Origin of the sequence: Arthrobacter sp. fls2-241-R2A-200 (assembly GCF_030209745.1) — a bacterium.
GTDB lineage: Bacteria > Actinomycetota > Actinomycetes > Actinomycetales > Micrococcaceae > Arthrobacter.
Window position 1 is genome coordinate 113,145 of the sequence record NZ_JARVRJ010000003.1, and the last position, 55,551, is coordinate 168,695.

56 protein-coding genes and 2 riboswitches (2 of these 58 running past the window's edge) are annotated in these 55,551 nt (G+C 63.3%); of the genes, 28 read left to right on the forward strand and 28 right to left on the reverse strand.

The window, feature by feature from the left end:
* Positions 1-972: the 3' portion of a phospholipase C gene (locus QRN42_RS03700; RefSeq protein WP_284978141.1), read on the forward strand. Its footprint begins 771 nt before the window's first position; 972 of the gene's 1,743 nt are visible here — the last part of the coding sequence; its start codon lies beyond the left edge, outside the window; it ends in the stop codon at positions 970-972.
* A gap of 61 nt (positions 973-1,033) precedes the next feature.
* On the opposite strand, the gene QRN42_RS03705 is transcribed toward QRN42_RS03700, so the two are convergent.
* Together QRN42_RS03705 and QRN42_RS03710 are read right to left on the reverse strand one after the other, a co-directional pair.
* Positions 1,034-1,849, reverse strand: a complete 816-nt coding sequence (locus QRN42_RS03705) for a GNAT family N-acetyltransferase (protein WP_284978142.1) — start codon at positions 1,847-1,849, stop codon at positions 1,034-1,036.
* A gap of 96 nt (positions 1,850-1,945) precedes the next feature.
* On the reverse strand, positions 1,946-2,287 hold the full coding sequence (locus QRN42_RS03710; protein WP_284975170.1) for a hypothetical protein: 342 nt from the start codon (positions 2,285-2,287) through the stop codon (positions 1,946-1,948).
* Between the two features lie 105 nt (positions 2,288-2,392).
* Between QRN42_RS03710 and QRN42_RS03715 the strand changes: the two genes are divergently transcribed.
* Together QRN42_RS03715 and QRN42_RS03720 are read left to right on the forward strand one after the other, a co-directional pair.
* On the forward strand, positions 2,393-3,043 hold the full coding sequence (locus QRN42_RS03715) for a CG0192-related protein (protein WP_284978143.1): 651 nt from the start codon (positions 2,393-2,395) through the stop codon (positions 3,041-3,043).
* Between the two features lie 143 nt (positions 3,044-3,186).
* Complete coding sequence (locus QRN42_RS03720; protein WP_284978144.1) at positions 3,187-3,615, forward strand: hypothetical protein; 429 nt, start codon at positions 3,187-3,189, stop codon at positions 3,613-3,615.
* A gap of 7 nt (positions 3,616-3,622) precedes the next feature.
* On the opposite strand, the gene QRN42_RS03725 is transcribed toward QRN42_RS03720, so the two are convergent.
* Positions 3,623-3,925: a DUF3040 domain-containing protein gene (locus QRN42_RS03725; protein WP_284978145.1), complete on the reverse strand. Its 303-nt coding sequence runs from the start codon at positions 3,923-3,925 to the stop codon at positions 3,623-3,625.
* Positions 3,926-4,162: 237 nt separating this feature from the next.
* Here QRN42_RS03725 and QRN42_RS03730 point away from each other — a divergent pair, with 237 nt between their 5' ends.
* Complete coding sequence (locus QRN42_RS03730; RefSeq protein ID WP_284978146.1) at positions 4,163-5,041, forward strand: hypothetical protein; 879 nt, start codon at positions 4,163-4,165, stop codon at positions 5,039-5,041.
* Positions 5,042-5,057: 16 nt separating this feature from the next.
* On the opposite strand, the gene QRN42_RS03735 is transcribed toward QRN42_RS03730, so the two are convergent.
* From QRN42_RS03735 to QRN42_RS03755, 5 genes are all read right to left on the reverse strand, one after another.
* Positions 5,058-5,486: a heat shock protein transcriptional repressor HspR gene (locus QRN42_RS03735; RefSeq protein ID WP_284978147.1), complete on the reverse strand. Its 429-nt coding sequence runs from the start codon at positions 5,484-5,486 to the stop codon at positions 5,058-5,060.
* A 9-nt stretch (positions 5,487-5,495) separates the two neighbouring features.
* Positions 5,496-6,470: a DnaJ C-terminal domain-containing protein gene (locus QRN42_RS03740; protein ID WP_284978148.1), complete on the reverse strand. Its 975-nt coding sequence runs from the start codon at positions 6,468-6,470 to the stop codon at positions 5,496-5,498.
* Between the two features lie 98 nt (positions 6,471-6,568).
* Entirely contained in the window at positions 6,569-7,228 is a 660-nt protein-coding gene (locus QRN42_RS03745) for a nucleotide exchange factor GrpE (protein ID WP_284978149.1), read from the reverse strand.
* A 2-nt stretch (positions 7,229-7,230) separates the two neighbouring features.
* On the reverse strand, positions 7,231-9,102 hold the full coding sequence (dnaK, locus tag QRN42_RS03750; RefSeq protein ID WP_284978150.1) for a molecular chaperone DnaK: 1,872 nt from the start codon (positions 9,100-9,102) through the stop codon (positions 7,231-7,233).
* Between the two features lie 252 nt (positions 9,103-9,354).
* Positions 9,355-10,089 (reverse strand): TetR/AcrR family transcriptional regulator, encoded by a 735-nt coding sequence (locus QRN42_RS03755; protein ID WP_284978151.1) that lies wholly within the window; start codon positions 10,087-10,089, stop codon positions 9,355-9,357.
* Between the two features lie 136 nt (positions 10,090-10,225).
* Between QRN42_RS03755 and QRN42_RS03760 the strand changes: the two genes are divergently transcribed.
* The gene (locus tag QRN42_RS03760; RefSeq protein ID WP_284978152.1) at positions 10,226-11,167 is read left to right on the forward strand and encodes an NAD-dependent epimerase/dehydratase family protein; all 942 of its coding nucleotides are present in this window, start codon (positions 10,226-10,228) and stop codon (positions 11,165-11,167) included.
* A gap of 16 nt (positions 11,168-11,183) precedes the next feature.
* Positions 11,184-12,428 carry a pyridoxal phosphate-dependent aminotransferase gene (locus tag QRN42_RS03765; RefSeq protein ID WP_284978153.1) on the forward strand — a complete coding sequence of 415 codons (1,245 nt, stop codon included), beginning with the start codon at positions 11,184-11,186 and terminating at the stop codon, positions 12,426-12,428.
* Positions 12,429-12,431: 3 nt separating this feature from the next.
* Here QRN42_RS03765 and QRN42_RS03770 read toward each other — a convergent pair whose 3' ends face one another.
* Complete coding sequence (locus QRN42_RS03770; RefSeq protein ID WP_284978154.1) at positions 12,432-12,896, reverse strand: hypothetical protein; 465 nt, start codon at positions 12,894-12,896, stop codon at positions 12,432-12,434.
* 20 nt (positions 12,897-12,916) lie between these two features.
* Positions 12,917-14,869, reverse strand: a complete 1,953-nt coding sequence (locus tag QRN42_RS03775) for a primary-amine oxidase (protein ID WP_284978155.1) — start codon at positions 14,867-14,869, stop codon at positions 12,917-12,919.
* A gap of 122 nt (positions 14,870-14,991) precedes the next feature.
* Between QRN42_RS03775 and QRN42_RS03780 the strand changes: the two genes are divergently transcribed.
* Entirely contained in the window at positions 14,992-15,582 is a 591-nt protein-coding gene (locus QRN42_RS03780; protein ID WP_284978156.1) for a TetR/AcrR family transcriptional regulator, read from the forward strand.
* 7 nt (positions 15,583-15,589) lie between these two features.
* On the opposite strand, the gene QRN42_RS03785 is transcribed toward QRN42_RS03780, so the two are convergent.
* Positions 15,590-16,234, reverse strand: coding sequence for a LysE family translocator (locus tag QRN42_RS03785; RefSeq protein WP_284978157.1), 645 nt, complete (start codon positions 16,232-16,234; stop codon positions 15,590-15,592).
* 159 nt (positions 16,235-16,393) lie between these two features.
* On the opposite strand from QRN42_RS03785, the gene QRN42_RS03790 reads away from it, so the two are divergent.
* Both QRN42_RS03790 and QRN42_RS03795 read left to right on the forward strand, forming a co-directional pair.
* Positions 16,394-17,806, forward strand: a complete 1,413-nt coding sequence (locus QRN42_RS03790; protein ID WP_284978158.1) for an aldehyde dehydrogenase family protein — start codon at positions 16,394-16,396, stop codon at positions 17,804-17,806.
* Between the two features lie 156 nt (positions 17,807-17,962).
* On the forward strand, positions 17,963-18,820 hold the full coding sequence (locus QRN42_RS03795) for a prephenate dehydratase (RefSeq protein ID WP_284978159.1): 858 nt from the start codon (positions 17,963-17,965) through the stop codon (positions 18,818-18,820).
* Between the two features lie 23 nt (positions 18,821-18,843).
* Here the strand turns inward: QRN42_RS03795 and trxB are convergent, their stop codons facing one another.
* From trxB to QRN42_RS03810, 3 genes are all read right to left on the reverse strand, one after another.
* A complete protein-coding gene (trxB, locus tag QRN42_RS03800; protein WP_284978239.1) occupies positions 18,844-19,821 on the reverse strand; it encodes a thioredoxin-disulfide reductase in 978 nt (325 codons plus the stop codon).
* A 75-nt stretch (positions 19,822-19,896) separates the two neighbouring features.
* Positions 19,897-20,469: a pyridoxamine 5'-phosphate oxidase family protein gene (locus QRN42_RS03805; protein ID WP_284978160.1), complete on the reverse strand. Its 573-nt coding sequence runs from the start codon at positions 20,467-20,469 to the stop codon at positions 19,897-19,899.
* 43 nt (positions 20,470-20,512) lie between these two features.
* Entirely contained in the window at positions 20,513-22,681 is a 2,169-nt protein-coding gene (locus QRN42_RS03810; RefSeq protein ID WP_284978162.1) for an MMPL family transporter, read from the reverse strand.
* A 201-nt stretch (positions 22,682-22,882) separates the two neighbouring features.
* Here QRN42_RS03810 and QRN42_RS03815 point away from each other — a divergent pair, with 201 nt between their 5' ends.
* From QRN42_RS03815 to QRN42_RS03835, 5 genes are all read left to right on the forward strand, one after another.
* Entirely contained in the window at positions 22,883-23,437 is a 555-nt protein-coding gene (locus QRN42_RS03815) for a MarR family winged helix-turn-helix transcriptional regulator (RefSeq protein WP_284978163.1), read from the forward strand.
* Between the two features lie 45 nt (positions 23,438-23,482).
* On the forward strand, positions 23,483-24,301 hold the full coding sequence (locus QRN42_RS03820; RefSeq protein ID WP_284978164.1) for a methyltransferase domain-containing protein: 819 nt from the start codon (positions 23,483-23,485) through the stop codon (positions 24,299-24,301).
* A gap of 104 nt (positions 24,302-24,405) precedes the next feature.
* Positions 24,406-24,765: a YciI family protein gene (locus QRN42_RS03825; RefSeq protein ID WP_284977354.1), complete on the forward strand. Its 360-nt coding sequence runs from the start codon at positions 24,406-24,408 to the stop codon at positions 24,763-24,765.
* Positions 24,766-24,769: 4 nt separating this feature from the next.
* Positions 24,770-26,005 (forward strand): RNA polymerase sigma factor, encoded by a 1,236-nt coding sequence (locus QRN42_RS03830; RefSeq protein ID WP_284978165.1) that lies wholly within the window; start codon positions 24,770-24,772, stop codon positions 26,003-26,005.
* A gap of 76 nt (positions 26,006-26,081) precedes the next feature.
* On the forward strand, positions 26,082-27,065 hold the full coding sequence (locus QRN42_RS03835) for an aldo/keto reductase (protein WP_284978166.1): 984 nt from the start codon (positions 26,082-26,084) through the stop codon (positions 27,063-27,065).
* Between the two features lie 43 nt (positions 27,066-27,108).
* Here the strand turns inward: QRN42_RS03835 and QRN42_RS03840 are convergent, their stop codons facing one another.
* A complete protein-coding gene (locus tag QRN42_RS03840) occupies positions 27,109-28,182 on the reverse strand; it encodes a DNA polymerase IV (protein ID WP_284978167.1) in 1,074 nt (357 codons plus the stop codon).
* A 49-nt stretch (positions 28,183-28,231) separates the two neighbouring features.
* Here QRN42_RS03840 and QRN42_RS03845 point away from each other — a divergent pair, with 49 nt between their 5' ends.
* Positions 28,232-28,858, forward strand: coding sequence for a LysE family transporter (locus QRN42_RS03845; protein ID WP_284977358.1), 627 nt, complete (start codon positions 28,232-28,234; stop codon positions 28,856-28,858).
* A 1-nt stretch (position 28,859) separates the two neighbouring features.
* On the opposite strand, the gene QRN42_RS03850 is transcribed toward QRN42_RS03845, so the two are convergent.
* Positions 28,860-29,849 carry a LacI family DNA-binding transcriptional regulator gene (locus tag QRN42_RS03850; RefSeq protein ID WP_502869476.1) on the reverse strand — a complete coding sequence of 330 codons (990 nt, stop codon included), beginning with the start codon at positions 29,847-29,849 and terminating at the stop codon, positions 28,860-28,862.
* Between the two features lie 240 nt (positions 29,850-30,089).
* Between QRN42_RS03850 and uriH the strand changes: the two genes are divergently transcribed.
* The 5 genes from uriH to pabB all read left to right on the forward strand — a co-directional run bounded on the left by uriH (position 30,090) and on the right by pabB (position 36,235).
* On the forward strand, positions 30,090-31,103 hold the full coding sequence (uriH, locus tag QRN42_RS03855) for a uridine-preferring nucleoside hydrolase UriH (protein ID WP_284978240.1): 1,014 nt from the start codon (positions 30,090-30,092) through the stop codon (positions 31,101-31,103).
* Positions 31,103-32,554 carry a uridine transporter UriT gene (gene uriT / locus QRN42_RS03860; protein ID WP_284978169.1) on the forward strand — a complete coding sequence of 484 codons (1,452 nt, stop codon included), beginning with the start codon at positions 31,103-31,105 and terminating at the stop codon, positions 32,552-32,554. The genes uriH and uriT overlap by 1 nt, the downstream gene beginning before the upstream one ends.
* Entirely contained in the window at positions 32,551-33,519 is a 969-nt protein-coding gene (locus QRN42_RS03865; protein ID WP_284978170.1) for a ribokinase, read from the forward strand. Before uriT ends, QRN42_RS03865 begins: the two co-directional genes overlap by 4 nt.
* 110 nt (positions 33,520-33,629) lie before the next feature.
* Positions 33,630-34,202, forward strand: coding sequence for a low molecular weight protein-tyrosine-phosphatase (locus QRN42_RS03870; RefSeq protein ID WP_284978171.1), 573 nt, complete (start codon positions 33,630-33,632; stop codon positions 34,200-34,202).
* Positions 34,199-36,235, forward strand: coding sequence for an aminodeoxychorismate synthase component I (gene pabB / locus QRN42_RS03875; RefSeq protein WP_284978172.1), 2,037 nt, complete (start codon positions 34,199-34,201; stop codon positions 36,233-36,235). Before QRN42_RS03870 ends, pabB begins: the two co-directional genes overlap by 4 nt.
* 80 nt (positions 36,236-36,315) lie before the next feature.
* Here pabB and cls read toward each other — a convergent pair whose 3' ends face one another.
* Complete coding sequence (gene cls, locus QRN42_RS03880) at positions 36,316-37,791, reverse strand: cardiolipin synthase (RefSeq protein WP_284978173.1); 1,476 nt, start codon at positions 37,789-37,791, stop codon at positions 36,316-36,318.
* 86 nt (positions 37,792-37,877) lie between these two features.
* On the opposite strand from cls, the gene QRN42_RS03885 reads away from it, so the two are divergent.
* A complete protein-coding gene (locus tag QRN42_RS03885) occupies positions 37,878-38,819 on the forward strand; it encodes an aminodeoxychorismate lyase (protein ID WP_284978174.1) in 942 nt (313 codons plus the stop codon).
* A 35-nt stretch (positions 38,820-38,854) separates the two neighbouring features.
* Here the strand turns inward: QRN42_RS03885 and QRN42_RS03890 are convergent, their stop codons facing one another.
* Positions 38,855-39,337, reverse strand: coding sequence for a carboxymuconolactone decarboxylase family protein (locus QRN42_RS03890; protein WP_284978175.1), 483 nt, complete (start codon positions 39,335-39,337; stop codon positions 38,855-38,857).
* A 140-nt stretch (positions 39,338-39,477) separates the two neighbouring features.
* A riboswitch (SAM riboswitch) is annotated at positions 39,478-39,589 on the forward strand.
* A 12-nt stretch (positions 39,590-39,601) separates the two neighbouring features.
* On the opposite strand from QRN42_RS03890, the gene QRN42_RS03895 reads away from it, so the two are divergent.
* The 4 genes from QRN42_RS03895 (at position 39,602) to QRN42_RS03910 (ending at position 42,477) form a co-directional block, all read left to right on the forward strand.
* Entirely contained in the window at positions 39,602-39,868 is a 267-nt protein-coding gene (locus tag QRN42_RS03895; RefSeq protein ID WP_284978176.1) for a DUF1737 domain-containing protein, read from the forward strand.
* The gene (locus QRN42_RS03900) at positions 39,865-40,275 is read left to right on the forward strand and encodes a rhodanese-like domain-containing protein (RefSeq protein WP_284977368.1); all 411 of its coding nucleotides are present in this window, start codon (positions 39,865-39,867) and stop codon (positions 40,273-40,275) included. Before QRN42_RS03895 ends, QRN42_RS03900 begins: the two co-directional genes overlap by 4 nt.
* A complete protein-coding gene (locus tag QRN42_RS03905; RefSeq protein ID WP_284978177.1) occupies positions 40,276-41,484 on the forward strand; it encodes an O-succinylhomoserine sulfhydrylase in 1,209 nt (402 codons plus the stop codon).
* A 249-nt stretch (positions 41,485-41,733) separates the two neighbouring features.
* A complete protein-coding gene (locus QRN42_RS03910; protein WP_284978178.1) occupies positions 41,734-42,477 on the forward strand; it encodes a DUF559 domain-containing protein in 744 nt (247 codons plus the stop codon).
* Positions 42,478-42,582: 105 nt separating this feature from the next.
* On the opposite strand, the gene QRN42_RS03915 is transcribed toward QRN42_RS03910, so the two are convergent.
* The 4 genes from QRN42_RS03915 to QRN42_RS03930 form a co-directional block, all read right to left on the reverse strand.
* Positions 42,583-44,106 carry a UDP-N-acetylglucosamine 1-carboxyvinyltransferase gene (locus tag QRN42_RS03915; RefSeq protein ID WP_284978179.1) on the reverse strand — a complete coding sequence of 508 codons (1,524 nt, stop codon included), beginning with the start codon at positions 44,104-44,106 and terminating at the stop codon, positions 42,583-42,585.
* Positions 44,107-44,212: 106 nt separating this feature from the next.
* Positions 44,213-45,007: an energy-coupling factor transporter transmembrane component T family protein gene (locus QRN42_RS03920; RefSeq protein WP_284978180.1), complete on the reverse strand. Its 795-nt coding sequence runs from the start codon at positions 45,005-45,007 to the stop codon at positions 44,213-44,215.
* A complete protein-coding gene (locus QRN42_RS03925; protein WP_284978181.1) occupies positions 45,004-46,623 on the reverse strand; it encodes an ABC transporter ATP-binding protein in 1,620 nt (539 codons plus the stop codon). Before QRN42_RS03925 ends, QRN42_RS03920 begins: the two co-directional genes overlap by 4 nt.
* On the reverse strand, positions 46,623-47,243 hold the full coding sequence (locus tag QRN42_RS03930) for an ECF transporter S component (protein ID WP_284977374.1): 621 nt from the start codon (positions 47,241-47,243) through the stop codon (positions 46,623-46,625). Before QRN42_RS03930 ends, QRN42_RS03925 begins: the two co-directional genes overlap by 1 nt.
* A gap of 74 nt (positions 47,244-47,317) precedes the next feature.
* A riboswitch (TPP riboswitch) is annotated at positions 47,318-47,454 on the reverse strand.
* A gap of 117 nt (positions 47,455-47,571) precedes the next feature.
* Between QRN42_RS03930 and QRN42_RS03935 the strand changes: the two genes are divergently transcribed.
* Both QRN42_RS03935 and QRN42_RS03940 read left to right on the forward strand, forming a co-directional pair.
* On the forward strand, positions 47,572-48,261 hold the full coding sequence (locus QRN42_RS03935) for an NUDIX hydrolase (protein ID WP_284978182.1): 690 nt from the start codon (positions 47,572-47,574) through the stop codon (positions 48,259-48,261).
* A gap of 62 nt (positions 48,262-48,323) precedes the next feature.
* On the forward strand, positions 48,324-48,584 hold the full coding sequence (locus QRN42_RS03940; protein ID WP_284978183.1) for a DUF4235 domain-containing protein: 261 nt from the start codon (positions 48,324-48,326) through the stop codon (positions 48,582-48,584).
* Here QRN42_RS03940 and mnhG read toward each other — a convergent pair.
* Genes mnhG through QRN42_RS03970 form a run of 6 tightly spaced genes read right to left on the reverse strand, consistent with a single transcriptional unit; the run spans position 48,581 to position 54,889 of the window.
* Positions 48,581-48,973: a monovalent cation/H(+) antiporter subunit G gene (mnhG, locus tag QRN42_RS03945; RefSeq protein WP_284978184.1), complete on the reverse strand. Its 393-nt coding sequence runs from the start codon at positions 48,971-48,973 to the stop codon at positions 48,581-48,583. The two genes, QRN42_RS03940 and mnhG, sit on opposite strands and share 4 nt — an antisense overlap.
* Positions 48,963-49,241 carry an MrpF/PhaF family protein gene (locus QRN42_RS03950; RefSeq protein WP_284978185.1) on the reverse strand — a complete coding sequence of 93 codons (279 nt, stop codon included), beginning with the start codon at positions 49,239-49,241 and terminating at the stop codon, positions 48,963-48,965. Before QRN42_RS03950 ends, mnhG begins: the two co-directional genes overlap by 11 nt.
* The gene (locus QRN42_RS03955; RefSeq protein WP_284978186.1) at positions 49,238-49,804 is read right to left on the reverse strand and encodes a Na+/H+ antiporter subunit E; all 567 of its coding nucleotides are present in this window, start codon (positions 49,802-49,804) and stop codon (positions 49,238-49,240) included. The genes QRN42_RS03950 and QRN42_RS03955 overlap by 4 nt, the downstream gene beginning before the upstream one ends.
* Positions 49,801-51,381, reverse strand: coding sequence for a Na+/H+ antiporter subunit D (locus tag QRN42_RS03960; protein ID WP_284977380.1), 1,581 nt, complete (start codon positions 51,379-51,381; stop codon positions 49,801-49,803). Before QRN42_RS03960 ends, QRN42_RS03955 begins: the two co-directional genes overlap by 4 nt.
* Complete coding sequence (locus QRN42_RS03965) at positions 51,378-51,878, reverse strand: Na(+)/H(+) antiporter subunit C (protein WP_284978187.1); 501 nt, start codon at positions 51,876-51,878, stop codon at positions 51,378-51,380. The genes QRN42_RS03960 and QRN42_RS03965 overlap by 4 nt, the downstream gene beginning before the upstream one ends.
* Positions 51,875-54,889 carry a Na+/H+ antiporter subunit A gene (locus QRN42_RS03970; RefSeq protein WP_284978188.1) on the reverse strand — a complete coding sequence of 1,005 codons (3,015 nt, stop codon included), beginning with the start codon at positions 54,887-54,889 and terminating at the stop codon, positions 51,875-51,877. Before QRN42_RS03970 ends, QRN42_RS03965 begins: the two co-directional genes overlap by 4 nt.
* 151 nt (positions 54,890-55,040) lie before the next feature.
* On the opposite strand from QRN42_RS03970, the gene QRN42_RS03975 reads away from it, so the two are divergent.
* Positions 55,041-55,551 carry the beginning of an MFS transporter gene (locus QRN42_RS03975; RefSeq protein WP_284978189.1) on the forward strand. It continues 893 nt past the right edge of the window, so only the first 511 of its 1,404 coding nucleotides appear in the window; it begins with the start codon at positions 55,041-55,043; its stop codon lies beyond the right edge, outside the window.

Here is a 55,551-nt window from a genome sequence, read left to right on the forward strand (position 1 = left end):
GTCTATGACGACTGCTCCAACAGCAGCCACACCAACCCCAAGCCCGGCAACCTCGCCGGCATGACGGGTAAGAACATCGGTGACTTGCTCAATGCCAAGGGCACATCGTGGGGCTGGTTCCAGGGCGGTTTCGCCCCCACCACCGCCGCTACGGCAACTTCTCCGGCGTCGTGCCTGTCCACCCACACGAACGTTGCAGGCGCGAGCGTCGTCGACTACTCGCCGCACCACCAGCCGTTCCAGTACTACGCTTCCACGGCGAACCCGCACCACTTGGCCCCGGCATCCGATGCCGAAATCGGCCACAACGGCCAGGCCAACCACCAGTACGACCTCACCGACTTCAACAAAGTGGTCAACACTGACAACCTGCCGGCTGTGTCGTTCCTCAAGGGAGGCATGTCCCAGGACGGGCATGCCGGTTACTCCGACCCGCTCGATGAACAAAAGTTCGTGACCAACACCGTGAACGCAATCCAGAAGTCCAAGAACTGGGAGGACACTGCGGTTGTGCTTGCCTACGACGATTCCGACGGCTGGTACGACCATGTCGCCGCCAAGGTGAAGAACTCCTCGAACACATCGGACGACGCCGCGTGGTGCCAAAGTGCCGCATCGGCCGGTGTCCCGATGGCGGGCAACTACGCTGACCGCTGTGGCCCCGGCCCCCGCCAGCCGCTGGTAGTCATCTCCCCGTACTCGAAGAAGAATTTCGTGGACCACACCGAGACCGACCAGGCCTCCATCCTTCGATTCATCGAGGACAACTGGCACACCGGCCAGATTGGTGACGGCTCTGCCGACGCAACTGCCGGCTCGGTGAACGCGATGTTCAACTTCGACAAGGAGCGCAAGGACAAAGTCCTGCTGAACGAGCAGAGCGGCGCGGTGGTGTCCTCCACCAACTCCGGAGACGATCACAACGACGGAAAAAACTCTGACAACCGTGGAAACCGGGACTCAAAGAACTAGGAGGCCCGCTCCACGCTGCTGAGCTTCACTTCAGCTGCAGCGCCTGCAAACGCCATCGGGGTCAATCACCCGGTGGCGTTTGCCGTACCCAGCGGTACGGCGTCGTCGTCGAGACTTTCACCAGTCCCGAACGCTCCAGAATGGGCCTGGAGAACTCGGTGGAATCGCTGTGGATGAACGTCTTTCCCATGCTGAGCGCTGACTGGGCGCGGCGGGCGGTCAGCGCTCGATAAATGCCACGTCCACGCCATTCCGGGCGCGTAGCCCCGCCCCAGATTCCGGCGAAGGTGGTCCCTTGAACCGGCTCCAAGCGTCCGGCGCTGACTATCCGGCCGTCCGCCTCTGCGACCCACAGCTCCATTCCGTCATCCAGCGAGAGTCGTCGCAGCAGCGCGCCGGCTATGTGGTCCGAGGTCGGATCGCCAAACACCTCGGCTTGCATCGCACACATGGCAAGAACATCGGCCTCGTCAGTCACCTGGCGCAACGTCACGCCGTCGGGAAGGGCAACAGGGCGGCTAAGCAGCTCCGCTTGGCCGATCATGATCGATTCGGGCGGATCGGGGACGAAGCCGTTCTCCTGAAGGGCCTCAGGCAACCCAGGAGTCCGGTCGTGCCCTCGCGTTTTCCATTCCACGCGGGTGACGGCGGTGTCTGCCCTGTAGTACTCGATAGCGGCGGTGACCAGTTGACGAACAGCGTCAACGTCCGCGCCGCCCAAATTCCTATAGGTCACGAAGCCGTTCCCGCCCGCGAACGTGACAAGCAGGAGGGGCCCATGGACAGCGACGTTGATCGCACCAGACGCCTCTGCATCCGTTCGGAGTTGCTCGTCATAGGCGGCGAGCAGGCGCGCGTGCACGTCATTTTCGATCATCCGGCGAGCCTACTGGAAGCCACCGGGACCGGCCATGAACCGACGATCATGGCCGTGTCTCCCCCGGCAGACGCTCCAGCAGTACTTCTTTAGGCGTTACTTAGCGGCGCAGAGCTGGCCGTACTTTGTTCCTGCGGCCTGGTAGGCGGCTGACAGGGTGCCCATCTTGTTCTCATCCGGGTTCGCTTTGGAGGCTTCATCGGAGTAGTCCACGATGGCCGTGACCACGGACTTCATCTCATCGGAAGCGACCGATTCGATGGGGCGTACGGCGTTTGCCACGCGCGCGGTGGCAGTCTTGCCGGAGTTGCTGGAAAGGCTGGATACGGCGACGCCTACGCGGTCACAGGTTTCCGCCGTTGTCAGCTGCGGTGCGGAGCAAGCGGAGGCCGTGGCAAGCAGCCCGGCAGCGATCAGGACAGTGGTGAGTTTCTTCATGATTCCCTCGATGGTCGACGTCCCTTAGATTCTAATCAGAGCCGGGGCAAGGCCACGCATCGGCCGCTGTTCGCGTCCCTGCGTCGCTGGCCTAGGCTTGGGCATATGGCGATCATCCACAAGGCAACCTTGTCCCCGTCCAAGCTCGAACTCATTGCCGGTTACCTGCCAGCGCAGCCCTGGTTCATCAAGGAAGGCGCTGCTGAACTCGTGGGGGCCTACCGCTTTGATGACCCGGCCGGCGAGGTGGGCCTCGAGACGCACGTCGTCACCAGTGGCGGCCACTTCTACCAGGTCCCCCTTAGCTACCGCGGGTACGAGCTGGCCGGAGCCGGTGATTGGCTCATCGGCACTATGGACCACTCCGTCTTGGGGAAGCGCTGGGTGTACGACGCCTGCGCAGACCCCGTATATATCAAAGCCCTCGCCGCGGCCATTCTCACCGGGCAGGGAGAAGCAGAGCAGTACGTCGACGGCGAGACCGAGCCACGGCCCAGCACGGTCACCGTGAAGGGAACCGGGACGCTCGACGGCGACCTTCCCCCCTTAAGCGCTTCGGCGCCGGTGTCAGGGCAGGATGTAACGATCATTGACGCGGGTACCTTCAGGCTGAAAGTCGCCCGGGTCCTCGATGCAACAGCGGACGTTACTGCCAACTTTGCGGCAGCATCCGAGCCCCAGGGCGAGCTCGCGCTGAACGGCCGGTGGGCAGGTCTGGACAACCCCGTGGAACTGGCATCGATTCTTCCGGCCTGACAAGTTCACAGGAGGCGCGCTGGCTCGTATCTGTTGAAGGTCGGCCTGTTGAAGGCTCCGGTCTGTTGAAGGCTTCGGCTCCAGCGTACGCTGGCAAACGGGGGCAACTTTTGATGAGGGGTTTAACGATGAACAGAGTCCGGATGAACAAGTTCAACGTGAAGAGGACGCAGGCCCAGGTAGGCCGGGCCCAGAGCATCGTTCCGGCCGTTCAAGAGCTCGCGCGGGAGTGGGTGGGACGTACGGCGGAGGGCTCCTCGGCGCAGGCTAATGCAGTGGTGCGGTGGGCGTTGACCCGGATCAACCATGCCGATGTTCCATCAGTGGTTTACGGAGTTGTCCTGACCCTGACCGGCAAGAAGAAGGCGGCCAAGCAGGCTCAACGCACTGCCGCGAAGGCCGTGAAAGAAGCGACAGTGGCACTAAGCCGAAAGACGCGGATGGGGTACTCGCCCCGTAACAGTGTCCGTCGCGGAGGGTGGCTAGCCGCCGTCGCCGGCTTAATTGTTGGTGCTTCTGCTGTGTATGCCTGGCGAATGGTGATGCCGTTCGGAGAGCCTAAGCCCCGTTAGAGCGGGCTCAGGGGGACGGCTGTTCGCCGCGCCGACGAAGCCGACGTCGCAGCGAGGTCCCCGAGAAGAGCCAGTAGGCCCCGGCGCTGGCGAGGAGGAAACCGAGTACGCCCAGAATGACCAGTTGGGTAGCTATTCCCGCGATGACCAGGCCAAAACCGACAACGACGGCAAGCGCGCCGAGGATCCTCCGCGTTGTTGCACCCCGCGGGCGGCCGGACTGCAACTCGAAGGCGAGTTCGGGATCCGAAGCAGCGAGATCCCGCTCCAACCTCTCAAGGGTCCTTCGTTCTTCCTCCGACAACGGCATCGGGTTTCCTCACTCACCACGCGAGCAGGGACGCAAACGTCGCGTCGGTGCATAAGCCAACAGCACGGGCGCTGCTTGCCGTGCTATGACTCCATTATCTGCTCCTTCCGTCCGTCTGGCCACAGGCAGTAGAGCGGAATCACGAACTCGCGCCCCTCACCCCTTACATAGGCTGCTAAGCATGCTTACGATTGAAGGACGCTCGCCAGCCACGCCGTCGGAACGCTAGGAGGGAAGATGGACCGAAAAAGCCTGGCCCGCCTGCAGGGCTCGTTCAACGTGGTGAATGGGCTGTGGCCCTTGGTTCACATGAGGAGCTTCGAGGCGATCTTTGGGCCTAAAAAAGATAAGTGGCTCGTCAGGACCGTCGCGGGGCTCATGGTGACCAACGGGGCAGCCCAAGCACGTTCCGGCAGCTCAGAACACGGCCAAGCGCAGGCACGAATGATAGGGATCGGCACGGCGGCAACATTGGCGGCCGTGGACCTCATCTACGCCCCACCGAGAAGAATCAGCAGGATGTACTTGGTGGATGCAGTCACTGAATTGGGCTGGATCTACCTCTGGCTCACCTCGCCAAGGGCGGCCGGGAACACGGACGAAAAAACACCCTACGGAAAGTTGAATCACTCCATGGCACAGCGCATCCCCCTCATAACAGCCACTGCCGTTGCTGTCCCCGAGGTTCCCAGCACTTCCAAACGCGGTCCCGTAGGCACGACATTGCTGGTGGCCGTAGGACTCTTGTCCGGGGCTGCCTGCGTGATGTTTGCCATGCGGATGATGGTTCCTCCCGGAGAGCCCCGGCCCGCCGTGCGCCCGAGGTTGGAAAGGGATGGAGCATCCCCCGCCACCGCCACGCCCGTGGCAAGTACCACCGGCGACGCCGCCCAACCGGAGGAACTCCTCGTCCCCAGCACGGAGCCCGTGGAGATTTCCATCAGGATGCGGCCAGGTGAGTGGACAGACGAGTCCTTGGTGGGCAGCGTTGAGGACTACCGGCAGCAAGTAAGGGACATGGGCGCACCCGAATCCCAAATCGTCACCAAGGTGGACCGGACCGAGGGCGGTGGCGCAGTGGTTGTCGTGAGGTGGGACAGGACGTTGCCGTTGTAGAGGCAAGAGGAGAGGGCTACAACTTCTCGCCCGGCCGCGGCTTCCACACCACAACAGCCTGGGACCTCGCGCGGGGTCGCTGGCCGCGCGCCAAGCTCACGACGTCGCCTGCTGCTCCGGCCGCGAAGATGCGTGCGTCTATCGGGGACCGGCGGCGGGACAGTTCTTCCTGGAGTTCGGTCACCCGGTACTGCAACGCCGCCACTTGATTTTCAAGGTCGAGTATCCGCTTGATGCCCTCGAGTGAGACGCCGGACTGCGAGAGGCGCTGGACCTCCCGCAGCTTGTTGACATCGTTTTGGGAGTAGCGGCGGGACTTTCCGGGCGCACGGCTGGGCGAGACGATGCCCAGCCGGTCGTACTGGCGCAACGTCTGCGGATGCATGTCCGCAAGCTCAGCAGCCACGGAGATCACGAAGATCGGCTGATTGACGTCGATGCCCATGCCTGCTCCCTATAACCGGGCCTTCGCGGCCAGGTCGCGACGCGGGTCGGCGTCGGTGGTTGCCGCGGCAAACGCCTTGACGGCTTCTTCCGCTTCTTTATTAAGGTTTTGAGGAACTGCGACGTCGATGGTCACTAGCAGGTCGCCTGTCGCCTTGGGTGTCTTCACGCCGCGACCCTTGACCCGCAGGGTACGTCCGGACGGCGTTCCCGCCGGGACGCGCACCTTGACGGTATCGCCGTCGAGCGTGGGCACCTCAATGGTCGCGCCGAGTGCAGCTTCGCCGAACGTGACGGGTACGTGGATCCTGATGTTGTCGCCGTCGCGCTGGAAGAACTCGTGCGGCTTGACGCTCACGGTGATGATGAGGTCACCGTTACCCGCAGGTCCGGCGTTGCCCTTGCCGCGCTGACGGACTTTCTGGCCGTCCTTGATTCCGGCCGGGATCTTGACGTCAATCACGTTGCCGTTGCTTTCGCGCAGGCTCACCGTGGTGCCGTGGATGGAACCGGCAAAAGAGATGGACGTGGTCGCTGTCCGGTCGGAGCCCTTCTGCGGCGTCCGCTGGAATCCGGTCTGGCCTCCGCCAAAGCCCCCGCCGAACAGGTCGGCAAATTCTGGAGGGAGGCCGCCACCGGCGGGCTGCCGGGCACCAGGCCCACCGCCGAACAGACCACCGAACAAGTCCTCAAACCCACCGTTGCCACCAGGGGTTCCGCGGCCACCGGCACCGGGAGCGAACCTTGCGCCGCCCATGGCACGGATGGCGTCATACTGCTGCCGATCCTCTGGGCTGGACAACACGGAGTACGCCTCCGAAATGTCCTTGAACTTCTTCTCAGCGGCCGCATCCCCGGCATTGGTATCCGGATGGTACTGCCGTGCGAGCTTGCGGTAAGCCTTCTTGATATCCGCGTCGGACGCGTCCTTGGCAACACCAAGGATCGCGTAAAAATCCTTTTCAACCCAGTCCTGGCTGGCCAAGAGCGTTTCCTTTCGTCGGGGAACGAGATGGCAGTTCATGCCAATGTTTCAGCAGAGCTTCAGAAAAACACTGCCACAAACTGCCATCTCGCGGAGTGTTACGCCGGGACAGCCACGATCACTTGGGCTGCCCGCAGCACACGTTCGCCAGAGCGGTATCCGGAGCGCAGCACCTGGCTGACGGTGTCAACCTGAATGTCCTCGCCGGGCTGCTGGATGAGCGCCTCATGGATGGTGGGGTCAAACTCGACGCCCGTTTCCGAGATACGCTCCAAGCCGTACGTCTTCAGCGCGTTCTCCAGCTTGGTGGCGATGGCGGCGAAGGGGCCGCCCTCGAGGTCACCGTGCTGGCGAGCAGCGTCGACGTCGTCCAGCACCGGGAGCAGGGAGTTCAGGACGCCGATGACGGCCATTTCCCCTGCGACGGCGCGGTCGCGTTCCACGCGCTTGCGGTAGTTGACGTACTCAGCCTGAAGGCGAAGGAGGTCGTTGCGGAGCTCCGCTGCCTGGGCTTCAGCGGCGGCGCCAGGGGCCACCGATTCCTCGGCCGGCACCTCTACCCCGTTGAGGATTTCCTCAGCCTGGGACAGAGCGTCGCCATCCGTGGGAGCGGCATTGCCTTGGGCCGGAGCGCCAGCTTCGTTGTCAGGGTGGCGGGCCGCCCCGGTCTCCGGGTCAACCTTGCGGTTGTCCCGGATAACGGGCTTGCGCGGCTCGTTGCCCTCGGAGTGCTCTTCTTCGTTGCCGTGGTGAGGCATGGCTACTTCTTCGCTTCGTCTTCGTCGATGATTTCGGCGTCGACGATGTCCTCATCGGACGAACCTGCGCCTGCACCACCGGCGGGAGCGCCTTCGGCACCTGCACCCGGAGCATCAGCTGCGGAGGCCTGCGAGTAGATGGCTTCGCCGAGCTTGGTCTGGGAAGCCTGCAGCTTCTCGAACGCGGTCTTCACAGCGGCGTCGTCAGTGCCTTCCAGCGCGGACTTGAGCGAGTCGACGTCGGCCTTGACCTCGGTCTTGACCTCTTCGGGCAGCTTGTCGTCGTTGTCGGCGATGAGCTTGTCCACGGAGTAAGCGAGCTGCTCTGCGGAGTTACGGGTGTCCGTAGCTTCGCGGCGGGCCTTGTCCTCGGCGGCGTGCTCTTCGGCTTCACGGACCATGCGGTCAATGTCGTCCTTGGACAGCGCGGTTCCACCGGTGATGGTCATGGACTGTTCCTTGCCGGTGCCCTTGTCCTTGGCGGAGACGTGCACGATGCCGTTGGCGTCGATGTCGAAGGTGACCTCGACCTGCGGGACGCCACGCGGTGCCGGAGCGATACCGGTCAGTTCGAACGTGCCCAGCGGCTTGTTGTCGCGGGTGAATTCACGCTCGCCCTGGAAGACCTGGATGGCCACGGACGGCTGGTTGTCGTCAGCGGTGGTGAAGGTCTCGGAGCGCTTGGTGGGGATTGCGGTGTTGCGCTCGATGAGGTGCGTCATGACGCCACCCTTGGTTTCGATGCCAAGGGACAGCGGGGTGACGTCAATGAGGAGGACGTCCTTGCGCTCACCCTTGAGGACACCGGCCTGCAGGGCAGCACCGACGGCCACAACTTCATCCGGGTTGACGCCCTTGTTGGGCTCCTTGCCGCCGGCGAGTTCCTTGACGAGCTCGGAAACGGCAGGCATGCGGGTGGAACCACCAACGAGCACGATGTGGTCGATATCGGAAACCTTGATGCCGGCTTCAGCGATGACGTCGTGGAACGGCTTCTTGGTGCGGTCCAGCAGGTCCTTGGTGAGGTCCTGGAACTTGGCGCGGGTCAGCTGCTCATCCAAGTGGACCGGGCCGTCAGGGGTGACGGAGAGGTACTGGAGGGAGATGTTGGTGCTGGTGGAGGAGGACAGTTCCTTCTTGGCCTGCTCCGCAGCTTCACGCAGACGCTGGAGGGCAATCTTGTCCTTGGAAAGGTCGATGCCCTTGACCTTGAGCTGGCTCAGGAGCCACTCGACGACGCGGTTGTCCCAGTCGTCGCCACCGAGGCGGTTGTCACCGGCGGTTGCGCGGACCTGGATGGTGGAGAAGTTGTCTTCGTCCTTGCCAACCTCGAGGAGGGAGACGTCGAAGGTTCCGCCACCGAGGTCGAAGACCAGGATGAGTTCGTCTTCCTTGCCCTTGTCCAGGCCGTAAGCCAGTGCAGCCGCGGTGGGCTCGTTGACGATGCGGAGCACGTTGAGGCCCGCGATTTCGCCGGCTTCCTTGGTGGACTGGCGCTCGGCGTCGTTGAAGTAGGCCGGAACGGTGATCACTGCGTCGGTGACCTTTTCGCCCAAGTAGCTCTCGGCGTCGTTCTTGAGCTTCATGAGGATACGCGCGGAGATTTCCTGCGGCGTGTACTTCTTGTCATCGACGGCGACGGTCCAGTCGGTGCCCATGTGGCGCTTGACCGAAGCGATGGTGCGGTCGATGTTGTTGACGGCCTGGCGCTTGGCGATCTCGCCAACCAGGACTTCACCGGACTTGGAGAACGCAACGACCGACGGCGTGGTGCGGCCGCCTTCTGCGTTGGCGATGACGGTGGGCTCGCCACCTTCGAGAACTGCGACCACGGAGTTGGTGGTCCCGAGGTCGATACCTACTGCACGTGACATATCTTGTTTCCTTTCAATGGCCGATGTTGGCGATTGCGCTCGACGGCGGTCCGCAGGGCGGAGCATCATCGGGAGCCCACTCAACAATCGGCTAGTTGAGCGTTCTGGACTCAACTGTACTCAGGCTGAAGGCAAAGTCAATCCAAAGTTGAGTGAAGTACGCTCAACTTTGCTTTCCGCGCTGCGCAATCCCGCGGAAACACGGCGATTTGGATGCTGTTTCGCCTACGGTGAACTCGGATAACCGCCTACTCAATGGCCCTCACAGAGCCCAGCGAGTCCTTGAAGCACGCTCAGATGATGCTCGAACAACTCTTCGCGAGCGACGAAAGTGTCCGCGCCGTACTGGCCGAAGACTTCAAAGCTGACAGCTCCAAACAACGAGGTCCACACCAGCACGCCGCGCGCCAGGAACTCATCGTCGGCAGCAAGTCCCAGCTCCGCCCTCACGGCCTCCATATCGGCGGCGAGACCGGGTGGAATTACGACGGCGGGACCGTGCTGGGGTGCCAGCGCGCCTGACCGGTAGGCGGCGTCGAGGATGCCGACAAGCCGGAGGATGACACGGGTCCCTGGGACCGTAGTGCGCTCCCCTGGCGCTTGGTAGCCGGGCACGGGACTGCCGAAAAGCAAGGCGTAACTGGCCGGTTCGCGCAGGGCCCAAGTGCGGACCGCCAAGCCCAGCGCTTTGAATCGACCTGCGTAGTCAGTTTCGGGAATCGCGTCGACCGCAGCATCCACATGGTCGCCGAGCTCGTTGTAGCCATCGATCAGCAAGAGCGTCAGGAGTTCATCCCGGCTCTCCACGTAGCGATAGACCGCCGAAGAAACCACACCCACATCGCGGGCCACGGCACGAAGGGAAAGCGCGGCCGCACCGTGCCGGGCCAAATGCTCACGGCCAAGCCGAACGATATCCGCGACCATCTGGGAACGCGCCCGCTCGCGGGGGGTGGGCGGCTTGGCTTTCGAATCAGCGATCGTCATCAACCCAGCCTGCCGAGAACCGAGAGCAGTGTCAACAAAGGAGAGCACTGCTCTTGACTTTCAAGCAACGCAGAGGCATTCTGATTTCAGAGAGCAGTGCTCTCGCTACGATCATCCCCCTTAGGAAGGCCACACCATGTACGTCGTCACCGGAGCAGGGCCAGTCGGATACACCATCGCCGAGCAGTTGGCGCAGCAAGGACATGAGGTGCGCGTGCTGACGCGCTCCGGCAGCGGACCTGATCATCCTTTGATCCAGAGGATGCGGGTAGACGTCTCCGATCCGTCACAGTTGGCACCAGCACTGGAAGGTGCCGCTGCCGTGTTTCACTGCATCCACGGCTCCGCCTACCGTGCCGCAGCCTGGCGTGCCGAACTCCCCCGGGCCGAACAAGTGGTGATGACGGCGGCCAAAGCTGCGGGCGCCGTCGTCGTTTTCCCCGAAAGCCTGTACTCGTATAGCGAGCCTGATCACGTGATGAAGGAGGCAGGCCCGCGCGAAGCAACGGGAGGCAAACGTGGCATCCGGACCGAACTGCTGAAAGCGCGCGAAGCGCACGCTGCGGATACTGTGAGCGTAGTGGCGGGTGACTTCTTTGGGCCGTACGTGAGGATGGCCCATGCCGGCGAGCGCATGGTGCCGTTGGTCTTGAGGGGAAAGACCGTCCAAGTGCTGGCCAATGCAGACCAACCTCACTCGTTCACCTATGTCCCTGACTTGGCTGCCGCCATGATCGCCGCAGCTCAACGGCCAGGGCTCTGGAACTCGGTGCTTCATGCGCCTACCGGGCCCGCGGTGACCCAACGCGAAATGGCTGCGGCGTACGCGCAAGCAGCCGGCGTGTCCGCGCCGAAGGTTTCCGCGGTGCCGGCTTGGGCACTGCGGGGGCTCGGCCTCTTCTCCACCGACATGCGGGAACTCGCTGAGATGCTCTATCAGTTCGAGCGCCCGTTCGTCATGGATTCCACCGAAAGCCAGCAGCTCCTGGGTCAGGAACCTACCCCGCTGACGGAAGCGGCCGCTGTCACTGTGGCGTGGTGGGAGGAAACGTTGGAGCGTTTTCCTGCCGAGCGCTGACATGAAATGATCAACCATGCGTCCGATGCAGCACTCCAGCAAACTCCAGAACGTCCGCTATGAACTCCGTGGGCCCATCCTCCAAGCGGCGAAGGCCATGGAGGCCGAGGGGCACCGCATCCTCAAGATGAACCTCGGGGACACTGCTCCCTTCGGGTTGGAGGCGCCGGAGTCGGTGGTGGTGGACATGATCCATCACCTTCGCGGCGCACAGGGGTACAGCGATTCGAAGGGTATCTTTTCTGCCCGCACCGCGATTTCCCAGTACTACCAAACACGCGGACTCATGAGCATCGGCGTCGAAGACGTGTTTGTGGGCAATGGGGTCAGCGAACTGATTTCCATGACCCTCCAGGCCTTCATGGAGAACGGGGACGAAATCCTCATCCCCGCCCCGGACTATCCCCTCTGGACAGCTGCGGTGACGCTCACCGGCGGGCAGCCCGTGCACTACCTCTGTGATGAGGAGCAGAACTGGTGGCCGGACATGGCCGACGTCGAAGCGAAAATCACCCCGCGTACCCGCGGCATCGTGATCATCAACCCAAACAATCCCACCGGCGCCGTGTACCCGCAGCACATCCTGGAGCAGTTCGCCGCCCTTGCACGGAAGCACGATCTGGTCCTGTTCTCCGATGAGATCTACGAAAAAATCCGCTACGTCGACGCACCCCATATTCACACCGCAGCCGTGGCCCCTGACGTGTGTGTACTGACATACAGTGGCCTGTCCAAGGCATACCGGATGCCCGGATACCGGGCCGGATGGGTTGCCGTGACGGGGCCATTTGCTGCTACGGCTGCCTACCGGGAGTCCTTGGAGTTGCTGGCTTCGCTGAGGTTGTGCGCCAACGTCCCGGCCCAGCATGCCATCCAGACGTGCCTTGGTGGTTACCAAAGCATCGAGGCCCTCATCCGTCCCGGTGGCCGCCTACGCGAGCAACGGGATCTGGCGTGGAAGTTGCTGACCGCCATCCCGGGCGTTTCTTGCGTGCCGGCGGCGGGGGCAATGTACCTGTTCCCCAAGTTGGACCCGGAGATCTACCCGATCGAGAGCGATGAGAAGTTCGTCCTTCAACTCCTGCAGGAACAGAAAATCCTGGTCTCCCATGGCACTGCGTTCAACTGGCCCACGCCCGACCACTTCAGGTTCGTGATCCTGCCCGCCGTGGGCGACATCGAGGAGGCCGTGCGCAGGATCGACCACTTCTTGGCGGCGTACCGCAGCCGGTCCAAAGAGGCTGCTGCCGTCGCGTCCTGACCCTCAGGAAACCGCGATGGCCTTTGCCGTTCGGCGCCGAAGGCGGGCTACCAGGGTGGCGGCGAGCAACGCCGTCGTGATTTCCACGCCGATCACCAGCAGCAGCCCAGCGGCATCTGCGGTATCCGAGGTGCCGCCAGTACCGGTAAAGGTCGACGCCGGCCTTCCGCCGTGGACGTGTCCGCCGCCGGCGGCGCCCAGAAGCAGGAACGCATGAAGCCCCACCATGACGACGGCGGCGGCGGTCACCTGGTGCAGGGCGCCGACCCGGCAGTGCCGCCAAATATGGACCGCGCAAGGGATGCACACAGCTGCCAATCCGACCATAAGAAGGGCCAACCATGCGTCGTGGTGGCCGGAGGCAGCGAGCCATAGGTGCACCATGCATGAAACGACGGTGAGCGCCGCACAGATCCGGGTGTGCAGGACGGGTCCGGCTGAACGGACCCGCCCTGCGAACGCTGTCATCCTGTCATTCCATGGTCGCGTCAGTGACAGTGGCCCGCGGCACCGGAGCCGGCAGCGTCACCGGAACCCGCAGCGTTGTGGCAACTTGCCGATGGGTTGGCTGGGACGTCCAAGACGGGGCTGCGATCGAAAAAACCTTCCGGGCGTAGCCTGAAGCCCACGGTGTCAACGGGCATGATCGGCCAGTCCTCCACGCGCGGGAAGTGGGTCAGGCCGAACGTATGCCACACCACGATGTCCTGGCCGTCGATGTCGCGATCCTGCGCGACGTAGGCCGGCAGGCCCGCGCCACCGGCGTGCTGGTTCACGAAGTCCCCGGTGGGGTACCGTTCCCCGTCCGCATACCGGGTGACCCACAGATCCTTGGTTGCGAAAGCCGCGCGCTTGGCTATGGAAGAACCGGGATCGGCCAAGAGCGTGGGTTGGTTATGGGCGTGGAGCTTGTACCCAACCGGTTCGCCCAAACGATTCCGGGATTCCGGGTTGGAGATGATCCACGTTCGGCCCACACGCGCATCCGCTTCGCGGACGGCCTCCGATTCCCGGGCCAGGACAGTGCGCTTGCGGGAAAAGGCATTGCCGCGCTTGTTGCCCGGCCCCATTGCCTGGCGGACCACATCTTCTTCCTCCACCCGGTTGGTAAACCCGTCAATCGCCATGTCCAAGCGTGCACTGAACAAGTGCTGGTGGAACGGGGCACCCAAGCCGGGGGCCAGCTGGGAGATGTTGTCGGAGCCGCCTTCGGGGAACGCGGATGTGAACACAACGCCGGTGGCTTTGGCTTCGAATTCGATGGTCCCGTCCAGGTACAGGTACCAGTAGAAGCCGTAGTCATAGTTGCCGATGGTGGTGAAGAAGGAGATCACCAGGCGGCGGTTACGGCGGGTGTAGTTGATGCCGCTCCAGAGGTCGGAGTGCTTGGAGAGGATGCCCCAGTCTTCCTCGTGCATGCAGATGCCGTTACGGATCTCGCGCGGATTACCGAATGCATCGCTGATGACCGGGCTCAGGTAGGTGATGTCCCCCAGGCAGTCGCAGCCCAATTCAAGGGAATTGGCGTACTGCCCCACCAGATATTCTCCGGTATCGAAGTAGTTCTGCCAGGACCTGATCGGTGAGGGATCGCCGTACGGGACCACCATTTCGGCGATCGAAGCACGGTTGATGATGGGGCGGAGCCGCTCGCCGTCCCGGAAAGCAAGGTTGTGGAGGACAACTCCTTCGCGCACGTCGAAGCCGACATCCACGCTCCACTTTTCCCACTCCACATGGTTCCCGCCGGTCACGGTGAAGCTCGGACCTTCGGGCTGGGTGATGCTGATCGGCTTCTGCGATTCCCGCAGCGGGCCGGTCAATTCCGGATCCGTGTAGTTGCCGTGTTCCGCGGGGATCGGCATCACCTCGAGGTCAATGACCTGGGTGACTACCTTCCCGACCACATCCACGTACGCCACCAACCCATCCACCGGATGCGCCCAAGCACTGTCTTCCGGGAAATCCTGTACAAAAGCCAGCCCCCGCAGGATCCGGCGGCCCCGCTCATCGTCGTACTCAAAGACGCCGGCCGAGAGGGGTGCTACCCGGACCTTTTCCACGTCCAGCCCACGCGCATCCAAAGCCGCCAACCAGCGCTCATCGGTAGCTAACAACGTTTCAACCACCTCGAACTCCTCCTCAAGCACGGGAAGCTCGCCGGAGACCTTGGTGTCCAGCTCAAGGGAGGACAGGACCTCTCCGCTGGTGACCGAAACCAGCACATCCGTAGGAGCACCGCCGGAGATGTCGTGGATGAAGACACGGAACCGCCGGTCTTCGACCGAAGATCCGCGCGAAGGATCCACCAAACCCAAGTAAGCGATCCGCTTTTCGGGGCCCAGGTGACCCGCGGTTTGCAGGATGGCCTGGACCTGGGAGATCTCGGCTCCCGTGGCCAGGCTGTACTGGCTTGCTGTCTCTGTGGTGGTGGGCGTCATGGTGGCCTCTTTTCCCGCGACCGCGAAGGGTCTGGATTTATTTTCTATTGCTGTAGAGAATAACCAAAACGTAAGATGAGTCACAAGACCTGTCCGCCGATTTTTTCCTGGAGCCCTATACCGTGCCAAAGATTGTCGACCACGATCAACGACGCCTGGAACTGGTCGATGCCACATGGCGGATCATCGCAAGACTCGGCATCGAGGGCGCCACCCTGCGGGAAATCGCGGAGGAGGCAGGGTTCGCCAATGGAGCCTTGAAGCCCTACTTCCCCACCAAGGACCAGCTGCTGACCTCCGCATTCGGGCACGTTTTCAACCGGACCAACCAGCGCATCGCCACCGTCACGGAGGGTCTTTCAGGGGTCGCAGCCTTGCGGGCGTTCTGCTCGGAGGTGCTTCCGCTGGACGAAGAACGCGTCAACGAGGCACGCATTGTGATCCCGTTCTGGCAAAAGGCGCTCAATGATCCGGACATGGCCGCCCTGCATAGCCAGTCCATGCGGCTGTGGCACGGCACCATTGCCGGCCATGCCGCAGCAGCCCGGGCAGCCGGAGAGATCGCCACCCCGGTGGGGGACGCCGCCGTCGCCGACCACCTGCTGAACATGATGCTGGGCGCACAAATCGTCGCCGCGCTGTCCCCGGACGAGCACTTTTCGCGGGATTTGGCAGGCCAGCTGGATAACTACCTCAGGCTGCTGGCGGCTTAGGGAGTAGCTAGCTCGCGGCGCCGGAAGCAACCACTCCCACGCCAAGTCCGGCAATGATGCCACTGCTGGTGCGCTCGACGGCGGTACTCACCTTGGGACGCTTCAGCCAGCGCATCGCCTTGAAAGCGATAACGGCGACCATCGTGAGATAGGCAAAGGCCACCACGGCCTCAACCGCTCCCAGCATGAGTGAGTTCACAAAAGTGTTGCCACCGTGGGGAACGAACTGGGGAACCACCGCCAAGTAGAACAGGCCGACCTTCGGGTTGAGCAACGTTGAGAACGCTCCTGCGCCGAAGGCAGACAGCCGACTGTAAGCGAGGGGCGCATCTTTGCCGGAGTCCTCACTGCCTACCGCCTTTGCCGCCCTGCGGGTTTTGATCAAGGAGGACAGGCCCAGGTACAGCAAATAGAGGCCGCCTGCGATCTTGACCCAACGGAAAAGCTCCGCCGACTGCTCCAGGACAGCTGCCAAGCCCAGGCCCACCAAGGCCGCCCATACAATGGCCGCACCGGCCGAGCCCGCTGCCGCCGCAACCCCCGCGCTTGGTCTGTTCAACGCGATACGCAGCACAAGGAATGTGTCCGGCCCGGGCGTCACCGAGAGGACCAGGCAGAGGCCGGCGAAGGCTGCAAGGGAGGCAAGAGTCACAGGGTCGATTATGCGGCAGGACCGCCGGGGAAGAAACCCTTCGCTTCCGGTCAAGGGCTGTTCGTTCAACGACAAGCTTCTCCGCGTGATGCCGACCACACTTGAAACATCGCCGCGCGCCTGACTGGCCGCCAAGACTCACTACCGAGCGGAGTTCCCATGGAGACTTACGACGCCCTGCTGGCCTCGATCACCCCAGCAACCGACCAGAACAGCCGCACCATCTTTGACCCTGCCACTGGCGAGGCTGTTGGCGAAGCACCCGTACACACCGTCGAGGACCTTCAAACTGCCATCGACGCCGCCATTGCAGCGCAACCTGCATGGGCTGCCTTGGGCCACGACGCCAGATCCGCCGCGCTGATGAAGGCTGCCGACGCCGTCGAACGTTCCGCGGAGGAACTGGCCCACCTGCTCTCGCGCGAACAAGGCAAACCCCTCAACGGCCCCAACGCCCGCTTCGAAGTGGGCGCGTGCGCAGCGTGGCTCCGCGCCACAGCCGCCACGGCCTTGGATCCCGAAACCGTGGTGGACGACGGCGAAACCCGCGCCGAACTGCAGTACCGGCCCATCGGCGTTGTCGGCGCGATCGGGCCGTGGAACTGGCCCATGATGATCACCGTTTGGCAGATCGCCCCGGCATTGCGCATGGGCAACGCCGTGGTGGTCAAGCCGTCCGAATACACTCCCCTGTCCGTGCTCGCACTCGCCGCGATCATCAACCAAGAGTTGCCTGAAGGCCTGCTGACCGTGGTGTCCGGCGGCCGCGACGTCGGTGAAGCACTGGCCTCCCACGACGCGATCGGCAAGGTCATGTTCACGGGTTCAACTGCCACGGGCAAGGCGATCATCCGGTCCTCGGCGGACACCGTCAAACGCCTCACCCTGGAGCTCGGCGGCAACGACGCCGGCATCGTCCTGCCCGACTCCGACCCCAAAGCCATTGCCGAGGGGTTGTTCTGGGGAGCGTTCATCAACACGGGCCAAACCTGCGCTGCACTCAAACGCCTCTACGTCCACGAGTCCCAATACGACGCCGTATGCACCGAACTCGCCGCTGTCGCCGCTGCGATGCCGATGGGCAACGGCTTGGATGAAGCGAACGTTCTTGGTCCGTTGCAGAACCGTCAGCAGTACGAGATCGTCGCCCGGCTGGTTGAGGCGGCCCGCGACTCCGGCGCCAGGATCCTCATGGGCGGCAACCCGGACGCCGATCAGCCCGGCAACTTCTACCCCACCACGCTGGTGGCGGACATCGACAACGACAACCCGTTGGTGGCCGAGGAACAGTTCGGGCCGGCCCTGCCGATCATCAAGTACAGCACCGTTGACGAGGCCGTCGCCAAAGCCAACGCGCTCGACGTCGGACTCGGCGCCTCGGTCTGGTCCTCCGACCTGAACGCCGCCCGCGACGTCGCTTCCCGCATCCAGGCCGGGACCGTGTGGATCAACAAGCATGGCGCCGTGGACCCGCGCATTCCCTTCGGCGGCGCCAAGCAGTCCGGCTACGGACTGGAGTTCGGCGCCGAAGGCCTCAAGGCCCTCGGCGTCCCACAGATCATCAATGGCTGATTCAGTAGTCTTCGCACCCAACTACGGGACAGATAACGTCGCAATGAGCCCTCATAGCGGCGTTATCTGTCCCCTAGTTGGGCGATCTGCGCCGAGGGGGGTCATAGGGTGGACGCGTTTGGGTTGCCGCGCACACGCCGTGAAATTATGAGCAGCATGTCCCAGAAGATTGCGTACCAAGGCGAGCCGGGAGCCAATTCGGATCTCGCGTGCAAGGAGATGTTCCCCGAACTCGAAAGCGTGCCTTGCGCAAGCTTTGAGGACGCGTTCGAACTCGTCTCCACCGGCGATGTGGATCTGGCGATGATCCCCATTGAGAACTCAATCGCGGGCCGGGTTGCGGACATCCACGTCCTGCTGCCGAAGTCCAAGCTGCAGATCGTCGGCGAGTACTTCCTGCCCATCCGCTTTGACCTTCTGGGGATCCCGGGAAGCACCATCGAGGGTGCCACGGAAGTGCACAGCCACATTCACGCCCTCGGCCAGTGCCGCAGGATCATCCGCGAGGCCGGGCTCAAGCCCGTCATCGCAGGGGACACGGCAGGCTCGGCCCGAGAGGTGCGGGACTGGAACGACCCCCGCAAGCTATCCCTGGCTCCGCCGCTTGCAGCAGGACTTTACGGGCTCGACGTCCTGGCGTCCGGCGTCGAGGATGACCCGAGCAACACCACGCGGTTCGTGGTGTTGGCCCGGGAACGGGAGCTTCCCACCAAGGAGGAGCTCCCGGGCCCGGCCATCACCACGTTCGTGTTCCGGGTACGCAACGTCCCCTCGGCCTTGTACAAAGCACTCGGTGGCTTTGCGACCAACGGCCTGAACATGACGCGGCTGGAAAGCTACATGGTGGGCGACGAGTTTGCGGCCACCATGTTCATCTCCGATGTCGAAGGCCACCCCGAGGAACCGCGCCTCCGGCGGGCGTTGGAAGAGCTCGAATTCTTCACCACCGAGGTCCGTGTTCTGGGAGTCTATGCGGCGGACAGCTTCCGTGAACGGAACACCGTCAGCGCCTGAACATTGCCGCCGGGCTGCCGGCTTCAAAAGTGGGTGGGTTCCTCCACCAACGCCGTGGCGATGCTGTCGGCGTCGTCGAGCGCTGCCAAGTAGCGTTCGGCGTCAAGGGCTGCGGCGCAACCGCTGCCCGCGGCAGTGATCGCCTGGCGGTAGCGGTGGTCGACGGCGTCTCCGCAGGCGAAAACGCCGCTCAGGTTGGTGAGCGTGGTGGGCGACTCGACCTTGATGTAACCCTCGGCATCCAGCTCCACTTGGCCTGCCAGCAGCTCAGTGCGCGGCACGTGGCCGATAGCCACGAAGATCCCGGTGGCGGCCTGCTCGCGGGTTTCACCTGTACGGGTGTCCTGCAGCGTGACGCCTGTGACCTTCGCGTCTCCATGAATCGCCGTAATGGTTGAGTTCCAAGCGAAGCTGATCTTGGGGTTGTCCTTGGCGCGCTGGGCCATGATCCGCGATGCCCGCAGCTCGCCCTTTCGGACCACTACGGTCACTGACTTCCCGAAACGGGTCAGGAACGTTGCCTCCTCCATGGCCGAGTCCCCACCACCAACAACGATGATGTCCTGCTCACGGAAGAAAAAGCCATCGCAGGTGGCGCACCATGACACCCCGTGTCCGCTGAGCTTCTTCTCCTCGGGCAGGCCCAGCTCCTTGTACGCGGAACCGGTCGCAAGAATCACCGCAGTTGCCTCGTGAGTCTCGCCGGCGCCGGTGACCACGCGCTTGAGGTGGCCCTTGAGATCCACCTCAGTGACGTCGTCGAACACTATCCGGGCGCCGAACTTTTCCGCCTGCTCCTGGAGCCCGTCCATCAGCTCAGGGCCTTGGATTCCAGCTGGGAAGCCAGGGAAGTTTTCGACGTCGGTGGTGTTCATCAGCGCGCCACCGGCAGTGACCGAGCCGGCCAAAACCAAGGGGTGCAACCCGGCCCTGGCGGCATAGATCGCGGCCGTGTAGCCGGCAGGACCGGACCCGATGATGATCAGTTGTTCGCTATCCACTGCGCTCATGGCGCTCCCGTTCGCTGGCCTGGCCTATCAACACCCGTCGATGCACCGAGTATAGCGGCCGCCTTCTCACGCCTTCCCTGTTTGCATGGGGTCAAAGTCGTAAGCCGCCAGCCCGTCGATACTGACGCGGTTCTTTGCCACCCGGTACTCGACGCTACCTTGTGCTCCTTTACGGCTGAAATAGGGCCCGAGGAGTTCGCGATGGCCCTCAAAGGTCATGAGCGGCACGCCCCAGCCGCATGAATCCGAGACCCTGGTGACATCGACGACGATGACGGCGCGGGCGCCGGGTTTGTCCTCGAAGTGTGCGGCAAAGGAGTCAAAGTCGGGGTCGTACCGGCTGACCACCCGCCCTTTGCCATGGAGCCGGACAATGTTCGGTGGCCCGTCGAAAGCGCAGAACATGACGGTGATCCGGCCGTTCTCCCGGAGATGGGCGATTGTCTCGCTGCCGCTGCCGGTAACGTCGAGCCAGGCGAAGGTCTTCTCATCGAGCACTGCGAACGTGCCGGGCAATCCCCGCGGGGACACATTGACATGGGCATCGGCGGACAGCGGCGCGGTCGCGACGAAAAAGACCACCTGCCGGTTGATGAATTTCGCTATCCGCTCGTCAATTGCACCGTGTACCTTGCCCATGAAGCTACGCTCCCATGGGTTACCGGGACCGTTCAAACACGTCTCAAAACCGCGAGACAGCCCGCTCCTCCTCGGCTGCCTTTGCCAAAGGCACAGGCCGGCGGGCCAATTTCCCCGGCCACCAGATGCGGGCTCCGATGTCATACGCCAACGCCGGCACCAGAAGCGATCGGACCAGCACAGTATCCAACAGCACGCCGAAGGCCACAATGAACGCGAGTTGCACCAAGAACATGATGGGGATGACTCCAAGTGCCGCGAAGGTCGCAGCCAAAACAACACCTGCGGAGGTGATGACACCGCCGGTCACTGCCAGCCCCCGCAGGATGCCGGGCCTCGTCCCATGTTTGAGGGATTCTTCCCTGACACGGCTCATCAGGAAGATGTTGTAGTCCACCCCAAGGGCCACGAGGAACACGAAGCCGAACAGCGGCACGGTGGCATCGGCACCGGAGAACTTGAACACACCGTTGAAGACCCACGCGGAGACGCCCATAGCCGCGGCATAGGACACCACCACGGAAAGCACCAGCAACAGGGGCGCAACCACAGAGTGGAGCAGCAGCATCAGGATGAAAAAGATGACCACGAGGACGATCGGAATGATGACAGCCAAGTCATGTTGAGCCGTGGTGTTGGTGTCCAGGGCAATGGCCGTGACGCCTCCTACCAACGCCCCGGGATCCGCAACTTTGACTGCTGAACGCAGGGACTTCACGGTGTTCTCCGCGTCCACCGAGTCCGCGGCCGAATTAAGCGTCGCGTTGATCAGGACCTTGCCATCCCGGACGGCGGGTTCACTCGGCGCCCCGGGCGCCCCGGTCAGCGGAACGCTCCCCTCAGCCAACAGATACGCATCACCCACGCCCTGTGTGGCTTTCACTTTCTCAAGGACTTGCCCTGCTGCACTTTGCGAAGCGACCACGACGGCGGGGCTGCCGCTGCCGGCGTCGAAATGGCGCGCGAGTGCCTTTTGGCCATCAACGGCATCGGACGCGGAGAGGATAACATCGGTTTGCGGAACACCGTTGGCCTTCACCTGGAGGACGCCCGTGGCTGCAACCAGCAAGATGAGCGTCGAGGCCACCCAGACAACCCGCGGACGCTTGGAGACCAACGTACCCACACCCCGCCACAGGCCCTTCTGCCCTTCAAGTCCGGTGGCAATCTCAGGTTCGCGTTCGTCGTCGGGCAGTAGCTTGGGCCGGAAAGGCCAGAAGGCCGCACGCCCCAGCAGGGCCATCAGCGCCGGCAACAGCGTCAGTGCCGCGAACAGCGCGCAGAGGATGCCGGCCGCGGCTACGGGTCCGAGCGCCTTGTTGGAGTTCAGGTCCGAGAAAAGCAAGCAGAGAAGGGCGACGATGACAGTGGCGCCCGAGGCAAGGATCGGTTCGAAGGACTTCTTCCAGGCCGTGACGACGGCGCGCGTGCGGTTGCTGGTGTGCGTGAGGGCTTCGCGGAACCTCGCCACGAACAGCAGTGCGTAGTCGGTGGCCGCGCCTATCACCAGGATGGACAAGATCCCTTGGCTCTGGCCGTTGAGCTGTATCCAGCCCATCTTGGCCATGCCGAACACCAGGAGGATGGCTGCACACAGCGCGAACATTGAGGTGAACAGAACGGCCAGGGGCAGCACCAGCGAGCGATAGACCAGCAGCAGGATCACAAAGACGGCACCCAAGGCGACCAGCAGCAGGATTCCATCGATGCCGCCAAAGGCGTTGACGAGGTCTGCGGTCAGCCCGGCTGGGCCAGTGACAAAGGCGTGGACGCCCGGAACGCCGGAGCGCACGGCATCGCGCAGTTCCTGGACGTGGGTCCGCAACTCATTGGAGGAGGACACAGGCACGATGAACTGCACCGCGTTGCCGTCCTGCGATGGAATGGGGCCGACGACGGCGCTCCCCAGCCGGAGTGCCTGAATGCCGGCTTTCAGCTTTGCCGCTTCGCCCAATTGCGGCGGGGTCAGTGCAGCATCGCTTTCAAGAATGACCACAGCAGGGATTTCTTTGGAGTCGCGAAATTTGGCCTGCCAGTCCCCGGCTTCAGTGGCTTCAGCGCCCGCCGGCAAGAACGAGGCTTGGTCGTTGGAGGAGACCTCGTCCAGGCGTCCGAACGTGGGGCCTCCAACGCCCGCAATGCCGAGCCATGTAATGACCAGGACGACGGGCAGGAGCCAACGCAACCATAAGGGGACTTTGTGCGGGTTCATGGTTCCTTCTTCATCGTGGGACGGCTGAGCTTTATTCCACTATAGATTATCTCTATCATGGAACTATTCCAAGATCTGCTTCTGGCGGTGGTGCCCGGATAGGGTTGTTGCGCAGTGCCGGGAGTAATATCCGGAAAGCAATGTCAGGAAGACGAAAGCTCATGCAGATGGGCCATGAGCAGCGCGGACAGGAGGGTGCACATGTCTGACCCGAGAGTCCCCCAGGCAGGCCCGGAACAGGGCGGCACCCAGCCAAACCCGGAACAGACCGGAACCCAGCGCCCGGAAAACGCCGCACCACAAGAGCTGGTTCGCCTGCTCCAGGACTTCACTTTGGAAGCCAACCACTATGTGGACGCAGCGGGCGGCAAGAACGACATGCACCGAACCGACCTCAACGCCTTGGCCGTGATCATTCGCCATTCCGCCGCGGGGCACGTTGTCACGCCGGGGGTCCTACGCGCCGAACTACGGCTCAGCTCCCCGGCAACGACGGCACTTGTGGACCGGCTGCACGCCTCAGGGCACGTGGTCCGCGAGCGCCTGGGTACCGATCGGCGCCAGGTGCAGTTGCGCATGACACCCAAGGCCTATCGGGACGGAAGCGCCATGTTCATGCCGTTGGCCGTTCGCATGGGCCAAGCCATGGCCGCGTACAGTCCCGAGGAACTGGACCTGGTTACCCGATTCATGACGGACATGGTGGAGGCTACGTTGGCCGCTCGGCAGGAAGCCACGCACCCGGAACCCGGCTGAGCCGCGTTCCGCTCAAATCCGTGTTGCAAGTTGTAGCGTTTCCCTATGAACGCTCAGCAGCAGCCCGAAGACGTCTATACCCATGGACACCACGAGTCGGTTGTCCGGGCCCATGCCTCGCGAACAGCCGAGAACTCGGCTGCATTCGTCATTCCCCACCTCCTTGCCGGAACGTCAGTGCTCGACGTCGGATGCGGACCAGGAAGCATCACGTGCGATTTCGCCGGGTTGGTGGCCCCCGGGCAAGTGGTTGGTCTGGACCGTTCGCCCGACGTCGTGGCCCAGGCAACCGAACTGGCCGCCGAGCGGGGGGTGGGGAACGTTGAGTTCCGCACTGGCAACATCTATGACCTGGACTTCGAGGACGAGTCTTTCGACCTCGTCCACGCCCACCAGGTCCTTCAGCACTTGACCGACCCCGTAGCCGCGCTGCGTGAGATGCGGCGCGTGGCCAAACCGGGTGCAATCGTTGCTGTCCGCGACGCTGATTTTCACGGAATGAGTTGGTACCCGGAAGTTCCAGAGCTGGATGAATGGATGTCGCTCTACCAAAAGATCGCCCGGCGTAACGGTGCAGAGCCCGACGCCGGCAGGCGCTTGGTTTCGTGGGCGCAGCAGGCCGGGTTTACCCAAGTGGCCCCCAGCAGCAGCAACTGGCTGTACGCCACAGCCCAGCAGCGGGCCTGGCAGTCACGGGTTTGGAGCGAGCGGGTGCTGCACTCCGCGTTCGCTGAGCAGGCGTTGGAGTATGGTTTGGCGAACGAGGCTGATCTTGCCCGGATTGCCGCCGGATGGCACCGCTGGGGCGCTACCTCGGACGGCTACTTCCTCATCCCCAATGGCGAAGTGATCGCACGAGCCTGAGAACCACCAAAAGAAGTTCCACCCCGCATGTAGGAATGCCGCCCGCTGTTCCGACCCATGGATGAAGGCGCCCGCACCGGAGCGTCCCTGACAAGGAGTTTGAGATGAAATACATGATCATGATGTTCGGATCCGCTGAAGGCATGATGGAGACGGCCAACCCTGAGTGGGTCCGGGAAATGATTGGATTCATGATCCAGATCGACAAGGACCTCACGGCCAGCGGGGAACTCGTCTTCAACGCAGGGCTCGCGGACGGGAGCACGGCCAAGCTCGTCAAGCAGACTCCGGACGGGGTGGTCACCACGGACGGACCCTACGCCGAGTCCAAGGAATCGCTGGTGGGCTACTGGGTGGTTGATGTGGCGAGTGAGGAACGGGCGGTGGAGATCTGCTCCAGCATCGTGAAGTACTCCCAGGTCGTAGAGCTTCGCGCCATTGCCGACGGGCCGCCGGACGTCTAGGCCTTTGACTGAATCCGTCCCGGACCGACGCATCGAGGACCTGCTGCGCACTTTGGCGCCGCAGGTCCTCGGTGTGCTGCTGCGCAAGCACGGTCAGTTCGATGCCTGCGAAGATGCCGTCCAAGAGGCGCTCCTGGACGCTGCAATCCAGTGGCCTTCAGGCCTGCCGGACAATCCGAGGGCGTGGTTGTTGACGGTCGCTTCACGGCGCCTGGTTGATGCTTGGCGTAGCGAAAGCGCCCGGCGGACTCGCGAGGAACGGGCGGCTTCAATGGAGGTGGACCCCCACGGGCGTTACGCCCCGGAAGCGGACGACACCCTCACCCTCATGTTCCTCTGCTGCCATCCAGCGCTATCGGCACCTTCACAACTCGCCTTGACCTTGCGCGCCGTCGGAGGACTCACGACGGCGGAAATCGCCTCCGCTTTCCTGGTCCCCGAAGCGACCATGGGCCAGCGCATCAGCCGGGCGAAGCAAGGGATCCAAAAGGCGGGGGCCAGGTTCCACCTGCCGCCGCCATCCGAACGCAAGGCAAGGCTCGGCGTCGTACTCCATGTGCTTTACCTCATTTTCAACGAAGGCTACGCAGCAAGTTCCGGCCCGTCGCTGCAGCGCGAGGACCTCACCGCGGAGGCGATCCGGTTATCCCGGCTGCTGGTAAACGCGGCGCCGGGTGAAGGTGAGGCTGTTGGTTTGCTGGCGCTGATGCTGCTCACGGATTCCCGTCGCGAGGCACGGACGCTCGCCGATGGGACGCCCGTGCCCCTCGCGGAACAGGACCGGCGTTTGTGGAACCATGGGCAGATCGGTGAAGGCATTGCGTTGCTGACGTCGGTGTTGGGTCGCTCCGGCCCTGGGCCCTACCAAGTGCAAGCCGCCATTGCCGCAGTCCACGCTGAAGCGGACTCGGACACCGAGACTGATTGGCCCCAGATCCTCGCCCTGTACACAGTGCTCGAAGCCATTGCACCCAGCCCTGTGGTCACACTGAATCGGGCTGTAGCCGTTGCCAAGGTGGAAGGGCCTGCTGCTGGACTTTCAGCGTTGTCCGGCCTTGACGCCGCCTTGGGCCGGACCCACCGCTTGGACGCGGTCCGGGCGCACTTGCTGGAACTGTCCGGGTCCCCCGCCGAAGCCCGGGCTGCGTATCTAGCGGCTGCGAAAAAGACCGGGAGCCTGCAGGAGCGGCGATACCTGATGGGCAAGGCGGCCGCCTTGGACGCAGCGGGGGCTTCCTGACCCGCTGTGGCGAGCATCAAAGAAGGTCGTGGCCAAGCCTTGAAATGAGGGTGCCTATGCAACATATAGTCGAGGGATGGAACAGCGCATACTTGGCAAGACCGGTCGATCCGTCTCTACCGTTGGGCTCGGGACCTGGCAACTGGGAGCAGACTGGGGCTCCGTCACCGAACAGGACGCGCACTCGGTGCTTGAGGCTTCGGTGGCTGCGGGCGTTACCTTCTTTGACACCGCAGATGTCTACGGCGAGGGGCGCAGCGAGCAGTTCATCGGACGCTTCCTGCGCGAGAATCCAAACCTGGACTTAACTGTCGCCACCAAAATGGGTCGCCGGGTGGACCAAATTCCGGAAAATTACACACTCAGCAACTTCCGTGAGTGGACCGACCGCTCGCGCAGGAACTTGCAACAGGACACCTTGGACCTGGTCCAGTTGCATTGTCCGCCCACCGCCGTTTACAGCAGGGACGAAGTGTATGACGCCCTGGACACCCTGGTCAGCGAAGGCGCCATCCGCAACTACGGCGTCAGCGTGGAGCAGACAGAGGAGGCACTGGAAGCCATCAAGCGCGGCAACACGGCCACCGTCCAGATCATCCTCAACGCGTTCCGGCTCAAGCCCCTCGACGAGGTCCTTCCGGCTGCGAAAGAGGCCGGCGTGGGCATCATCGCGCGGGTGCCCCTTGCCTCCGGGTTGCTGTCCGGGAAGTACACGCCGGACACCGAATTCCCGGCCGACGACCACCGGAACTACAACAGGGACGGCTCAGCCTTCGACGTCGGCGAGACCTTCTCCGGCGTGGACTTCGCCACTGGCGTCAAGGCCGCGCAGGAGTTCAGTGGGTTAGTGCCCGACGGCGTCAGCACCGCCCAGGCGGCACTCGCCTGGATCATCGCCCAGGACGGCGTCAGCACGGTCATTCCGGGGGCCCGTTCCGCCGTGCAGGCTGCCGCGAACGCCGAGGCCGGAGGGATGCAGTCAGTTGGTGCGGGCCTCAGCGATGGGGTCCGGGACATCTACGATCGCTACTTCCGCGAAGCGGTCCACCCGCGATGGTAGGCCGCTGCCGCCGTCGTCGTCGCCGTGAGCGTTGCGGTTACTGCTACCAGCCGCCGCGGGTCGGGGTGTGTCCCTTGCGTGCGTCCTCGGGCATGGACATCTCGGCCCGCAGCCCCAAAAGCCGAATGGGCCGCCCGGGCTCGATCGCAGAGCTGAGGTCAAGGGCGCGGGCCAGGACATCGTCCTGATCGAACGTCGCAGGGATCTTCCGGGCATGGGTCTTGGTAAGGAACGGGGCGTAGCGGACCTTGAGCGTCAGCCCGATCACCGGCCTGCCCTCGGCCATGACGTCCTTCAGGACCGACGCCGTCAACTCCTTCACGGCGTCTTCCACCTGCCCAGGCTCGGTCAGGTCATGCTGGAACGTGGTTTCCCGGCTGTGCCCACGGGCAACCCACGGGGTGTCATCCACAACATTTGTGCCGTCACCGCGTCCAAGTTCGGCGTACCACGGTCCCATTTTGGGGCCGAACTCCGGCACCAAGGCGAGGGGGTCGACGGCGGCCAGCTCGGCTACCGTGGTGATGCCGTGGCCGGCCAGCCTCTTGGAAATTCTGGAGCCGACGCCCCAAAGTTCAATGGTGGGTCTCTGCCCCATGACCTCGAGCCAGTTATCCCGGGTCAGGCGGAAGACCCCGGCCGGTTTTCCGAAGTTGGTGGCAACCTTTGCCCGGACCAAGGTGTCACCGATCCCCACGCTGCAATGCAAGCGGGTTTTTTCCAGCACCGCTGCCTGGATCTGCCGGGCATAAGCCTCGGGGTCCTCGGTCACAACGCCCACAAAAGCTTCGTCCCAGCCCAACGCCTGGACCGTGGCACCAGGCTGCTCACGCAGGGCCATCATGACATCTTCCGACGCCTCCAAATACGCCTCGTGGTCAACGGGCAGGATGACGGCGTCGGGAACTTTCCGGGCCGCGATGCGCAGCGGCATCCCTGAACCGACACCGAACGCCCTGGCTTCATAGGAAGCTGTGGACACCACTGCACGTTCCGTCGGGTCTCCCCTGCCACCGACAATGATTGGCTTTCCTGCCAGTTCAGGCCTCCGCAGCACCTCCACCGCGGCGATGAACTGGTCGAGATCTACATGCAGTACCCACGGGATTCCGCTCACGGCACCAGTCTGCCTTACCCGCTGGCCGGTGGCTCCGGCATAAGCTGGGATGGTGCAATTTTCTCTCTGGCTGGCCCTCGTCGGCGCCGGCGCCCTGATCAGTTTCACGCCCGGAGCCGGTGCCATCTTCACCATGAGCAACTCGCTCAACTCCGGGTTCCGCCGCTCCATTTTCGGCATACTCGGACAACAAGTGGCCCTGGTCATCCACATAGTCATCGTGGCTTTGGGCGTGGGCGTGCTGGTGTCCAACTCCCCGCTGATCTTCAACATCATCCGCTACGCCGGCGCGGCGTATCTGGTGTACCTGGGCATCCGGCAGTTCCTCCACAAGCCGGACCTCGACAAAGAGGAAGTCGCCAACAAGAAGAACGAGCCCGCGTTGTCCATGTTCCAACGCGGCATTTGGGTGAACCTGCTGAACCCGAAAGCGATTGTGTTCTTCCTGGCGTTCATGCCCCAGTTCATCCGCCCGGACCAGCCACTGGTTCAGCAATACGTGGTGCTCACGGCCACGGTCCTGGCCATCGACATCATGGTCATGTGGTTCTTCTTCGCCATGGCGGCGCGCTCATTCCAGCGCTTCACCCACGACCAGCACGGCCAGAAGGTCCTGAACCGCCTGTTCGGTTGCCTCTTCGTCCTGGTGGGAATCCTGCTCGCGGCCATCCACTAGGTCACGCACCAGGGGTACAGGTAGACCCCCGCACCACCAACGAGCTCTCCAACGTGACGTGGGGCTCTTCAAGTTCAAGCCCTTCCATGAGCCCCCGTAGTTGCTCCCCCGCTTTGCGGCCCAGCGGGGTCGCGGGCAGGTGGACGCTGGTCAGGCTTGGGTTACTGGTGGCCGAATACGGCAGGTCGTCGAAACCCGCCACCGCCAACTCTTCGGGAATGCGCACACCTTCCACGCGCGCTTCCTGCAGCACCCCGTAGGCGTGCGTGTCCGTGCCACATACGACGGCGGTCACCCCCTCACGCTTCCAGCCCTGCCACGCTTGGGCAAAGGCAGCGGCGGCAGCACCGACGTCGATCGCTGTGCTGATGACGTGGGCCGCATCAACTGCAAGCCCGCACGCTTGGGCCTCTTCCAGGAAGGCTTCCCGCCGCAGCGCGAAAGTGGCCGTGCCTGTGATTCCGTCAACGTAGGCGGCGCGCTTGTGGCCCGAGGACGCCAGGTGCCTGGCCAGCTCGCGGGCTCCTTGTGCGACGTCGAGGTTCACCGACGGCGCGTAGGAATCCAGCCCAGGGGCGTCCAGCAGCACCAGCGGGCCGGCGGCGTGCAGGTCCTCAAGGAACTCGGCGCTGGGGGCGCCCAGCAGCAACCCGGCCGGACGCAGTGCCAAAAGCTTCCGGACGTCATCCGCTTGGGGGGACTCCCCTGCGTCGGTCACTGACAGCAGCAGCTGGTACTGCGAGCCCAGGGATTCCCGGACTCCGCTAATGACATTGGCAAAGAACGGGTTGGACACGTCCGGCGTCACCAGGATGACGATGGAGCTCACGCCCTTGGCAAGGGAGCTGCCAATACCGTCCACCACGTAGCCCAGCTCTGTAATGGCCGTGCGGACCTTGGAGATGTTGTCCTCTGAGACCCGCCCTTGGGTTTTGCCGTTGGCCACCAAGGAAACGGTGGCAGTGGACACGCCGGCACGTGCAGCCACCATCGCCGCCGTCACGCGGGGCGCCCTGGCGTTGCGAAGGTCCACGGTATCCATGCATCGATCGTAGCCGGGTTCCCGGCACCAAGAACGGCACTGCGCATCAAGCGTTTGACGTGGACAAACGTTAAGCGTTTGACGTGCGCCCTGCGCGGGTGCCAGAATTCCTTCGAATGCTTGAAGTCCTCATCTGGCAATGACAAGCCAAGCCCCAATGACGTGGAGAGAAACGTGGAACCCAACACCATGACATCCGCACGCAAGAAGATCATTCTTGACTGCGACCCCGGCCATGACGATGCGGTGGCACTGCTGCTCGCGCACGGCAACCCGGACATCGAATTGCTCGCCGTGACAACCGTGGTGGGAAACCAGACCCTGGAAAAGGTAACCCGCAACGCCTTAACCGTGGGCACCATCGCCGGCATCACCGGCGTCCCGTTCGCCGCTGGCTGCGCCCGTCCCTTGGTCCGGACCATCGAAACCGCGCCCAGCATCCACGGCGACTCCGGCATGGACGGACCGGAACAGCCCGAGTCCGCCATCGAGCTGGACCCGCGCCACGCCGTCGACCTCATCATTGAAACCGTCATGGCGCATGAGCCGGGCACGGTCACACTGGTTCCCACAGCGGGCCTGACCAACATCGCGATGGCCGCCCGCAAGGAACCGCGCATTGTGGAACGGGTCAAGGAAGTGGTCCTCATGGGCGGCGGCTACCACGTGGGCAACTGGAGCGCCGTCGCTGAGTTCAACATCATCATCGATCCCGAGGCCGCCCACATCGTCTTCAACGAAAAGTGGCCCGTGGTGATGGTGGGCCTTGACCTCACCCATCAGGCACTGGCCACCGACGAGGTTGTGGACCGCATTGCAGCGATCGGCACCAAGCCTGCCAAGTTCGTCCTGGAGCTGATGGAATTCTTCAAGAAGACCTACAAGGACGCGCAGGGCTTCGACTTCCCGCCCGTCCACGATCCCTGTGCGGTGGCCTACGTGATCGACCCCACCGTGATGACCACCCGCAAGGTCCCCGTTGACATCGAGCTCCAGGGCAAACTCACCCTCGGCATGACCGTGGCCGATTTTCGCGCACCCGCGCCGGAGGACTGCCACACCTCGGTTGCCGTGGACCTGGACCACACGAAGTTCTGGGACCTTGTCACCGACGCAATCGCCAGGATTGGCGAACCAACGCTCGACGGCGGCGCTGACGCCGGCTCTGTCGCAGAATCCGTCCTCACAGGAGAGGCCAACTAATGTCCACGCTCGTCACCGAAACCAAATCTTCGCGCAGCAACGTCACCGCACTCATGGTTGCCCTGCTGGCAGCCTGTGTCGCGTTCCAGCTCAACGCCTCCATGCTCAGCCCGGCCTTGGTCACCATGGGCAACGAACTCCACACGGACCAAGCCACCATTGGCCTGTCGCAGACATGGTTCTTCACTGCCGCAGCTCTCTTCTCCCTCTTCCTCCCCCGGCTCAGCGACATTGTTGGCCGCAAGAAAATCCTCGTCGGCATGATGATCCTTATGGCCGTTGGATCGGTCATCGCAGCCCTTGCCCCGGATGTCACGTGGCTCTTCGTGGGCCGCATCATCCAAGGCGTCAGTGGCCCTACGGTTCCGCTGTGCCTGATCATGCTGCGCTCGTCGGTGACCAACCCCCGCAAATACGGCACTTTGATGGGCCTCATCACAGCGGTCAACGGTGGAGTGGCCGGTGTGGACTCCTTCGTCGGTGGCTACTTCGCCGAGAACTTCGGCTTCCGCAGCATCTTCTGGCTCATGGTCGTCCTGGCCGTCGTGGCTACCGCCCTGGTTGCCCTGTTGGCCGGCGAAAGCAAGCCCGCGGCAGGAACGTCCATGGACTGGCTGGGCGTGTTCTGCATCGTCATCGCCGTAGGTGCGTTGTTGACGGCGTTGAATGAGGGCTCCAAGCTGGCCACCGCGTTCGACGCCGGAACATTGACCCTCGCTATCGGCCTGACCGTGATTGCCGCCGTCGCCTTCTTCGCTTTCTGGACGGTCGAAAAGCGCGCCAAGCAGCCCATGGTGGAGACGGTCCATCTGCGCCAACGCGCAACCTGGGCGCCGTTGTTGACCACCACCTTGACCATGACCGGCATCTTCGCGGTCATCAACGGCATCGTCCCTGCCTATGTGCAGGCGGCGAATCCCGGCTTCGGTGTTGGCCCCACCGAAATGTCGCTGATGATCCTCACCCCGTATGCGCTCCTCGGCTGGGTGTTCGGACCGATCAGTGGCCGGCTGGCTCCCGTCCTTGGCTACACCAAGGTGTTGCGGATCGGCATGCTGGGCAGCTTGGTGGCACTGGCCGTCATCGCGTTCTTCGGCCTCAACAGCCTGCCCATGATGATCGTGGGGACTGCGTTGCTGGGAATCATGTATGCCGGCACAGTCAACATCATGCTCAACGGCCTTGGCGTGGTCCTCTCCCCGAAAGGCAACCCGGGATTCCTGCCCGGAATGAACGCCGGCGCCTTCAACCTGGGCGCAGGGCTCAGCTTCCTGGTCCTGCCTGCTGTCCTGGTGGCCACGTCCTCCATGGGTGATCCCAAAGCGTCCTACCTGACGGTTGTGGTGGTGGGCCTTGTCATCACCGTCGCTGCACTGGCAGCGTCCTTGCTCATCCCCAAGCCTGTGGAAGCCGAGGTCACGGACTCCTCGACCACAGAGGTGAGCGCATGAGCGCCGAAACGGGCGCGCCCAAGGCGGGCGTTGTCGTCGTCGGCTCCCTCAACGCGGACCTCACCATCTACTGCGAGCGCCTCCCGCAACCGGGCGAGACCATCCACGGAAGCGGCTTCGCAGTGAACCCCGGCGGCAAGAGCGCTAACCAGGCCGTCGCTGCCAGCAAGCTCGGTGCCCGGGTCAGCCTGATCGGCGCCGTGGGCGATGACCCTAACGGCACCATGCTGCTGGAATCAACGGCGGGCTCCGGCGTCGACGTCTCCCGCGTCCAGCGCGCCGACGCTGCCACCGGCGTCGCCGTCATCTCGGTGGACGCGAGCGGAGAGAACAGCATCATCATCTCTGCCGGCGCCAACGGGACCCTGGCGCCGTCCGACGTGGAGGCCGCGTCTGGGGCTTTCGCCGACTCCGCCGTGGTGTGCCTCTGCTTGGAGGTGGGGATCGATACCGTGATCGCCGCCGCCCAGGCAGGGCACGACGCCGGAGCCACCGTCCTGCTCAACCTCTCGCCGTACGCTGAGGTGCCCCCGGTCCTGGCCGAGCTAACCGACGTGCTGCTGGTCAACGCGCATGAGGCCTCGCTGTTCCTGGGATCCGAAGCAAGCATTCCCGGTCCCGGGTCCGGCGCTGAGGCATGGGAAGTGGTTCAGCGCCGTTTTGCCGACCGCGGGCTACACCGCGTGCTGGTGACACTCGGCGATCAGGGTTCGATGGTGCTCGACGCCCTGGCTGAAGCCGGAGGCCGAATCACCCGCATCGCACCGACCCCAGTGTCCGCAGTGGACACCACGGGTGCCGGCGACGCCTTTACCGGCGCGGTCGCCGCGCGACTGGCGGCCGGTGAGTCGTTGGCGGATGCGGCGGCGTTTGCCTCCGTGGCCGCGGCATTGGCCGCCACCAAAAAGGGCACGCAGGCGGCGTATCCCAGCACCGCCGACGTCGAAGAGCTGCTGGGCGCCTAGCCCCGGCGCTCCGGCGCGTGACAATCTTGACAAGAAATTTGACAAGATCATGGCGAGGTTGTGAAGTGGCCCCCTAGCCAAGAGGGGGTGCCGTCCACCATGCTTGCTGAATGTACTCAACGCCGAGCCCATACCGCATCATTACGGTCTGCACAGGAAACATCTGCCGCTCGCCCATGGCAGCGCTCATGCTGACTGAAGCTTTTGACGCGGAAGGGCTCAGCGAGCTTGTAGTGGTGGACTCCGCAGGGACCACCGGATACGAGGTGGGGCACCCCATTGACCCCCGTGCGGCGCGGGTCCTGACAGCCCATAACATCCCGTCAGAGGACCACACAGCGCGGAAATGGCGGCAGGAATGGTTCACCGAAAGGGACCTGATCCTGGCGCTGGACGTGGACCATTTCGGCTGGCTCCAACAGGGGGCGCCGGGCCCCGAATCGTTGAATAAGGTGCGGATGCTGAGGAGCTTCGATCCGGCCATGGCCAGCCGCAGCTCACTCGACCTCGGCATCGAGGATCCTTGGTATGGCGGGCACACAGACTTCGACACCACATGGAAGCTCATCCATGCGGCTGTCCCGGGCATTGTGGAGCATGTGAAAGCTGCACTTGGCCCGTCCGCTGCACAGGAGACAGCCCGACGGGGCGGGGAACCTCAGCAGGTAACCTCTATGTCATGACCCCAAAACCTGTGATCATTGCTGTGGACGGGCGGTCCGGCGCAGGGAAGACCACGTTGGCCGTTGAATTGGCGGCCCGGTTGAGGGAGCACCATAAGGTCTCGCTGTTCCATCTGGAGGACATTTATCCCGGCTGGAACGGCCTCGCCGCCGGGATCGACCGGTACGTCGCCACCGTCCTCGCACCGCTGAGCCAAGGACTGGCAGCCGAGTGGACCAGTTGGGATTGGGAAAGACATTACGACGGCGCAACGAACGTCACGCTTCCCGCTGAGGTGGTGATCGTGGAGGGTGTCGGCGCGGCCGCCCACTCCGCGCGTCCCCTGCTGGATGCCGTGGTGTGGGTCGAATCCCCGGGCGAGGACCGTCGTCGTCGGGCTCTCTCGCGCGACGGGAGCACCTACGAACCGCACTGGGACGGCTGGGCTGCCCAGGAAGAGGAGTGGCTGCGATCCGATGCTGTGATCGATGCCGCAGACGTCCGCGTGGAGAACCCCGCGGACGGGAGCGCCCCGGCCGACGTGCTGCGGGCCTTGATGTACCTGCCGTCCATGGCCGCGATTATCTCGCCCGAGCTCGGTGCGCGGGACGGGCTGCAGCTCCGAGCCGAGCGGATCGCCGCGGCCCCGGACGCTGCATTGCTGTTCGAGGCCCTCTACGGCCGCTCCACCAACGCCGTCTGGCTCGATTCCTCCAACGCATCGGCCCTGCCTGAGTCCCCGCAAGCGGCCGCCCGGAGCCGGTTCAGTATCCTCGCGGACGACGCCGGGACGTTTGGACAGTCGGTCCTCCACCGCGCGGGCGCTACGCAAGTGACAGCGGGCTCCGCAACGGTCAGGACCACCGGCCCCTTTTTCCGGTGGCTCGATTCCGTGTGGGGGCGCCAGGCCGTGCGGGCACCCCGGGGTTACGACGGGCAGTTCACGCTCGGCTGGCTCGGCTATCTGGGCTACGAACTCAAACGGGAAACCGGCGGCAATGACGTGTCCTCGCCAACTCCGGACGCGGCCCTCCTTTTCGCCGGTCGGGCTGTTGTGGTGGACCACCGCGAACGGACGGTGTGGTTGCTCGCCTTGGACGCTCCCGACGCCGATGCCTGGCTACGTGAGGCGCGCACCGCCGTCGAGGTTGCTGCTGGCGCTGGTGGGGATGCCGCCGTCGAGCGTTCCCAGCGCACGGTGCCCGAGTTCGTCAGCCGGGACTCCGCCACGGACTACAAACGCAAAATCGCAGCGGCGCAGCACCGTATCAGCGAGGGCGACACGTATGAAGTTTGCCTGACCACTACCCTGGAGGCGCCCGCCGGGGGCCTCGATTCCTGGCAAAGCTACCTGGACCTTCGACGTCGGAACCCGGCCCCGTTTGGCAGTTACCTTCGGTTCGGTGAATTGGCGGTCGCCAGCACCTCACCCGAGCGTTTCCTCCGCATCCATTCCGACGGCGGCATGCGCGCCGAACCAATCAAGGGCACCCGCGGCCGGTCAGCCGACACCGCAGAGGACGCCACGCTGAAGCACCAACTGGAAACGTCGTTAAAGGACCGCGCTGAAAACATCATGATCGTGGACTTGCTGCGCAACGATCTTAGCCACTTCGCAGTGCCCGGTTCAGTGTCCGTGAGCCGGCTTTGTGCGATCGAAACCTACGCCACAGTCCACCAGATGGTGAGCACCGTGGACGCGCATCTGCGGCCGGGAGCCCCGCGGGCAGAGGCCGTGGCGGCGGCCTTTCCCGCAGGCTCCATGACCGGTGCCCCGAAGATCAGCACCATGGACATCCTGGACGGACTTGAGGACGGTCCCCGCGGCATCTACTCAGGAGCGATCGGCTACTTTTCGTTGAACGCCGCCACTGATCTGGCCGTCGTGATCCGGACTTTGGTCATCAACCCCGACGGCGACGGCGGCCGAACGCTGAGCCTCGGGGTCGGTGGGGCAATAACAGCCGATTCGACGGCCGACGACGAGTACGAAGAGATCCGGACCAAGGCCTTCGGTGTTCTCTCGACCCTGGGAGCCGTTTTCCCGGATTGAGCATTGCGGCTCGAGCCGGGCTTCCTGTGCGGTGCTGCCTGTGCCGTGCTGCCAGGGCTGCGCCGCCCGCGAGGCGCTGCCTACTGGAGTGTCGCGGTCAATCGCGCCACGTTATCCACATACTTGGCCAAGGGGGGCCGGTCCATCCAGTCATCCAGCATAAGCTCACGGGACACCTCCCGGTACGTGGACTCCACTGACCGCATGAGGTTCACGGTCTCGGCGCCCAACAGCATCACCGAGACCTCCATGTTCAAGGAGAAGGAGCGCATATCCATGTTGCTGGAACCCAGGACAGCCACTTCGTCGTCGATGGTGAAGTGCTTGGCGTGGAGGACGTACGGTGCCCGGTACAAGTAGATGCGGACGCCGGCTTCAAGCAAGGCCTCGTAGTAAGAGCGCTGGGCGTGGTGGACCAGGAATTGGTCGCCCTTTTCGGAGACGAAGAGTTCCACGTCCACGCCGCGCTGGGCTGCGGTAGTGATGGCATACAGCAGGGAATCATCCGGGACAAAGTACGGGCTGCAGATGGAAATCCTATGCTGCGCGGAATAGATCAATGTGTTGAACAGTCGCAGGTTGTTTTCCGTGGCGAACCCCGGGCCGCTGGGAACCACTTGGGCCGTGACGTTCCCGGGCGGTGGTGGTTGCGTGGGCAGGCGCAATTGGTCTTCCAGGGACTCGTCGGTTTCGCTCAGCCAGTCGGTGGCGAAGACAACGTTGAGGGTGGACACGATTGGGCCCTCGAGACGGGACATGAGCTCAACCCATTTGCGGCCAACCTTCCGGTGCTTCGGGTTGTTATAGGAGGGCTCGATAAGGTTTTGCGATCCTGTGAAGGCAATCTCGCCATCGATCACCATGATCTTGCGGTGGTTCCGCAAGTCGGGCCTGCGCCATTGGCCGTGGATGGGCAGAAGCGGGAGCATCCTTTTCCACTGCACCTGGCTTGCCCTGAGCCGCCGGATCAAGCGGCGGTAACCCTTGATGCGGAGTGTTCCGATGTGGTCGAAGAGGAGCCTGACGGTCACTCCCCTGTCCGCCGCTTTTTCCAATTCCGTCAGGAGATCGGTGGTCAGGAAGTCGCTGCTCATGATGTAGAACTCGGCGTTGACGTAGTTCTTGGCGCCCTTGATGGCCTCCGTCATGGCTTTGATGGATTCCTCGTAGCCTGGAATGAGTTCCACCTTGTTGCCGTCAACCATGGGCAACGAGCCGAGCCTCCGGTTCAGCTCCCCTGCCGATGTCACCCATTCGGGGCCCGCGTACTCACTCCCGGCTTCGGCCAGCCCATCCGTGACGGCCCGGACCCGGCGGTTGACATCCTCCTGCTGTTGACGCCTGCGCTTGGACAGCCGGAAGTTTCCGAAGAGGAGGAACAGGATAAAGCCCACTGAGGGCACCAAAAAGACCGTCAACAACCATGCCATAGCGGTGGTCGGGCGGCGGTTGCCGGGGATGACCCCCAAAAGCACGATGCGGAGTCCGACTTCCACGATGGCCCACACGGTGAGCAGCCAAGTCCACTCCTGGCCGAACGGAAAAGGAAACAGCACGCGACAACCCCTACGATCCATGAACAACGGTGACCACAGCCTATCCGGCCAAGGCGCTCCCTGAGGCCCAGCACTAAGCTGGGACCATGACTTCCCCTGCACCGACAGTCCTCGTTTTCCTGGACCCCGCCGTCGAAAATGGCCGCATTGCTGATTCGAGCCAGCCGCAACTCATGGCAACGGACCTTGGAGCCACCCGTGGTGATGGTGTGTTCGAATCGCTGCTTGCCGTCCAAGGCCGGCCCCGCAAGGTACAGGCACACCTGAATCGGCTGGTAAGTTCTGCTGCTGCCCTGGACTTGGAACTGCCTGGGCAGGATGCGTGGCGCAAAGCCATTTCCACCGCCATCAATGAATTCCGCCAGTCGCATCCGGCCCCTACCCCGGAGGAGGACGAAGTCGTCGTCAAGCTGCTCGTGACCCGCGGCGTCGAGGGTGCCTCGAGCCCCACCTGCTGGGTGCAGGCTTCACCCTCCCCTGCGGGTAGTCGCCGGCAACGCGAGACGGGAATCGACGTCGTACTTTTGGACCGTGGCTTCGACACGGAAGCCGGCGAGCGCGCACCGTGGCTGTTGCTTGGGGCCAAGACCCTGTCCTATGCCGTGAACATGGCGGCGCTTCGGTATGCGCACAAGCAGGGCGCGGACGACGCGATTTTCACGTCCACCGACGGCCGCGTTTTGGAGGGCCCCACGTCCACGGTCCTTTTGGCGCACTTGGAGACAGTGGACGACGGCGAAGGTTCAGCCAGGACTGTTCGGCGCCTGATCACTCCCCAGCTGGACAGCGGCATTCTCCCCGGAACCTCGCAGGGGGCGCTCTTTGCAGCGGCCAAGGCGGCTGGTTGGGAACTGGGTTATGGTCCGTTGGAACCGCAGGACCTGTTCGACGCCGATGCCGTCTGGCTCATTTCGAGCATCCGGCTGATCGCGCCCGTGAACCACATCAATGGCAAAGAGGTGGGCGCTCCCGATGTGCGGAAACAACTCACTGCGGAACTGAATGAGTTGTTTGCCGGGATCGAGTAAATTCCCGACCTCAAACCGGACCACGACGCGGCGCGCTATTTCTTGCTTGCCCGCACTGGGTGCTCACTGAGAATGGACAGCCGATTGAACGCGTTGATTCCGATCGCCGCCATGCAGATAACGCTGATCTGCTCGTCCGTGTAGTGCTGCCGCGCTCGCTCGAACAACTCGGCGCTGGGCCGGGACGAGCTCATGCGGGTGATCTGCTCGGCGATTTCCATCGCCACCACTTCCGCTGCTTCGAATAACTGCGCCTCCTTGTAGACGGCAACCAGGGAGAGCCGCTGTTCCGTCTCACCAAGTTTCAAGGCCCGGCGGTGATGGAGGTCCAAACAGAAAGCGCACCCGTTGATCTGGGAGGAGAGGTAGTTGATGAGTTCCAGGGTCAGGCGTGGGAGCCCCTGCCGGTCGGCTTCCTCAACGAGCTGCTGGGAATAGTGGCTGAGCGTGGCGTAGAGGTCCGGCTGCTGCTTGTCCAAATATCCGGCGAGCCGGGGTTTTCCTTCTTGTTCGGGCATGGTTGGAGCCTAGCGCAACGCCGTCGAACCCTGCGGGACGTAAGAAAACGACGCTTGGGCAGGCTCCGATTACGCAACATGACGGCTGCTTCAGGCCCTCCGAGTGCGCCGGTGTCCTCGCGGATGTTACGTTTTTCCAGAGTAATGAGCACCAGCGCCAAGCCCTGACTTGCTGGTCGGCAACCCTCTCTCCGGCGGGGTGCCTCAGGTGACTACTCGGCGTATCGACAATTCGAACTGCAAGCGTGATCGAGGAGAAGCACCATGCCTGAACCCACCGAAGAAAAACTTGCCTACCGGCTGGTGACCGGCCCGGACACCCGTGAATTCTGTGAACGGATTTCCGCTGCGCTGGCCGAGGGATACGTGCTCCACGGAAGCCCGGCTGCCACGTTCAACGGGGAAAGCGTCATCGTCGCCCAAGCCGTGGTGCTCCCTGCCGCCATTGCGACTGCGGACGCCGCCGTCGCCAATGCCGTGGACCAGTTGGAGAATGATGACGACGAAGAAGCGTTCGAGGGCCACGCATGAGCTACGCAGGTGACCTGACTCCTGAAGACGCGTGGGCCAAGCTCCAGGAAGGCGCCATACTGGTGGACGTCCGCACCGAGGGCGAGTGGGCACACATCGGCATCCCGGACACCAAAGCCACGGAAAACGATCCCCTGTTCATCCAGTGGAACTTCGCTGGCGGCATCCCGAACCCGGGCTTCCTCGAAGAACTCCAGCAGCAAGCGCCCGAGGGCGACGGCGTGGAACTGGTCTTCCTTTGCCGCAGCGGACATCGCTCCGTCTCCGCGGCCATCGCCGCTACGCAGGCCGGCTTCACTGCCTACAACGTTCTTGAAGGCTTCGAAGGCGTGCCGGATCGCTACGGCGAGCGGACCGTCAACGGCTGGAAAAACCGTGGGCTGCCGACGAATTTGGGGAACGACTAAGTGACTTTCAATCCCGATACCGCCAACTGGAGCCCGGACACCCAGGCAGTGCGCGGCGGCCTCGACCGTACCAACTTCCAAGAGACCTCCGAGGCCCTTTTCCTGAACTCGGGCTTCGTCTACGAGTCAGCTGCCGCTGCCGAACGCGCCTTTACGGGCGAGGACCAACGCTTCGTCTACTCGCGCTACGGAAACCCGTCCGTGGCCACGTTCCAAGAGCGGCTCCGTGTGCTTGAAGGCACCGAAGCATGCTTTGCGACGGCGTCGGGTATGTCCGCTGTCTTCACCGCCTTGGGTGCCTTGCTGGCCGCCGGCGACCGCGTGGTTGCCGCCCGCTCACTCTTCGGCTCGTGCTTCGTGATCCTCAACGAGATCCTGCCTCGTTGGGGCGTGGAGACAGTGTTTGTCGACGGTCCAGACCTTGACCAGTGGAAGGCTGCCCTCTCCGAACCCACCACCGCGGTCTTCTTCGAATCGCCGTCGAACCCCATGCAGGAGATCGTCGACATCGCCGCGGTCAGCGAGCTGGCGCATGCCGCAGGCGCGACGGTCGTCGTCGACAATGTCTTTGCTACTCCCCTGCTCCAACGCTGCGGAGAGCTGGGTGCGGACGTGATCGTCTACTCGGGGACCAAGCATATAGACGGTCAGGGCCGCGTCATGGGCGGGGCGATCCTCGGCACCACGGAGTTCATCGACGGGCCCGTCAAGCAACTCATGCGCCACACTGGCCCCTCGCTGTCCTCGTTCAACGCCTGGGTACTGACAAAGGGCCTTGAAACCATGGGCCTTCGGGTCAATCACAGTTCGGCGTCCGCATTGAAGATTGCCGAGTGGTTGGAGGAGCAGCCCGCGATCAGCTGGGTCAAGTACCCACTGCTGAAATCCCACCCACAGTACGAGCTCGCCGCGCAGCAGATGAAGGCCGGCGGTACTGTGCTGACGTTTGAGCTGTCCCCATCGGCCGGCCGGTCAGCGAAAGAAGCGGCCTTTGCGCTCTTGGACGGGCTGAGCATCATCGACATTTCCAATAATTTGGGCGATTCCAAGTCGCTGATAACTCATCCAGCTACTACCACCCACCGGGCCATGGGGCCTGAGGGCCGGGCCGCGATCGGGCTTTCGGATGGCGTGGTGCGCTTGTCTGTAGGGCTCGAAGACGTCGGCGACCTCATCCTCGATTTGGAGAAGGCCCTCAAACAGGTCTGACGGACCTCGGTTTTGCTGGATCATCACCGCCCGGCTTGGAGCCGAAGCCGCGCATCGCTGGATTCGAGCCCCTGCACGTCGGGATGATCCAGCAAAAAAGTTGTGGGCGGTTTCCACATACACGAAGCATCCCGGGACACCAGCAACCCGGTGGTGGCTAGCTGGCTGTATGGAGGCGTACGAGTTCTTGGTTTCGGTCGGCGGAGTAGCCAGAGTTGGCCTACTCCGCAAGCATGGCTTTACCCTGCCATGGTGCGGAGAATACCGCACGCCTACCAGCCCAGACAGGGCATTTGGGCACTCCCATCCGCCGATCGCGAGTACCTGGCCGCCCTTGTCAACAACGGATACCTGACATGCGCCTCCGCGGCCGTCCGTTACGGGCTGTGGCTGAGGGCCCAGCCGGTACAGATGCACCTGGCAACGCGACATCACAGGGGACATGGATTCGTTCGGCATTCCGGTCTGCGGGTGGGCTCAGAAGGGAACGTGCCTGTGGCGTCCTTGGAAGACACGGTGGTGCACGCGTTAACCTGCCTCCCCGATGGTGATGCCATAGCCGTCGCCCAATCGGCCATGCGATTGCGCGGAGTGCCACGGGAAGTCATTGCAGGCGAGCTGCGGGCCAACTACTTTGGATCCGCACGGAAACTACTCCGCATGGCTGACGGATTGTCCGAGTCCGTTCCGGAAATCAGCGCACGGTTGCTGTTCGAGGCGGAGGGACTATCCTTCCAGCGCCAGGTTCAGATCGCTGGTGTGGGCCGCGTGGACATCCTGATCGACGGATGGCTGATCGTCGAGGTCAATGGCTTTCAGTTTCACAGCTCCAGGTCAGCCTGGCGGAAGGACATGGGCAGGCTGAATGCTGCGCAAGCCCGGGGGTTTCTTGTGCTGAGCTTCGCACCTGAGCAGTTGTGGAACTCTCCCCAGGACGTCATGACCCAGGTTCGCGGGGTTTTGGAGCGGGGCAGACCACTGTGGCGAGCCTGACCTGCGTCGGTTTTGCCGGATCACCGCCGAACGGCACGGACCGAGGCCCGTCAACGCGGGATTCGAGCCCCCGCACGTCGGGATGATCCAGCAAAACCGTCCAGCTCAGTCCTGGAAGTACTCGATTTTGGCACCGATGGTGTTCAAACGCTCGGCCAAGTCCTCGTACCCGCGCTCGATCACGTAGATGTTGCGCAACTCGGACGTGCCACGGGCCGCCAGCATCGCCAGCAACAAGCACGCTGCTGGACGCAGCGCCGGCGGGCAGCCGATTTCGGCGGCACGCCACTTGGTGGGCCCATTGACGTAGATCCGGTGCGGATCCAACAGCTGCACCTGGGCGCCGAGCTTGTTGAGCTCCGTGAGGTATATGGCCCTGTTCTCGTAGACCCAGTCATGGATCATGGTCTGTCCCTCGGCGTTACCGGCGATGACAGCGAAGAACGGGAGGTTGTCGATGTTCAGCCCGGGGAAAGGCATGGGATGGATCTTGTCCTGCAAGGCATGGAGCTCCGAGGGCCTGGTGGTGACGTCCACCAAGCGGGTCCGGCCATTGCGCGCCATGTACTCACCGGAGACCTCAAGCTTCTGGCCCATTTGTTCGAGGGTGGCAAGCTCAATCTCCATGAACTCGATGGGCACCCTGCGGATAGTGACCTCTGAGTTGGTAACGATTCCCGCGGTGATGAGGCTCATTGCCTCGATGGGGTCTTCCGAAGGGTAGTACTCGATATCCACGTCGATCGCGGACCGCCCGGTGATCTTCAAGGTAGTGGTGCCCACGCCTTGAATGTCCACGCCGAGGCCCTGGAGGTAGAAGCACAAATCCTGGACCATGTAGTTGGGGCTGGCGTTGCGGATCACCGTCACACCCTCGCGGTGCGCGGCGGCCATGATGGCATTCTCGGTGACTGTGTCACCACGCTCAGTGAGGACGAACGACCGGTGAAGATCATCAGCAGGGGGAGCAGCAATTGAGTAGAACCCCGACTTTGCCTCCACTGTGAGCCCGAACTCGCGCAATGCCTGCATGTGGGGTTCCACCGTCCGGGTGCCCAGATCACATCCACCTGCATAGGGCAGCTGGTATTCGCTGCTCTCATCCAGCAAGGGGCCCAGGAGCATGATGACGCTCCGGGTGCGGCGGGCCGCATCCACGTCCATGGATCCCAAGTCCAGCATCTCAGGCCTGCGGATGCGCAGGTCGCTTCCATTGAGCCACGTGCATTCAACACCTATGGACGTCAGGACCTCGACGATCCGGTTGACTTCCTCAATGCGTGCCAGGCGGCGCAGGGTTGTGGTGCCGCGGTTGATCAAGCTGGCACACAACAGCGCGACGCCGGCATTCTTGCTGCTGTTGACATCGACTTCGCCGGAGAGAGTGCGGCCACCTTCCACGCGAAGATGTGTCATCTGCGGACGTCCCACTTTGACGATCGAGCGCCCGAAGATCGCTTCGAGCCGCTCGATCATGCGGAGACTAAGATTTTGCTTGCCTTGTTCCATCCGGGCGATCGCGCTCTGGCTGGTTCCAAGCTCGGCGGCCAGCTGCCCTTGGGTCCAGCCTTTTTCGCTGCGGGCGTTGCGGAGCAGGAGGCCCACGTGTTCAGCGGTAGGTTGAGTCATATCCAAGAAATATCACAGATGAGCTATAACTACCCAGCAATTCGCCATTTGAGCGTCAAACGTCACACCGTGCCCGATCCATGCGATATCGCCGATATACCGTGGGTTACCGCCACACAAACGTCCAGGTGCCGGCGCCCACTGCAGCAAGCACCGTTGCCGATGCAATGATCAGCCCCCCGAGCACCACCCAAACGTCGAGCAGCGAGTACGACGATTCGCGGGCCCACGTCCTCTGGCCGCCGCCAAAACCACGCGCTTCCATGGTCACCGCCAGCCGCGAGGCCCTCCGCACAGCCTGGACCAGCAATCCGAAGCTCTGACCCAGGGTCGCTTTCAGCCGCTGCAATGGGTTGCCGTGCGACCCGACCCCGCGGGCCCGGCGCGCCATGCCAATGGTCTGCCACTCTTCGGCCATCAGTCCCACCAGCCGCATGGCCGCCAGGGACCCAAGGACAAAGCGGTGCGGCAGTCGAGCCTTTTGGGCCAGGGCGTCCGCCAAATCGGTGGGGTCCGTGCAGGTCATCAAGAGGATAGCCGGAAGGGCTATCGCCAACCCGCGCAGCATGAAACCAAGGCCAAGCTCAAGGGAGCCCTCGCTGATGGACCAAATTCCGACGTCGAGCAGTACAGCGCCGCGGTCCGCTGCCACGATCGCCGTACTCCAGCCGCCGATGGCTGCCGCGATGATGAGCGGCCAGGCACGATGCCACAACAGCCGAAGGGTGAGGCCAGCCAGGGGGAAGAGTGCGAGCTCAGCCACGATGGCCGTCGAGGCCGAAACCCAATCAATGGACAAGGCCAACACCATCGAGACCAGGAACACGGCCACGAATTTGGCCAGTGGATTTGCCCGGGTCAGCACGGCGTGACTGCCCTGCATAGTCAAGGCTTCCCTCATGCTGCACCGGCTTCCTGGCGGCTTTCGCGGTCCTGCGGCACGGGGCCCAACTGCAGCTCGGTACCACCAAGGACGGAGCTGAATTCCTGGTCGTGGGTGACCGAGACCACGGCCGTTCCGGCGTCGAGCAGTTCTGACAGGAAGGAGGCAAGCTCCGCCCAGGTGTTCGCATCCTGGCCGAAAGTCGGTTCGTCGAGCACCAGGACCTTGGGGTGCGCGGCCAGCACCGTGGCCACGGACAGCCTGCGCTTCTCCCCGCCGGAGAGAGTGTACGGGTTGGCGTCAACGAGGTGGGTGAGCCTCAACCGCTCAAGCAATTCGTCCACGCGCTCCTGTCCGTGCCCCAAGTGTTTGGGTCCAAACATGAGCTCGTCCAAAACCTTCCCTGTGACGAACTGGTGTTCAGGTTCCTGGAACACCGTTCCGATGCGGGAGATCAGCTGTTCGGCCTTCCACGTGAACGGATCAATTCCCGCTCCCTGGGAAAGCTCGACGGCGGCACTCACCTGGCCGCGCACCGGCGCCAGAAGGCCGGCCAATGTGAGGGCGAACGTGGACTTCCCGGCCCCGTTCGGACCCATGATCGTCAGGGCTTGTCCGGACCTGACCTGCGCAGTGATTCCAGACTGCACAGGGACGGGCGGGATGCTCTTGAAGCCACGGCGGCGGGGCTTTTCGCGGGAAACCGCCAGGTCCTGTGCCGCGAGGAGAAGTTCTGCTGCTCCCGGCTCAGAGTTACCCCGCTCAGAGTGTCCCCGCTCAGAGTGTCCAGTGCGCCGCGCCCGGGTAGGGGGCACGTATCCCGGCACCCACACGCCGGCGGCCATAAGCATGGAGCGCTGTTCGGACAACACTTTGCCGGGGGAACCGTCCGCGAGGACTCCGGGAGCAGCTGACTTCCCAGGTGAGGCTGAAGTCCCGCCGGAGCCCGGTTGCAGCACCACCACTCGGTCCACGAGGTCTTTCCACACGGACACCCGGTGCTCCACCACCACCAAGGTTGCGCCGGTCCTATCAAGGCAGCGGCGGACGGCGTCGCGCACTTCCAAGACCCCTTCGGGATCGAGGTTGGCGGTCGGTTCGTCCAAGAGAATCAGGCCGGGCCGCATGGCCAGGATGCCTGCGAGGGCGAGGCGTTGCTTCTGTCCGCCGGACAGTGCCGCCGTCGGGTGGTCAAGGGCCAAACCCGCACCAGCCGCGGTGCGCAAGCCGACGTCGTCGAGTGCTTCATGAACGCGGGCCCATATCTCCTCCCGCGGCACGCAGAGGTTCTCCGCGCCAAAGGCGACATCGTCCCCCACCCGGGAGAGGACAACCTGCGTTTCGGGGTCCTGCTGCATCAAGCCTGCCCGGCCCCGCTGTGCGCGTGGCGCAACGCCGTCGATCAGCAGCGAACCCGTCTCATCGGAGTCGTCTTCCTCATCACCCAAGACCCCGGCGAGGGCATGCAAAAGGGTGGACTTGCCCGCGCCTGAGGGACCCAGCAACAGCACGCGCTCCCCCGGTTCGATCCGGAGGTCAAGGCCTTGAATGGCCGGCTGGGGCCGCCCGGCATGCCGCCAACCCCAGCCCTCGGCCAGGATGGCGGCAGGCCGCGCGTCGTAGGTGGAACCCATCAGTTGAAGACGGGCTCCGAAGCCGCTTTGCGCGACGCGAACGAGCTCAGCACGCCCGTCGTCGCAAGGCCACGGGTGGCGAGCCACGACAGTGCGCCGGCAATGATCGCCCCGGAAACGGTGGTGAAGATGATGTAGGTCAGCTTGTCGAGTGCTTCGTAGGCGATGTTCCAACCCCACGGCAGGAAGCAGTCGTTGAGGCCGCAGAACAAGCCCGCGCCCGCTCCGGCGAGGAGCGCCGTCGGCAGGTTGAACTTCTTGTAGCGGAAGGCCGCGAAGATGAGTTCGGCGCCGAGGCCTTGGAGTACGCCGGAGATCAGCACCGTGGTGCCGTACTGGGAGCCCATGATGAGCTCGCTGGCTGCTGCCACGGTTTCGCAGAACAGCGCCGCGCCCGGTTTACGGATGATGAGTGCTCCCAAGACCGCCGGGATCATCCAACCGCCGGCGATGATGCCGGTCAGTGGAGGATACGTTGCGTCCAGCGGGATGGAGATGATTGCGGCGCCCTGGTCCCAAGCCCAGAAGATCACGCCGCCGGCGATGGCGATAAGGGCCGCCACCACAATGTCTACTACGCGCCAGTTGTAACTGGTCTTCTTCACGTTTACCGTGGTCATTTTTTCTGCCTCCTGAGGTTTACAGGAGGGGAAAGCGCCTGGGTCCCAGCGGCCTGCGCCGCCCTGATCCGGACACTTTGAGAAGCTCGACTCCCTTGCGCCGGTACTAACCGGATCAGGTTCGAGGGTCTGCGGCTGTCCGCACTCTCAGCGCCCTCGCGTCACCTGCATCGCTGCAGGTTACGACGGCGGCGCTCCCCTGTCGTTATGAATCTGCCCTTGTGGGCTGGTTCAGTTTACACCTGCGTTGCGGGGCCCGCTCTCCATGATTACGACGACGTTTTCCCTGCGCAGCGGGCCCCGCAACGAGACCTGAGAGAATGACTCAATGACGAACGTTTCGCGGCACACGATTCCGACCGAAGATGGTGCCCCGGCAAAACCGCGCCTCGCCGCGAGCGTCATCTTGCTCCGCGACGCACCAAGTGGCTTGGAAGTGTTTGTCCAGCACCGGGTCAGCACCATGGATTTCGCCGCCGGCATGGTGGTCTTCCCTGGTGGGCGGGCTGACGCAGCGGATCGTGATGGGCGGAACTACCCAGCGGACTTGTTGGCGAGCCATGCCGCGGACTGGCACTTGAGCTCCATCAGCGAAGACCCCGCACAGGCACACAAGATGGCCGGCACCATCCTGGCAGCAGCCATCCGTGAGGTCCAGGAGGAATCCGGACTAACCCTGGAAGCCGCGAATCTCCGGCCATGGGCCAACTGGATCACCCCGACAGACATGCCCAAGCGATTCGACACTTTCTTCTACGTCGCAAAGCCGGACGCGGGAGCTGACCCGCGGCACCAGACAACGGAGGCTTGGCAGTCCTTGTGGATGCCGGTACAACACATCCTGGAGGCCGAGGCAGAACACAGACTCAAGCTCATGCCGCCCACGTTCTTCCTGCTCAAGGAAATCGCCGGATTCGGCTCGGTGGACGCTGTGTGGTCCGCAGAGCACGACGTCGTTCCAGTCCTCGCCGGGCCCGGTTCCCTTGCCGCGTTCCTCAAGGCCCACGCCGGGCCCTAAGTGACACGACGGGAAGCCGCAACGAACGGTGCCGCTCCTGCCATTGCCATTAGGCTGGGGGCATGAACCTCTTATTCAAGCTAGTGGGTGCCGGAGTCAGCCTCGGAGCCGGCTTCGTCGGAACCAAACTCGTCAACAAAGGATGGGAAAAGGCCACGGGTAACAAGCCGCCCACAGGCAATGACGACATGGAGACCAGCCTTCGTTCAGCCCTGACGTTCGGGCTGATTTCAGCGTTCGTGAGCACGCTCATCCAGGTTCTCGCAAGCCGGGGCACCCAGCACGCTATCGCCCGGTTCGCCAAGACCCAGGACATCGTCTAGGCATCGGGAGCGGCGCGTTGGATTTCCGCTGCCCGCTGGACCACCGCCTCAAGTTCGTCCTTGGTCAGTAGCTCCCGATGCCCGTGCTTTGTCCGGTACGCCGAGCGGCCCACCATATGGGCTGAGACCGGCACGGTCAGCAGCTGGAAGATCCACGCGACCAACAGCACAGGCCACACCCACCACGTCCTCATCTGCAACCCGATCGCGGCCAGCATCAGGAACAGGCCCAAAACCTGGGGCTTGGTGGCGGCGTGCATGCGGCTCATGAGGTCAGGGAATCGCAGCAGCCCGATGGCGGCGCCCAGGGACATGAGGGCGCCGACCACCAGCAATACAGCGGTCACGCCGTCGATCACTGCGTCCACACCGGTGGCGTCAGGAGTCATTGCTGCGGTCCCTTCGTTCGGCCACGAAACGGGCAACCGTTACTGACCCGACGAAACCGATGATGGCCAAAGCCACCAGGAGCATCAGGTTGTTCAGGTGTCGGTTAACGGCCATGTCCACCGCCAGCGCGGCACCAAGGATGGCCAGCAACACGTCAGAGGCCAGGACCCTGTCCAGCAAGGACGGGCCGATGGCGATCCGGATGATGGCCCCGGCAGCAGCCAGTCCCAAAATCACCGCTGTGGCAATGAGCACGATGTCCTTCATGCCTTCATCCCTCCCATTCCTGCAGCCCGTTCCACGTCCAGCGCCTCCACTTCCTCCCGGGTGCCCATGATCCGGATCAAACTCGCCTCGATGTTTTGCACATCACGACGGATCTTCGCGATGTCGTCTTCGTTGTAGATGCTCAGGGCGTGCAAGTACAGTGTGGACGTCGACCGGTCCACGTCCACCACCAGCGAGCCGGGGATCAGCGAGATGACATGGCCGGTGGCCGTCACCATGAGGTCCGAATGGCTCCGCAACGGAACAGCGACGACGGCGCTGCGCACCTTGGGCCCTTTGACGATGGCCAGGTACAGCACCAAGAAGCTCGCTGCCGCCACTTTGGCCAGGAAAACGACGGCGAAGGCCCCGGCCCTCACCACGTTGAACCTCCCGCTCAGCTCCACTTGCGGTAAGTAGAAGAGCTTGGCGACCACGATGGCGATGACGGCGCCGAACAACAAATTGCCGGGGCTGAAGTCCCGCCACAGTGCCCCCCAAACGATCACCAACCAGATGAGCAGGGGCAGTTCCTTGCCGAACGCGATGGGATTCCGGCTCATTTGGCACCTGCCGTCCGGGGCAGAGGGACCCGCAGCGGCGGAACTTGGACTGAATCGCCCAGGACGGAGTGGATGTAGGCCGTACGGTCCAGCATGATCCGGGCGGATCCGTCCGCAACCTTGAAGAGTGGCCCGGCGAACAGGGTCAATGCCACTCCAACAACTACCAGGGCCACCGTGGATCCGACCATGGTTCGTGGAAGGACTCCGATGTTACCTGGCGTTTTGAGGACCTCGGCCGGGTATTCGGCGTCCTCCGGTCTCCGCCAGAAAGCCCTGTTCCACACTCGGGCTATGGCAAGCAAGGTCAACAGGCTGGTGACCACCCCGCCCACCACCAGGGCGATTGCGAGCGGGGTTCCAAGTTCGACGCCGGCCTGCATCAGACCGAGTTTGCCGAGGAACCCCGAGAACGGCGGAATGCCGGCCAAGTTCATGGCAGGAACGAAGAAGAGCAAGGCGAGCAGTGGTGAAAGTTTGGCCAGGCCACCCAAACGGTCGATGGATGAGCTGCCCCCGCGACGCTCTATCAGCCCCGTCACCAGAAAGAGGCTGGTCTGCACCGTGATGTGGTGGGCCACATAGAAGACAGCGGCACCCAGCCCAGCCACCGAGCTCATCGCCAAGCCGAACACCATGTAACCAATGTGGCTGACCAGCGTGAAGGAGAGGAGTCGTTTGATGTCGCTCTGCGCTAAGGCGCCGAGGATTCCCACCAGCATGGTCAGGAGCGCCACCACCATTAACGGAACATTGAGGGTGTCGCCGGGAAAAAGCAATGTCTCCGTGCGGACCATGGCGTAAACGCCCACTTTGGTGAGCAAGCCGGCAAAGACTGCCGTCACGGGGGCGGGCGCTGTGGGATACGAGTCCGGGAGCCAGAAGGACAACGGGAAGACGGCTGCTTTGATGCCGAACGCCACCAGCAGCATCACGTGCAACAGGTTCTGCGTTCCTTGGTCCAGCGCCGCCAACTTGATGGCCAGGTCCGCGAGCGTCACGGTTCCCGTGGCCCCGTAGATCATGGCTATGGCAATAAGGAACAGCACCGATGACACCACCGAAACCACCACATACGTGACACCCGCACGGATGCGTGGGCCGGTACCGCCCAGCGTCATGAGGACATAACTGGCCGTCAGCAGGATTTCGAAGCCGACGTAGAGGTTGAAGAGGTCGCCGGTGAGGAACGCGTTGGACACTCCAGCTACGAGGATCAGGTAGGTGGGGTGGAAGATCGAGACAGGCGCCTCTTCGTCGCCGTCGGCCATGCCTTGTCCCGTGGCGTAAACCAGGACAGCCAGGCTGACCACGCTGGAGACCACAAGCATCAGCGAGGAGAACTGGTCCACCACCAAGACCACGCCCCAAGGGGGGAACCAGCCGCCGAGGGTCACTGACGTTGTACCGCCATTCCACACCGAGGCCAGCAGAACACATTCAAGCAGCAGCGTGGCACTGAGGACGCTGATGCTGACGGCCCGTTGGGCTGTGTGGTGCCGGATGAGCATAAACGTCAGTGCTGCACCGAGGATGGGCAGGAGGACAGCGAGCGGTGACAGGGTGGCCAGGTTCACGCGCTGCCTCCTTCCTGGGTGGTGGATGAATTGGGGGTTTCCGTGGCGTCCGGTTTGTTCCGGTTTTCCGCACTGGGGGGAATGAGGGCGAACTCGGTGGTTTCCAGCGGGACCACGGCGTCATCCTCGGCGTCGAAACTCGGTGTCTTGGCCACGCGGCGGTCCTCGAGGTCGTCTTGGATCTCGTCCTGCCGGGCCAACAGCCAGGTGCGGTAAATAATGCCCAGCATGAAAGCCGTGACGGCGAAAGAGATGACAATCGAGGTCAGGATCAACGCCTGCGGCAAGGGGTCGTTATAGGCATCGGGTTTGGTTTCCCGGCTGTACAAAGGCGCCAGGCCTGCGTATCCGCCCGTACTGAGGATGAGGATGTTGGTGGCGTTGGCCAGCAACATCAACCCCAGCAACACCCGGGTGAGGCTGCGCTCAAGGATCAGGTAGATCCCGCAGGCGTAAAGGACGCCCATGATGATCAGCAGGGTCAGGTTGATGCTCATGCGTGGCCCTTTCCGGTTGCCGCGATTTCGGCGGCTTCGGCAGCTTCGGCGGAATCGGCGGCGTCGTTCTCGGCGAGCGGTGCATCCGCTCCTTCAAAGTGCTCGTCGATTTCAGCGCCGAGGCTTCGGAGGACGTCCAGTGCCAGGCCCACCACCACGATGTAGACGCCGATATCGAACACGGTGGAGCTGACGAACTTGATATCGCCAAAAACGGGCAGCCAAAACTCGATAATGGCGCTTTGGAACACCTGTCCGCCAAGGAACAACGGCACCAGACCGGACGCTGCCGCCGTCGCAAGTCCTGTTCCCAACAGCGTTCCGGCACTGACCGTGGCGGCCTCGCTCAACTCGAAGCGGCCGCCCGCCAAGTAGCGGATGGTGAGGGCCAACCCGGCTGTCAGGCCCCCGGCGAAACCGCCGCCCGGGAGGTTATGGCCCGCCAAGAGCAAGTAGATGGAGAAGACGATCATCGAATGGAAGATGAGGCGGGTCACTACTTCGAAGATGATCGATCGCCGTTCAGGGGCCAACGTCCTGCCCGCCACAAGCCACGCGTCACGGCTGACATCGGTGAATTTCCGCGCCACGGCCAGCGTTGCGCTTGCCCGGGTGCCACGGTCGACGCCGGTCCGGCGCCCCACGCTGCCTTCCGGAACCGTCTCGGAGGTCTTAATCCGCTCGCCCCTGCTTCGGACGAAAATCAGGCTTGCAACCCCGGTGGCTGCAATGGCCAGCACGGAGATCTCGCCGAAAGTGTCCCAAGCGCGTATGTCGACGAGCGTCACGTTGACCACGTTGAGGCCGCCACCGCCTTTGTATGCCAGTTGGGGGAAGTCCAGTGAAACCGGGGTCGCCACGCGCGCACCCATGGCGTAAATGGCCACGAAAATCATGGTGATCCCGAACGCAGCGCCAATGATCACTCGAATCACCCGCAGCCTGCCTCCGGTCCTGTCCCGTAGCCCCGCAGGGAGGCTTCGCATGGCCAGGACGAAAGCCACGAGCACGATGGTCTCCACGAGCATCTGGGTCAGCGCCAGGTCCGGCGCTCCCTGGAAGGCAAACATGAGTGCGATGCCGTAGCCGGTGACGGACACCATGAGGACCGCGAGGAAGCGCTTGTTGGCCCGGACCGCTGCCAAAGCACCCACCACGATTCCAATGCCCACCACAATTTGGAGCGGCGAGTTGGGGTCCACCAGGTAGATGTTTCCGGGCAACGGCTTGTTGGCCATGATCAGTGCAGTCAGCGGGACCGCGAAGGCAACGGTCAGGATGACGGCCAGGTAGAAGTACAACGAACCGCGTTGGGTGCGGCCCGTCACCCAGACTGCGACGTCGTCCAAAGCACCGATGGTGTTTTGGTAGGCGCGGTCGCCGTCGATCCACGGGGGAATCCTGCCCTGAACGCGGTCAACCATGCGGCGGCCGTAGAACATCGCGGCGCCGACGGCAAAGGTGACCGCGGTGAGGCCCAACGCGGGGGTAAAGCCGTGCCACAAAGCCAAGTGTCCGGCGTCGGCTGCCTCCTGGCCCTGCGCAAACGTCGCAGCGTAGGGCTGGATCCACGAATCTACCGGAGACGGCCACAAACCGTAGAGGACCGTCAGGATGCTGAGGACGGCGGGGGCCGCCAGGAACGCTGGCTTGATGGGTTTGAACGGTGTGGGCTCAACGCCGGGTTTGGTGGCGAATGCGCCCCACATGAAGCGTGCGCTGTAGGCAAAAGTGAGGATCGACCCCACCACCAGCCCCACCAAAATCAAGAGGCTCCACGCCGATGCCTCATGGCCGTTGGCGTAGTGGACGAAGACTTCGAACACAGATTCCTTGGCCACGAACCCGGCCAGCGGCGGAACACCTGCCATGGACGCAGCAGCAATTGCGGCCACCACGCCCAAGGCCCGGGAAGACCGGAAAACACCCGACAATTTGCGCAGGTCCCGTGTCCCGGACTGGTGGTCGATGATGCCCACCACCAGGAACAGGGTTGCTTTGAAGAGTCCGTGGGCCAGCAGAAGCGCTAAACCTGCGAGCGCGGCGTCTGGTTGGCCCAGTCCCACCACCATGGTCAGGAAACCGAGTTGGCTCACTGTTCCGTAGGCAAGGATCAGTTTGATGTCGGTCTGGCGCAGGGCCCGGTACCCACCCACGAGCATCGTTGCCAGGCCAAGACCCAGGACAAGCGGCAGCCAGCAGGGGGATTCTGAAAAACCGGGTGCCAGCCGCGCCACGATGTAAATGCCGGCCTTCACCATGGCAGCAGCATGGAGGTAGGCGCTCACCGGAGTGGGCGCGGCCATGGCTCCGGGCAACCAGAAGTGGAAGGGAATCAATGCCGATTTGGTCACGGCTCCGGCCAGGACAAGCACGACGGCGGCCGTAAGCGCGCCTTGCATGGGGCCGTTAAGGAGTTCCCCGGCGCGGTCAAGGATCGCCGAGATCCGGTACGTCCCGGCAGCTTGGCCCATGATGACGAGCCCCACCAGCATCGCAAGTCCGCCGGCGGTGGTCACTATAAGGGCTTGAAGGGCCGAACGCCGTGCCGCAAGCCGGGTCCGGGCGTATCCGATGAGGAGGTAGGACAGGACTGTTGTGAGCTCCCAAAAAATGAAAAGCATCAAAAGGTCATCGGAGGTCACCAAGCCGAACATGGCACCGGCGAAGGCCAACAGCTGAGCGCCGAATCCGCCCAGATCGGAGTCTTCGTTCTTGAAATACCGGGCGCAGTAGACCAGTACCAACGAACCCACGCCCAAGATCAGAAGGGACATCACCCACGCCAAGGGGTCCATCCTGAAGGCCAGCTCGACATGGAGGCTGGGTATCCACGGAAGCAACTCTTTTATGCCCCCACCGGAATACACGGTCTGGTACTGGAGGATAAGCCACAGGAAAGCTGCCGCCGGGACAGCGGCAAGCACGTAGAAAGCGTTCCGGCCGAGTTGCCTGAAGATCAAGGGCGCCACAGTTGCCGCTACAAAGGTGATGGCGAGAACTGTGATCACTGTTTTCTCCGCAAAGTCAGGAAGGCATTATCAAAAGTTGGAGCACGCGGGTATTCGTTGGGTTCAGTGTCCCTAGTTTACCAAGGCACTCCGACCGGATTACCCTCCGTCCTCTGCCCGAAGCCGGACCACTGCCTATAGCATTCATGCTATGAACGCGGCCGTAGTTCCCGAAGCCTCCCGTCCCTCCTCGGAGCTCGCCTCCGGCACTGCCGTTCCCACAAAGGGGCAGATCCTCGCGTGGGCAACATGGGACTGGGGATCGGCTGCCTTCAACGCGGTGATGACCACTTTCGTGTTCACGGTCTACCTCACGTCCAATGCCTTCGGCGGCCAGGATACGGCGTCGGCGGCCCTGGGTACTGCGCTGGCCGTCGGTGGCTTGGCCATCGCCTTGCTGGCCCCGGTAACGGGACAACGCTCCGACGCCGGAGGGCGGCGAAAACTGTGGCTGGGCGTCAATACTGCCGCCACGGCACTGCTCACGGCCCTCTGCTTCTTCGTCTTCCCCCAGCCGGGTTTCCTGTTGCTGGGAGTTTGCTTGATCGCACTTGCCAACGTCTTTTTTGAGTTTGCCGGCGTGAACTACAACGCCATGCTGGCCCAGGTTTCCACGCCCAAGAACATCGGAAAAGTGAGCGGCTTCGGCTGGGGAATGGGGT

What these genes read in the sequence shown, in the direction of transcription:
- QRN42_RS03705 (WP_284978142.1), bottom strand. Translation starts at nt 1,849, where the DNA reads ATGATCGAAAATGACGTGCACGCGCGCCTGCTCGCCGCCTATGACGAG.
- QRN42_RS03710 (WP_284975170.1), bottom strand. Translation starts at nt 2,287, where the DNA reads ATGAAGAAACTCACCACTGTCCTGATCGCTGCCGGGCTGCTTGCCACG.
- QRN42_RS03715 (WP_284978143.1), top strand. Translation starts at nt 2,393, where the DNA reads ATGGCGATCATCCACAAGGCAACCTTGTCCCCGTCCAAGCTCGAACTC.
- QRN42_RS03720 (WP_284978144.1), top strand. Translation starts at nt 3,187, where the DNA reads ATGAACAAGTTCAACGTGAAGAGGACGCAGGCCCAGGTAGGCCGGGCC.
- QRN42_RS03725 (WP_284978145.1), bottom strand. Translation starts at nt 3,925, where the DNA reads ATGCCGTTGTCGGAGGAAGAACGAAGGACCCTTGAGAGGTTGGAGCGG.
- QRN42_RS03730 (WP_284978146.1), top strand. Translation starts at nt 4,163, where the DNA reads ATGGACCGAAAAAGCCTGGCCCGCCTGCAGGGCTCGTTCAACGTGGTG.
- QRN42_RS03735 (WP_284978147.1), bottom strand. Translation starts at nt 5,486, where the DNA reads ATGGGCATCGACGTCAATCAGCCGATCTTCGTGATCTCCGTGGCTGCT.
- QRN42_RS03745 (WP_284978149.1), bottom strand. Translation starts at nt 7,228, where the DNA reads ATGCCTCACCACGGCAACGAAGAAGAGCACTCCGAGGGCAACGAGCCG.
- dnaK (WP_284978150.1), bottom strand. Translation starts at nt 9,102, where the DNA reads ATGTCACGTGCAGTAGGTATCGACCTCGGGACCACCAACTCCGTGGTC.
- QRN42_RS03755 (WP_284978151.1), bottom strand. Translation starts at nt 10,089, where the DNA reads ATGACGATCGCTGATTCGAAAGCCAAGCCGCCCACCCCCCGCGAGCGG.
- QRN42_RS03760 (WP_284978152.1), top strand. Translation starts at nt 10,226, where the DNA reads ATGTACGTCGTCACCGGAGCAGGGCCAGTCGGATACACCATCGCCGAG.
- QRN42_RS03765 (WP_284978153.1), top strand. Translation starts at nt 11,184, where the DNA reads ATGCGTCCGATGCAGCACTCCAGCAAACTCCAGAACGTCCGCTATGAA.
- QRN42_RS03770 (WP_284978154.1), bottom strand. Translation starts at nt 12,896, where the DNA reads ATGACAGCGTTCGCAGGGCGGGTCCGTTCAGCCGGACCCGTCCTGCAC.
- QRN42_RS03775 (WP_284978155.1), bottom strand. Translation starts at nt 14,869, where the DNA reads ATGACGCCCACCACCACAGAGACAGCAAGCCAGTACAGCCTGGCCACG.
- QRN42_RS03790 (WP_284978158.1), top strand. Translation starts at nt 16,394, where the DNA reads ATGGAGACTTACGACGCCCTGCTGGCCTCGATCACCCCAGCAACCGAC.
- QRN42_RS03795 (WP_284978159.1), top strand. Translation starts at nt 17,963, where the DNA reads ATGTCCCAGAAGATTGCGTACCAAGGCGAGCCGGGAGCCAATTCGGAT.
- QRN42_RS03805 (WP_284978160.1), bottom strand. Translation starts at nt 20,469, where the DNA reads ATGGGCAAGGTACACGGTGCAATTGACGAGCGGATAGCGAAATTCATC.
- QRN42_RS03810 (WP_284978162.1), bottom strand. Translation starts at nt 22,681, where the DNA reads ATGAACCCGCACAAAGTCCCCTTATGGTTGCGTTGGCTCCTGCCCGTC.
- QRN42_RS03815 (WP_284978163.1), top strand. Translation starts at nt 22,883, where the DNA reads ATGTCTGACCCGAGAGTCCCCCAGGCAGGCCCGGAACAGGGCGGCACC.
- QRN42_RS03820 (WP_284978164.1), top strand. Translation starts at nt 23,483, where the DNA reads ATGAACGCTCAGCAGCAGCCCGAAGACGTCTATACCCATGGACACCAC.
- QRN42_RS03825 (WP_284977354.1), top strand. Translation starts at nt 24,406, where the DNA reads ATGAAATACATGATCATGATGTTCGGATCCGCTGAAGGCATGATGGAG.
- QRN42_RS03835 (WP_284978166.1), top strand. Translation starts at nt 26,082, where the DNA reads ATGGAACAGCGCATACTTGGCAAGACCGGTCGATCCGTCTCTACCGTT.
- QRN42_RS03845 (WP_284977358.1), top strand. Translation starts at nt 28,232, where the DNA reads ATGGTGCAATTTTCTCTCTGGCTGGCCCTCGTCGGCGCCGGCGCCCTG.
- QRN42_RS03850 (WP_502869476.1), bottom strand. Translation starts at nt 29,849, where the DNA reads ATGGTGGCTGCACGTGCCGGCGTGTCCACTGCCACCGTTTCCTTGGTG.
- uriH (WP_284978240.1), top strand. Translation starts at nt 30,090, where the DNA reads ATGACATCCGCACGCAAGAAGATCATTCTTGACTGCGACCCCGGCCAT.
- uriT (WP_284978169.1), top strand. Translation starts at nt 31,103, where the DNA reads ATGTCCACGCTCGTCACCGAAACCAAATCTTCGCGCAGCAACGTCACC.
- QRN42_RS03865 (WP_284978170.1), top strand. Translation starts at nt 32,551, where the DNA reads ATGAGCGCCGAAACGGGCGCGCCCAAGGCGGGCGTTGTCGTCGTCGGC.
- QRN42_RS03870 (WP_284978171.1), top strand. Translation starts at nt 33,630, where the DNA reads ATGTACTCAACGCCGAGCCCATACCGCATCATTACGGTCTGCACAGGA.
- pabB (WP_284978172.1), top strand. Translation starts at nt 34,199, where the DNA reads ATGACCCCAAAACCTGTGATCATTGCTGTGGACGGGCGGTCCGGCGCA.
- QRN42_RS03885 (WP_284978174.1), top strand. Translation starts at nt 37,878, where the DNA reads ATGACTTCCCCTGCACCGACAGTCCTCGTTTTCCTGGACCCCGCCGTC.
- QRN42_RS03890 (WP_284978175.1), bottom strand. Translation starts at nt 39,337, where the DNA reads ATGCCCGAACAAGAAGGAAAACCCCGGCTCGCCGGATATTTGGACAAG.
- QRN42_RS03895 (WP_284978176.1), top strand. Translation starts at nt 39,602, where the DNA reads ATGCCTGAACCCACCGAAGAAAAACTTGCCTACCGGCTGGTGACCGGC.
- QRN42_RS03900 (WP_284977368.1), top strand. Translation starts at nt 39,865, where the DNA reads ATGAGCTACGCAGGTGACCTGACTCCTGAAGACGCGTGGGCCAAGCTC.
- QRN42_RS03910 (WP_284978178.1), top strand. Translation starts at nt 41,734, where the DNA reads ATGGTGCGGAGAATACCGCACGCCTACCAGCCCAGACAGGGCATTTGG.
- QRN42_RS03915 (WP_284978179.1), bottom strand. Translation starts at nt 44,106, where the DNA reads ATGACTCAACCTACCGCTGAACACGTGGGCCTCCTGCTCCGCAACGCC.
- QRN42_RS03920 (WP_284978180.1), bottom strand. Translation starts at nt 45,007, where the DNA reads ATGAGGGAAGCCTTGACTATGCAGGGCAGTCACGCCGTGCTGACCCGG.
- QRN42_RS03925 (WP_284978181.1), bottom strand. Translation starts at nt 46,623, where the DNA reads ATGGGTTCCACCTACGACGCGCGGCCTGCCGCCATCCTGGCCGAGGGC.
- QRN42_RS03930 (WP_284977374.1), bottom strand. Translation starts at nt 47,243, where the DNA reads ATGACCACGGTAAACGTGAAGAAGACCAGTTACAACTGGCGCGTAGTA.
- QRN42_RS03935 (WP_284978182.1), top strand. Translation starts at nt 47,572, where the DNA reads ATGACGAACGTTTCGCGGCACACGATTCCGACCGAAGATGGTGCCCCG.
- QRN42_RS03940 (WP_284978183.1), top strand. Translation starts at nt 48,324, where the DNA reads ATGAACCTCTTATTCAAGCTAGTGGGTGCCGGAGTCAGCCTCGGAGCC.
- mnhG (WP_284978184.1), bottom strand. Translation starts at nt 48,973, where the DNA reads ATGACTCCTGACGCCACCGGTGTGGACGCAGTGATCGACGGCGTGACC.
- QRN42_RS03950 (WP_284978185.1), bottom strand. Translation starts at nt 49,241, where the DNA reads ATGAAGGACATCGTGCTCATTGCCACAGCGGTGATTTTGGGACTGGCT.
- QRN42_RS03955 (WP_284978186.1), bottom strand. Translation starts at nt 49,804, where the DNA reads ATGAGCCGGAATCCCATCGCGTTCGGCAAGGAACTGCCCCTGCTCATC.
- QRN42_RS03965 (WP_284978187.1), bottom strand. Translation starts at nt 51,878, where the DNA reads ATGAGCATCAACCTGACCCTGCTGATCATCATGGGCGTCCTTTACGCC.